Origin of the sequence: Actinokineospora iranica, from assembly GCF_900101685.1 — a bacterium.
GTDB lineage: Bacteria > Actinomycetota > Actinomycetes > Mycobacteriales > Pseudonocardiaceae > Actinokineospora > Actinokineospora iranica.
Genome location: NZ_FMZZ01000014.1, coordinates 115,343 through 169,590 on the forward strand (window position 1 = coordinate 115,343; position 54,248 = coordinate 169,590).

Below are 54,248 nucleotides of genomic sequence, written 5' to 3' on the forward strand. Positions count from 1 at the left end.
TCACCGGGGCGCTTGGGGGCAAGACCGGGCAGTTCATCCTGCAGACCGAGGGCGTCGTGGACGGCGGACCGCCGTCTTCGACGTGGTTCGTGGTTCCCGGCTCGGCGACTGGTGAGCTGGTTGGGCTGCGGGGGAAGGGGACTGTGGTCGCCCTCGACGCCACTACTGCCGAGTACACATTGGACTATCATTTCGCCTGATTGCTTGCTCTGAGGCCACCTTCGGTGTTCCGGAGGTGGCCTCGGGGGCGCTTTCGTGGGTTTTCTCTATGGGGTGGGTCGCGTCCTTTCGCCATCATTGTGAATAACCCCAAGGGGGTCTTTGTGTGCTCCTTGGTCCGCCCATCGAGCACCTGGCAGGGCCGGGTGCGGCTTTGTCTTGTTTCGCTGTGTGGTGATTGATCTGAGGGTTGTGGGTATGTGAACAGCGATCCCGATCTCTGGGTCGAGTCGTTTCGGTGCTGCGTCCTGCCGGTTTTGGCGTCCGCGTTGGCTGATCAGGGGCAGGCCAGGACGAACATCAGGCCGAGTTGCGTTCCGGCGCCGATGATCTCGCCGTTGGCGATCATGGCACGGATCTTGGACAGGGGCACCCATTCGACTCTGGCGGCCTCGTTGCTATCCGGGGGCGCGCCGGTGTCCTCGGCGCCTTCGGCGACATAGATCAGGTTCTCGAAATCGGCGGTCCCTGCCAGGGGCTGGAAGCTGGTGAGAAGGCGGATGGAGCGGGGGCGCCAGCCGGTTTCCTCCTCGATTTCGCGGGCCGCGGTGTGGGCCGGGTCTTCGTCCGGATCGACGTAGCCGCCAGGTAGTTCCCAGGTCCAACGGTCCATGATGAAGCGATGGCGGTATATCAGCAGGACGTGATCGCGATTGTCGTTGAGCACTACGGTCATGCTGGCCTTGGGTATGCGCAGAACATACTGCTCAAATCGCACGCCGTCGGGCAATTCGACATGCGCGATCGCCAACTCGATCCGGCGGGTGTTGTCAACCAGACGTTCCTCGTGGATACGCCAGGTTGCGAGCCGTTGGTTCAGCTCTTCGCCGCTCATGGTTCAGGCGTTCTTGTCGCGTAGGCCCTCCAGGCGTTTCCAGGCCCAGACCGCGATGGACAGGGCGCCTTCTTCCTCCGCGTCGGCGGCCAGGATGCGCAATTGGGTTCTGGCCGTCTCGTTTTCTTCGGCTTCTTCCGCTGCCAATGCGAGGGTGCGGCGGGAGCGCAGGAGTTCATAGCCTGCCACTTCGCCGCGGGCTAGGACTTCCTGGCAGATTCGCATGGCTTCGCGGGGGTTGCCGGAAGCCAGTTCGTAGCGGGCTTCCAGGCTGTCCACTTCGTCGCGGTCGGTGGACATGCTCAGGGTGCGTTGGGCGCTGCGGGCGTCGGCGATCAGCTTTTTCACCTCGGCCAGGTCGCCGCCGCAGTCGAGTTGGATGGAGGCGGCTGCGCGGCAGAAGCGCAGCCAATCCTGGACGGGCATCGAGCCGTTGAGGGAGTCCCGGGCGCGTTCCAGGTGGGCCAGGGCGTCCTCGCGCCTGCCCGCGCGGCCGAGGGCGACGGCCGCGGTCCAGTAGGCGCGGCCGGAGGTGGCGGGACTGTCGAGGGTGGCGGCCGCGGCGAGCATCGGGTCGATCAGCTCGATCGCCAGCGGGGACTCGTCCAGGTCGCAGAGCACCGAGATCTGCACTGCGTACAGGCGCACCTCCTCGGCGGTGCCCGCGAGCGGGCTGGTGACCAGGGCGTGCTGGGTCTCGCTGAGCAGGGTCCTGGCGCGGCTCATCTCGCCGACGGCGCGGCAGGCGGTGGCCAGGTCGATGTTGATCGACAGCAGGATGGTCTCCAGGCCCGCGGTCTCGGCGACCTTGGCGAGTTCGTCCAGGACCGTGAGCCGGTGCCGGTGCTCGTTGGTCATGCCGAGGATGCGCTGCAGCGACATCCCGCTCTCGATGATCGCGGTGGGCTCGCCGAACTGGCGGGCCCGGTCGAAGGAGTCTTCCGCGTGCCTGCGGGCGTCGACCAGGTCGCCGGAAGCGAAGGCCGACTGGGTCAAGATCCGGGTCATGAGTTGACCGGAGTCATGCTCACTGGTCCGAACAGTCGACGGGGCTTCCTCCTCCGGCCAGCTGTCGCCCGCCAAATCGCGGGCGCGCACACCGAGCACCTTCGCGAGTTGGTGAACAACCTCCAATGTCGGTACACGGTTACCCGCTTCCAACAGGGAGACATAACTGGCGCTGATGGTTCCGCCGGACACGAGGTCGCGCTGGGACATCCCGCGGCTCAACCGAAGACTCTTCAGTCGTTGACCGAATTCGGGCTGGCTGACCTTACCCGCCCGGACAGGATTTGACAATTGTTGACTCCTGTGCTGACTCATGATTTCCTCTAGTCACTGACTCAAGTCAACAAGCTTCGGAGGGAATCATGAAGACGACCGCCACCGCCGTGTTGACCGCCGCGCTGGCCCTCACCGGGATCGGTCTGTGTCATGCGGACCCCTCTGGCAGTGGACGTTTAGAGTTCAACTCTACCTCAACGCAGGTAGAACTCACCGGTAGCGACAGAAACGTTCCAGCATCCGGTGCGTGCGCGAAGACGCTTGACTGGCCCTGGATCTGATGCCCGACGCAGGCCTCGGCCATGACTTTTGTAAGATCGTCTTCCTTGACACGGGCCTCCTGGGTCCGGTCGATGGCCGACACGAGCACAAGGCGGGTCTCCCCAGGGCGTGCGGGCACTAGCCCGACGTTACTGCTGTCGACCCAGAGGGTGTCCGTTTGGCCTGATCAGCGTTGTGACCCGCGATTCTTCGCCAGCGCCGATCGGACGGATGCCGACAGCTTGTCAACACGCAGGTCGCCGATCAGTCAAGGGCAGGCCGCGTACCGAGGGGGTAAACCATGTCCATGACCTTGGCTCCGTTATCCGGCATCACGTTCGGGGAGCGGCTGGAGAGTGTGATCACCGGGCAGGCGCTCGCCGCGCCGTCGGTCCGGATCGACAAGAACGCGAACGTCTACAACTGCGGCTACCGCAGCGACCACGTCTACCTGGTCCGCGCGGGCCGCATCAAGACCGTCATGTACTCCAAGGGCGGCAAGGAATGCCTGCTGTCCATCCACCCGGCCGGCGACCTGTTCGGCGAGTTGTGCGTGCTCGGCGGCCCGCGCGCGGAAACCGCCATCGCCATGGTGCCCAGCGTGCTGCAGTCCATGGCCATGGACGTCTTCCACGCCGCGCTGCGCCGCGAGGGCCTGGTCGAGGACTTCGTCCGGCACATGGCCATGCGCCTGGCCGAGCAACAGCAGGTCATCAGCGACCTGGTCACCGTCGACAGCGAGCAGCGGCTGGGGTCGACGCTGCTCAGCCTCGGCCGCAAACTCGGCAAGCGCGAGGCAAGCACCTTGCGCATCGACGAGAAGATCACCCAAGAGGAACTGGCGGGCATGGTCGGCACGACCCGGTCCCGCGTGGGGCATTTCCTCAAGCGCTTTCGCGAGGCGGGCATCGTGGAGGTTCGCCAGGGCTGCTTCCTGCGCATCGATGAGCAGCGCCTGATGGCCTACCTCGATGCCCGAATCTGAGCGCACGGGGTTTCCGGAATGGGCATGTCGTCGGTGCTGACGGCGTGCCCGTTCCGTTGTTGATCATGACCTGCGGCGCCATGCGCATCGACGGTCGAGCGGAAGCAGCCTTCGGCGTCTACGTGCTCAAGGATGGCAAACTCTGGCGCATCTTCGGCGCTGTAGAAGGCGGTGCCGTCGCCTTCTGGTAAGCCCCAGCATCACAATGGCCGCCGGGCTCCCACCCGGCGGCCGTCCCGTTTCTGACGAAGTGTGTCCGGGCTCCCGAGACACGCCCGGACCGGTGACGAGGGTCGAACAGCCGGTAGTGAGACAGTTACTCCATGGCGATGTGCTGGGGCAGCGCCAACGGTGACAAGGGGGCGTCGGGTGGAGCAGTTGTTGAGGTCGTTCGGGGACTTGATTCCCGTGATGTCGGTCGGAGTGCTCTTGGCGGCGCTCACGACCTGGGTGCTGGTGGTGCTGCGCAAACGTCGGTGGGGTTTGGCGGAGGCGCTGCGGCGGTCGGTGCTGGACGCTCTGCTGGTATGCGCGGCGCTGCCCGTGCTGTACCTGGTGCTGGTGCCGATCGTCGGGATGGACGGGACTCCAGTGAGCCTGGTGCCGGGTGCGGACCTGCTGCATGTCATTGACGAGGCGCGGCTGTGGCAGCTGCTGGGGAACCTGCTGCTGCTCGCGCCCTTGGGCGCCTTGGCCCCGCTGCGGTGGTCGCACTTGCGGTCCATGGCCCGAGTCGCGATCACTGCGGCAGGCGTGGCCGTGTCGATTGAGGCCGCTCAGTGGCTGCTGGACGTGGGTCGTGTGGTCTCCACTGACGACGCCTTGGTCAACACCGCAGGTGCGATCCTTGGTGCGACAATGACCCGCTTGTGGTGGGTTCGCGCCCGAGATCGGCAGAACAGTTCCATCGCCGAGCACGCCGAGGCTGGCCGCGACTGAGCGGCGCCGGAAACACGGCTGCGGCCGGGGACACCGAGTGGCGCCCCCGGCCGTGCCGTTCATCTTGGGGCTACCCGGATGTCAATCAGGGGTAGGTGACGTTGCCGCTGAACTTTCTCTTCGGCTGCGCTCCACCGTAGTTGGTGGTAAGGACGAAATAGAAGGTATCGTTGCGTACATTGTCGACCTGCAGCGTGCCGCCCTCCGTGCACGACACAGTCCTGCTGCCCATCAGGTCGTCGCCCGGAAAGTCCTGGGCGAACAGGCGTATGGTGATCTGCTCAGGGCCGATGCCGGACTGATTCTTGCAGTTCTCGCCCCTTCCCAGGTTGATCCTGTGTGTGCCGGAGTGCGGAGTGGAGTACTCGCGCGACTGCAGTCGCGTGTCCACCTCGGCGGTGAAATCGAAAGCGCCGAGGACTCCAAACTTTCCGTTGGGAAGGAAAATTATCTGCGAGGTGTCTCGCCAAGCGAACGTTCCATCCGCCGAAGTGACGGACTTCCATCCACTGCCTATCCCTGGCTGGTTAGCGTCGGCCGTTGCGGATGCAGTGGGCAGCCCCAGCGCTAGGACGCTGGCACAGCCGACTATGGCAGTTTTTATCGGAAACAAAATGACTCCCCAGTCAAGTTGCACGTGAATCGCACGCGCAGCACTATCCGAACATAATGACTGGCCGAATGGCATCTACCGAAGCGGCATGAGCGCCCTCACGCAAGACCACCCTAACGCCGGGCTAGAGTTACTCGCCGCAACCATGATCGTGCCGATTAGCGCGGATGGAGCAGAGCTCACCCAAGAGGAACTGGCGGGCCTGGTCGGCAAGACCCGGTCCCTTTGTTGATTTTTACGGCCATTTGGCCTAGTACTTTCGTCGGAATGCGGGCAGCACCGGAAAATCTGCGGCGTGGGGGGTGTCCTTATGTGGTTGTCAAGCCGCTGCGGGCGTGGTGGCTGGTTCGGGTGTCGGTAGTGGGTCTTGTTGCGGAGCATGGCGAACGGGACGTCGCAGCGGCGGCGGGCGAGGCAGATGAGGGCGGCGTTGTGTTTCTTGCCTTCTGCTCTTTTTCTGTCGTAGTAGGCCCTGCTGACTGGGTCGGCCAGGGCGGCGAACGCGGCGAGGAAGAACGCGCGTTTGAGTTTGCGGTTGCCTGTGCGGGCGGGGTGTTCGCCCTTGATGCTGGTGCCGGGAGCGGCGGGTGACCGGGGCGATGCAGGCGTGGGCGGCCAGGTGGGCGGCGCCTGCGAAGTTGGAGGCGTCGCCGATCTCGAGCAGGATGCGGGCGGCGGTCCCGACCCCGATGCCGGGCATCGATGTCAGGACCCCGGCAAGAGGGTGCGCATCAAGGATCTCCTTGACCTCGGTGGCGACCTGTTTGAGTTGCTGGAGGACGTTTTTCAGGCTGTCGGCCAGTCGGGGAAGCACGGTGTCGGCCGGGGCGGTGGCCGTCTGCTCGCCCAGCGCGGTGAGGATGGCGGTGATGAGCGTGTCGCCCATGCGGGGCGCGTGCGCGGTGGCGATCGAGGCGAGCTTGCGGCGGCAGGCTTTGGCGATGCCGGTCGGGCCGCCGCAGCGGGAGAGAATCTCCAGCCGCCGGGTGGCTGATCTTCGGGCCGATCGCGCGTTCCAGGGCCAGGTGGATGCCGGTGAGCAGCCCCCGGATCCGGTTGGACAACCTTGTGGGCTCGCAGGCCAGGTCGTCGTCGAACCCGACCAGCACGTCCAACTCGGCAGGCGCCTCGTCGCCGACACCGATCGGGCGCAGAGTGTGCGGCAGGGACCGGGCTGCGTCGGCGAGGACGAACGTGTCCCGGGCGTCAATCTTCGCCCGGCCCGGGTAGAGGTCGGCGATGCCTGCGACGCCCCGATCGCGGCCGGTTGATCGACCACCACCAGCATCGGCCCATGCGCGGCGAGCTTGTCGAACAACGCTCGCAGCTGGGGCTCGCTGTTGGGCAGCGCACCGTCGTGCAGCCGTTTCCCCGCCGGGTCCAGGCCCACCACGTGATGCTCGCCCTTGCCCACATCCAGGCCGAGAACACCCCGAAACCGCTGCTCATCCACCATCCCGTTCACTAGCCACGGGTGGCCGCCAGTCGAGCGTCGAGCGCAGGCACCCACGCCTGCGACGAGACCTACCCGAAGGCGGCCGTGTCCCTATTCAGCGGTCCCTCGACACCCACCAGACCCGGTGACACCACCCCCCGGATCATGGGTTCGACTGGGGGCCGTCAGTCATGCCGGACCCGGCGACCACAACTCCCTTGATCAGGAGCAACGAAAAAGGCAACGGGGGTCCCTGGCGGGCTTCGTTTGCCATTGCCGCGGGTGAGCGGGGACCATGGCGGGTGCGAGCGGTGAACCGGGCCGAGCAGGGTCGGCTACGGACGCCGTCCGTCTCACCGTCGTACGCGGGCGGCGGAGACGGCTGGGCTCCGGGGTCGAGCAGGGCGACACCGGGGCCTCGTCTTGCTCTGTGCGTGGTGGCTCGATTTCCTGCTGTGGCCGGCCTGGGTGTTGTGGGCTCGATGGGGTGGATGCCCAACCGCCCCGACCACGCCCACAACGGCCCCTATTTCAGCCCTTCCGCCGCCCCCACAGCCCAACAACAAACCCCGCCCACCCTGGGGGCCGAGCCCCGATCCATCCTATCGCCGCAGGTCAGCGCGGGGAAGAGGGCGCGGCTCGCCTGTGGATAACTCGCGATCATGGTGTCTGGGGCGGGGGTCAGCGGGCGGAGGAAGTGTCCTCTGGCTCATCGAAATCGTCGTCCAGGTCGCCGTGGTCTCGGTTGCCGCGTGGCCATAGGGGCTGGTCGGCGGCGTCCTTTCCGTCCGGGCGGGGCAGTTGGCGCCTGCTCTCGTCTCCCTGGCCGTCCAGGCGGGGCCAGTTGACCGCGCTGAGGGCGGGGCGGTCGGCGGTGTCGAGGCGTTCGGCGTATTGGGGGGCTATTTCGGACTTGGTGACGGCCGCGGACAGGCGGGCGAAGGTGGGGATCAGGTCGGCGGCTTCGCGGACCTGTTCGGGGTGGCGGGCCAGCCACCACACGACCGCGGTGCCGGGGTCGACCAGGACCTCGTCGGCGAGGTACGCGCGGGTGCGCTGTTCCAGTTCCTGCTCGTGGTGGCGGACCTGCTTTTCCTTGCGCAGCTCGGTCAGCCGTTCCAGCCGTCGGGCGTCTTCCTCCGGGACGGTCAGGGCGACCTGTTCGGCCCAGGCCACGATCTGGCCGGAGCGGTCGGGGAGCATGGCGCCGAGTTCCGCGGCCAGGCGGGTCTGGACGGCGGCGGTGTCGGTGGGGGAGCCGCCGACTGTCACGTGCCGGGCGCGTTCCAGGATGGAGTGCACGGCCAGGCCGCGGAGGTTCCCGTGCTGCGGCACGCCGCCGGTCGGGGTCCAGCAGACGGTGCAGGACAGGATGAACCGGTAGTACGGCTCCGCGCTGTCGACGGGGATCGCGGGCACGTGGTGCTCCGCGTGCGGCGGCGGCTCGGCATTCGGCTGCTTTCGCTGTCGCATTGCCTCGGCGCGCAGCTCTTTTTGCTCACGGCGGAACAAAATCTGTTTGACGATCATCGCGCCCAGGGCCAAAGACAGCACCAGGACCGCGATCGTCATCCAGTCCGCCCAGTCAAGTGCGAAGCCCAGCACCACGGGCAACACCGCGGCAGCGCCCAGGACGACGGCGGGCGCGCGCCAACGCGCAGCATTTTCCACATCTAGGTGGGTACCTGGTGCGGCCCGAAAGTAGTAGACCGCGCAACTCGATTCGCTCGAACATACGAATCACGCTGGAGCGCCGAGCGATCACTCTGGGCCATTCAGGGGGTTGCGAATACCGCCATTTCGCCGCGTGCGCGATGTGGTGATCGTCACTACCATGTCACAGCCTTGGGGAGGGTCGTCGCGCAGCGGACCGAGGGCCGCCCGCGCACCCCGGGAGCGCACTCGTGCACCGCGCCCTCGGCTGTGGCGATCAGCAGTGTGCCGCCGACGAAGCAGCAGCCGACGGGGGTCGCCGACGGCAGGCGCACCACCGCGTGCGCCCCGCCCTCGGCGTCGACCCGCCACACGCCGTCGGGAGTGGCCGCCCACACGCGGCCCTCGTCGTCCACCGCGACCCCGCGCGTCCGCGCCGCCAGCAGCACCCGCTGCGGCCCCAGGGTCCCGTTCACGAGGTCGAAGTCGTGCGCGACGAGCCCGTCAGGGCAGGCGCGGTAAACGGTGGCCGTGTCGGGGCTCCAGGCGGCGTCGAACGTCTGGGCCCCAGGCGTTTCGGCCACCGCGCCGCTGAGGTCGACGCGCCGGAACCCGCCCGCGTCCAGCCACAGCCTGCCCGCGGGGTCGCTCCAGAGTCCGGTCGCCGCTGGCAGGGCCAGCGGGGTGGTCCGGCCGTCGCGGCGCAGGTGGACGGGATCGCCGCCGACGATCCACCCCGCCCCGGTCGGCGCCGCGGCGTGCGCGATCCCGTCGACGCCGAGCGTCGCGACATGCCGGAAACGCCCAGAATCCAGCCGTCCCAGGCGAACCAGCCCGGCGCTGGCGTCCACCCAGGACAGTTCGGAGCCGGTCCAGACCAGTCCGCCGACGCGCTCGCCCACGATTTCCGCGCACACGGCGGCGTCGAGTTCGCGCGGTTTGATCGACGCCATCCGCCCTCCAAGTGGTTCGACCATCGTCCGAACTCCAGGCCGCAGACCGTCGGTCCGGTGGGCAGGACTCTTCCCCTCTCGGTTCGTCGGCAAGGCGCCGCCCGATGTTTCGCCTTTACCGTGACAAGTCCGATTGCCGCAGGTGCCACAGGCAGCACCGTAGGGCCGCCGCCCGGCACTTTCGACCGGTAGTCACTCGATTTGTCGAAAAGCGGTCTCCCGCCCGGATTCTGGCGGTATCGTTCTTTGTTTCGTCAGAGCGCGGCCCGGATGCGCTCGGCGTAGGCCTCGGCGGGGTGCTCGTCGTCGTAGGGGTGGCGGGGGCCGAGCCAGAAGCGCAGGCCGTCCTTCTTCCGCCGCGGGATCACGTGCAGGTGCAGGTGCGGCACCGACTGGCTGATCACGTTGTTGATCAAGATCATCGACCCGTCCGCGCCGAGGCCGTCCTCGACGGCCCGCTGCAACCGTTGGGCGAGGGCGAAGAACGGGCCGACGTCGTCGGCGGGAAGATCGCTCAGCACGGTGTGGTGCGTGCGCGGGACCAGCAGGACGTGGCCGTGGAACAGCGGGCGGTGGTCCAGGAAGGCCAGGGTGCGCGCGTCGGCGTGGACGACCGTGGCCGGGACCTCGCCGGCGAGGATGCGACAAAACGCGCATGTTTGCGACATGGGTTCCTCCACCTGGCCCAGGGGGCCGAATCGACGTGGGCACAATGGTGCACGTGACCGTTCCAGACACGCCCTACCAGGTTCGGCGGGCGCCGACCCAGTATCGGGCCAGCCGTCAGATCGAACGCATCCTGGACGCGGCCGCGCGGGTGGTCGCCGAGAAAGGGTTCTCGGCGGCGACGACGGCCGACATCGCGAAGGCGGCCACGGTGTCGATCGGGTCGGTTTATCGCTACTTTCCCGACAAGATCGCGGTGACCAAGGCCGTCGCGGAGCGCAACGCGCTGCGGTTCCAGGCGCGGGTGCAGGAGGCGGTTGGCGAGATCGCGCCCGAGGAGTGGCGGGCCGCGGTGGAACTCGCCTACTCCGTCTATGTCGACATGTGCCGCAACGACGACGGGTTCCGCGCGATCAGCGGCGCGGGCCTCGCGGCGGGGGAGTTGGAGGAGCACGGCCAGTTCGACGACCCGCTGGCCTCCGCCTTCTCGGACCTGCTCGTGGGCAGATTCGGGTTCGCCGACACGCCCGCGCTGCGCGCCACCCTCCTGCAGTGCGTCACGGTCGGGGACGTGTTGACCCGCCTGGCGTTCCGGCTCGTCCCGCTCGGGCACGAGGACACCCTCGACCAGACCCGCCGGATCATCGTCGACCTGGTCGCCGCGCACGCGCCGTGAATCCGGGCCTGCTGTCGAAAATTCGCTAGCGGTTTTCCGGCACACCAGTGGGATGTGGCTCCAAAGCGTCCCTTGGGGACGATCGTCCCCGCTTGATCCGCGCCGGTCAGGGCCGGAGGCTCCGGGCGAGCCGCCTGCCCTTCGGCGTTTCGCCGGATGACACAAATCGGAACTTCCGCCTGCCCGGCTCGCCGAAGTCACCCGCGTGGGTTGTCCCATTGGTGTCACTAACTACAAAATCTCCCCATGCGGCATTCGGGTGATGTACACAGTCGTTAACGAGCACACTGTGTCATCAAGTGGCTAATTGCGGCGACAATGACACCGGCCAATCGGGTGATGACGATGAGCCAGCCCTGCGAGACGTCACAATCGGCTGAGTTGAGCGATGTGGACGACCTGCTCCGCGCCGTGGTCGCGGACGGCTTCACCGTGTACCTCTGCGGTGGCGCCGACCGGCCGGAGGCCATTGTGGCGACCTATGCCTGGGAGCAGCACGTCGACTACGTCGTGATCAAAGACGCGCACGATGTCACCGCCGCCCGGTCAAGACACCGCGGCGACTGGGACGTCTTCACCGCCGCCACCGTCGTCTGGTCCTACCAGGGCCACGCGCGGTGGGCGCTGCGCGCGATCCTCGACCTGCCGCCCCCCGAGCACCCGGACGCGCCCCGCGCCGAATACCCCGCGCCCGCGAGCCTGCGCGTCGACCCGGCGCACCTCGCCGAGATCGCCGTGCGCGTGCCTCGGCCGGGCCTGGTGGCCCGTCGGGCGATGCGACTGCGGATGGCCGCCTGGAAGTAGCGCGGTCCGAGGCGGATACTCCCGTCCGGACTCGGGAAACAGGGCGGCCAGCCGATCTCGGTGGCAGGATCGATCGCATGAGACGTTCCCTGGCCGCCATCGGCCTGGCCGCCGCGGCGGCGTGGGCAGTCCGCGAAGTGCCCGCCGCGGTCGGCGGCAAGGCGCGCGGCGACCGCGCCGAGCGGATCAGCCGGTCGCCGCAGTTCCACGACGGCGCGTTCCGCAACCGCGCCAAGGCGCGCCCGGTTCCGCCCGGGGCGATGCGCGACATCCTGCGCGAGATGCTTTTCGGCGGCGTGGCCCGCAAACCGTCCGCACCGGTCCCGCTGGTGCCGCCCGGCCCGCCCGCCGACCGCGCCGAGGGCCTGCGGATCACCTGGCACGGCCACGCCACCACGCTGGTGGAGATCGACGGCGCCCGCGTCCTGTTCGACCCGGTCTGGAGCAAGCGGGTGTCGCCGTCGCGCCGGATCGGGCCGCGCAGGCTGCACAAACCGCCGGTTCCGCTGGCCGACCTGCCCCGCGTCGACGCCGTGGTGATCTCCCACGACCACTACGACCACCTGGACATGGCCACGATCCGCGCGCTGGCAGACGCCCAAGAGACCGTGTTCGTCGTCCCGCTCGGCGTCGGCGCGCACCTGGAGCGGTGGAAGGTGCCGGGGGCGCGGATCGTGGAATTGGACTGGTCGCAGGAGACCGAGGTGGCGGGCGTCCGGCTGGTCGCGACACCAGCGCAGCACTTCTCCGGCCGGACGCTCACCCGCGACGACACCCTGTGGGCGTCCTGGGTCGTGGCCGGTCCCACCCGCAAAGTGTTCTACACCGGCGACTCCGGGTACTTCGACGGCTACGCGCGCATCGGAGCCGAGCACGGCCCGTTCGACGCGGCGCTGGTCCAGATCGGCGCGTACAGCGACGCGTGGCCCGACATCCACATGACCCCGGAAGAGGGCGTCGCCGCGCACATCGACGTGCGCGGCGGGCTGCTGATCCCGGTCCACTGGGCCACTTTCACCCTCGCCGTGCACTCCTGGACCGACCCTGTGGACCGGGTGTGGGCCGAGGCGAAGGCCCGCGAGGTGCCGCTCGCGGTTCCCCGCCCCGGCGAGTGCGTCGACGTGGACAACCCGCCCCCGGTCGACCCGTGGTGGCAGACCCTGGCGTGACCTAATCCAGCCCCAGTCCTAATCGGACTCGCGCCACCGCGAACGCGTTCTCACCCGCGTAGTCCCACGGCAGACTCGACGGCCGGTTCCCCACCCGCGCGAGATGCCACCGGGCGCGGTCCGGCTCCCCGGCCTCCACCATGGCCCAGCCGAACAGGTTGTGCGCCTCCTTCGCGAACGGGCCGGACGGCTCCACGGCCCGCCACTTCTCCTCGGCCGCGACCAGTTCCGCGCGCAACTCGGGCACGAAGTAGCGCACGTTGAGCCGCACATACGACCAGGTGCTGCCCTCGGCGATGAACCGGTCGCCCTCCTTGAGCAGGTACTCGGCGTGCGCGATCGGCAGCATCGCCACCAGCGGGCTCCCCGGCGCCGCCTTGGCCACGGTGTCGCGGGCGAAGGAGAACATGTCCTCGTGCGAGCCGCCCCACTTGAGCGTGAGGTTCTGCAACCGGGCGGCGTGCGCCGGGTACGAGGTGGCGCCCCGCTGGATCGCCTCCACCCACACCAGATCGCGCTGGGTGCGGTCCAGGCGCATCCCGCGCGCGTACCGCTGCAACTCCACCCACGGCGTCGGGTCGCCCGGAGCGAGCCGGGCCGCGGCCATCAGCGGGTCGCGGGCCTCGCGCAGGCGGGCGAAGAACAGCCGGAACCGGTCGTCGCCCACCGTCCGCGCCCACCCGCCGCCCCGGATCTCCCACGCCTCCGCGACGAGCGTGCACCCCAGCCACAGCAGGATGTCCGCCCCGTCGGCAGGGCTCAGGTCCTCGGTGACCAACCCCTTGATCTCCGTCGACTGCCCCACCGCGGCCACGGCCAGCGCCCGAACCCGTTGCGCGCGCAACTCGTGGTCGTCGCGGCACTCGCCCAACAGCGCCAGCGCGGCCTTGCGGTGCCCCTCCCGCACCGCGTCCACCCCCGCGTCGAGGGCGACGTCATCCCAACACCGGTCGAGCACCAGATGCTCGGCGAGCGCGGCGGCCTCGGTCTTGGCCCTCTTCCGGCCGAACAGTCCCATATCGGCCACAATATCCACTGTCGCCGCCCGGTTAGGCTAGGTCGTGCTCACGTTCCGCCTCGCGACCCTCGCCGACGTCCCCGCGCTGGTCTCTTTGGTCGAATCCGCCTACCGAGGCGAAACCAGCCGAGCGGGCTGGACCAGCGAAGCCCACCTGCTCGACGGCAGGCGCACCGACGCCTCGGCGGTGACCGAGGTGATCACCAGCCCCAACAGCGCCCTGCTGGTCGCCGAACGCGGCGGCGCCATCGTCGCCTGCGCTCAAGTCGCCGACCGGGACGGCAGCGGCTACTTCGGCATGTTCGCCGTCACCCCTACTCTCCAGGGCGACGGCATCGGCAGCCAGATGCTCGCCGAGGTGGAACGCATCGTCGCGCGGGAATGGGGTTTGCCGGAACTCACCATGCGGGTGCTGACGGGCCGGGACGAACTGGTCGCCTGGTACCTCCGCCGAGGCTACCGCCACACCGGTGAGACAATCCCTTTCCCTTACGCCTCCAGCCCCTTCGGCACCCCCCGCCGCGCCGACCTGGCCTTCGTGGTCATGGCGAAGTCGTTGCGCTGACTTCCTCGTGCCGTCGGAAGAGCGACAGCGGGCTGGTTCCGGTGTCGCTGGACACCATGTGCTCGCCGTCCGGCGTTCGGAAGCGGAGTTCCGCGACGTCCTGATCGGCGAGGAACGCTCCCTCCACCGGGAAGTGAGAATCGTTGCGGATTCGGCGCGCGAGTGCGCCTGCCACGTACTCCGCGACGCTGTTCGGCGTTCCGGTTCCCACTCCACCGAGTTCTTTCCCCAGCAACGCGCCGATGCGATAACTTCGCTCAAGGGCGCAGGCGAGCTGGTAGGCCGACAGGAACGGCCTGCCAAAGGGATGTCCGTCGGTCCGGGGGACAGCGCCCAGCACCGCCACCACTTTGTCGGTCAGCTTGTGGTCATCCCGGATGGTCATGCCGGATGCGTCGCGCGAGTGGGGACGTCCGTTGCGCGAAGTGTCGGATGCGCAGGCGAGAATGGGTCGGTGACCACCGCCATCCTCGATCACATCGTCGCCCACCTCGACCCGAGTGGGTGCGGGCTGCTGCCCGGTGGGGACGAGTTGCCCGACGAGGTGCGGCGGGACGGGCGGGTGCGGTGGGCGTCTGGGGCGCGGGACGGGGCGCAGGGGCGGCACGCGGGCGGGGGTGACGCGGCCGGGGTGTTGCCCGAGTTGGTCACGGCGGCGGCGACCGGTGCGGCGGCCGACTACGACCGGCTCTACGCGGCGTTGTGCATGACTGAGGTGTTGGCCGGGTTGGACGACGTGTTGCGCGGGTTGCGGGCGGCGCCCGTCGACGGGGTGCGGGCGTTGGGGGTGCGGCTGGTCACCGAGGGGCGGCACCGGGAGCCGGTCAAGTTCGGGATCGGCCTGCTGGGGCTCGGCGCGGGCGCGGCGGAGCGCGACCTGCTGCTGCGGATCGGCAGGCACGAGGAGTTCACCATGTTCTCCGCGGCCGCGATCCTCACCAGCCACCCCGATCCCGAGCCGGTGCTGCTCGACCTCGCCCGGGGCGTGCAGGGGTGGGGGCGGATCTGCGTGGTCGAGCGGTTCGGCATGGACGCGGGGCCGCGCGTGCGGGACTGGTTGCTGCGCGGCGGTTTCCGCAACTCGGTGATGGACGAGTACCTGGCCCACAAAGCGGCCACCGTCGGCCGCCTCGCCGACGCGCTGGCCGACGACGGCATCGATGACGAACTGCTGGCGGGCGCCTGCGACATCATCTGCGCGCTCATCGACGGCGGCCCAGCCGAGGGCATCGACGACTACGCCGACGCGCCGCTGGCCGTGCGGCTGCTCCTGGGACACCTGGAGCGGCGCGCGCACAGCCTGCGGCACTTCGTGATCACCGCCCGTGTCGAGGAGTTCCTGTCCGGCCCGGGGTGGGAACGCCGCTACCGCACCGGCTGGGACCTCGCCCGGCACGAGGTGATGGTCCGCCGCTGCCGCGACCTGATGGCCGAGCCGCACTGGCGCGAACTGGCCGAACGCGGCCTCACCGCCCCCGACGACCGCACCTTCCACGACGCCCGCTACGCCGCGCGCGTCCTCGGCGTCGACCCGTTCCCCGCCACTCTTGCCCGCGCCCGCGCCACCGCCGACGGCGCGGAGTGGTTCAGCCTCATGGCCGACGCCACCGAGGACCGCCTCCCCGACATCCTGACCCTGGCCCGCGACGTGCTGCCCTTGGCGGACCTGGCGACCGGCCCCGAACCGGCGTACACGATCCTCGACACCATCGTCACCCGCCTGCGCGACTTCCCCGGCCACGGCGTCGAACTCGTCCTCGCCGCCCTGCGCTGCCCGGTGGCCCGCAACCGCATCATGGCGGTGAAAACCCTCACCGGCTGGGGGCCGGAATCCTGGCGGCCCGAGGTTCAAACGGCGCTGCGCCAAGCGGTCGCCGAGGAACCGGACCCCGGTTTGCGCGAGAGCATGGCCCAGTTGCTCACCCACGGACTGTCCGAGCCGCGGCGAGAACCGGACCACGGGTGAACACCAGCGTCACGCGTCGGCCGTGGCCGCCGACCAAGACCTCTCCGGTGCGGAACTCCGGGGGAATCCCGCGGACGACCGGGTAGGTGGTGACCACGGTCATGGCGCTCCCCGACGGCTCGGCGGACGGGTTCGCGGGGAAGTGGATGCGGTGGAGCCGCTTGCCGTGGGCCTCGACCTGGGCGCGGCGCCAGCCGTGCACGCGCACGGCACGGGCGCGGCGGCCCCACCTGACGAGGCCGATCAGCCCTGGGGGCAGCAGCATCGGCCACAGCGCGAAGGCGACCACGACCAGGAGAGTGGGCAGGGACGGATCGTTGGACACCCCAGGGGCGGCGATGTTCTCCGGATCGTGGCGGTCGTAGAACACCGTGATCCGGTCGCCCACCGCCAGCACCGGACCGCTGTCGTCCAGGTTCATCGTGCGGTCGCGCTCCACGCCCCCGACGGCGAAGCGCACGTCGATCGTGTTACCCGAACCGCGGGCGCTCTGGCTCACGCCAACCACCACGCCAGGCGTGGCAACGCCGTTCGCGAGCAGTTCTTCGGCTCTGTCCACCAACAGGTTCGCCCCCACGACGAACGCGGTGAACAGCAGCAGACCGAGCAGGGTCAGCACCCGGCCGCGACGACGCAGGCGCCGCACAGCCTCCGTCGCCACCGATTCCGACACGGAGTGCTCACCGGGCCCAGTCAGATCATCCTGGCCGTGCACGGCTACCTCGAAGAACCGCAACCGCCGCACGTCTTCGATCCCGGCTTCGCGCACAGCCACCCCCATTCGGCCTGGTGAGGGCGGACGGCGGCCCTCAGCGCAGGGTCAGTTGCCGCGCTTGGCCTCGTGGCGGAAGGCGGTGACCTCGGAGAGTGCCTGCTTGAGCATGTGATCCGCAAGGCGCGGCGTACTCATCGCGGCCTGTGCGGGCCGAGACCGCCGAACAGGACGCGCGGTCGTGGCAGCGGGCGATGGCTCGGGCGGCTCGATGCTGGGCGCGGGCTTGGTCGGTGGGGGTGGGTGTTCCGATGGATATCGTCCGAGCGGCATTTCGAATTCTCGGTTGACGAGTGGCCTATCCGGCGGGTCTTCTGGGGCTGTGTCGACACCCGAGTACCGTCAGCCCCGTTATGTTCCGCCGCCGGGCTCCACCGAGCTGCTGCTGATCCGCCACGGCGAGTCCGCCCCGGCCCGGCCGGACACCCCGTTCTCGCTGGTCGACGGCCAGGGGGACCCCGAACTCGCGCCGGAGGGCAGGCACCAGGCCGAGCGGATCGCCGCTCGGCTGGCCAGCCAGCACATCGACGCCATCTACGTCACCAACCTGCGCCGCACCGTCGAGACCGCCGCGCCGCTGGCCCGGGCGGTCGACCTGAAGCCCCTGGTCGAGGTCGATCTGCGGGAGGTGCACCTCGGGCAGTGGGAAGGCGGGGTGTTCCGGCGGAAGGTCGCCGAGGGAGACCCGGTGGTGGTGCGGATGCACCAGGAGCAGCGCTGGGACGTCATCCCGGGCGCCGAGGACGCGGAGAAGTTCGCGAAGCGGGTTCGCGCGGGGGTCGAGCGGTTGGCGGCGGCGCACCCGGGGCAGCGGCTCGCGGTGTTCACCCATGGCGGGGTCATCGCCCAGGTGCTCGCGTTGGCCAGTGGCTCTACGCCGTTCGCGTTTCTGGGGGCGGACAACGGGTCGCTGTCGCAGGTCGTGGTGCACGGGCTGATGTGGCAGGTGCGCCGCTTCAACGACACCGCTCACCTGGACCAGACGTTGACGCTCACCAGCGCGCCGTTGACCTGACCGCTCGGACCGGGTGTGCTCCGCGCGCACCCGGTCAGCGGGTGGTGACGATCGCGAAAGCGTTGGGGGGCAAGCACAGCCTTTCCGGCTCGATCTGGACGCCGTCGGCGGTGAGCAATGTCGTGTGGACGGACATCGGGACGTCGGCGAGGCGCTCGCCCAGGTTCGCGGCCACCCGGATCGCGCCCCGGTGCAGCAGCACGCATCCGTCGGTGTGGTCCACGTGGAAGTGGTTCAGGCGCGGGTCGCTCAGCTCGGGGTGCGCGCGCCGCAACGCGATCAGGGCGCGGTAGGTGTCGAAGGTGGCCCGGTGCGCGGGATCGGCGAGCTCGCCCCAGTTCAGCGTGGAGTTGAGGACCGTCGCCGGGTCCATCGGGTCGGGGACCTCGGTCTCGCCCCAGCCGTGCGCGCCGAACTCGCGGCGGCGGCCGGTGCGCACCGACTCGGCGAGTTCCGGGTCGGGGAACGAGGCGAAGAACTGCCACGGGGTGGTGGCCGCCCACTCCTCGCCCATGAAAAGCATTGGCGTGTAAGGGGAGCACAGCACCAGCGCCGCGCCGCACAGCGCCCGCGCCACCGGGATCGTCGCGGTCAGCCGGTCTCCGGCGGCGCGATTGCCGATCTGGTCGTGGTTCTGCAGGTACGCCAGGAACCGGTGGCCAGGGGTCGTGCGCGTGTCGACCGGCCTGCCGTGGGTGCGTTCGCGGAACGACGACCAGGTGCCCGCGTGGAAGAACGCCGAGCGCAGGGTCTTCTCCAGCGCGCCGGGGGCGGCGAAATCCGCGTAGTATCCCGAAGTCTCGCCGGTGAGGGCCACGTGCAGGACGTGGTGCACGTCGTCGCACCACTGCGCGTCCAGGCCGTAGCCGCCCGCCGCGCGCGGGGTGACGTGCCGGGGGTCGTTGAGGTCGGACTCGGCGATCAGCGTCAGCGGCCTGCGCAGCGCGGTGGCCAGCGCGTCGACCTCGGTCGCCAGTTCCTCCAACAGGTTCGTCGCCCGGGTGTCCACCAGGGCGTGCACGGCGTCCAGGCGCAGACCGTCCACATGGTAATCCCGGAACCAGGCCAGGGCGTTGTCCAGCACGTACCGGCGGACCTCGTCCGAGCCGGGGCCGTCGAGGTTGAGCGTGGGGCCCCAGATGTTCTTGCCCGCGAAGTACGGCCCGAACCGGTCCAGGTACGCCCCGGACGGGCCGAGGTGGTTGTAGACCACGTCGAGGATCACGCCGATGCCGCGCGCGTGGCAGGCGTCGACGAACTGCTTGAACGCCGTCGGCCCGCCGTAGGGCTGGTGCACCGCGCCCCACAGCACGCCGTCGTAGCCCCAGCCCGCGGTGCCGTCGAAAGCGTTGACCGGCAACAGTTCCACCATGTCCACGCCCAGTTCGACCAGGTGGTCCAACTTCTCGATGGCGCCGTTGAACGTGCCTTCCTCGGTGAAGGTGCCGATGTGCAGTTCGTAGAGCACGCTTCCGGGCAGTGCCCGACCGGACCACGCCGCGTCGGTCCACTCGAACGCGCGGTGCTCGAAGCGCCGCGACGGCCCGTGCACGCCTTCGGGCTGCCAAGGGGAACGCGGGTCGGGCAACGGCGTTTCGTCGTCGTCCAACAGGAAGGCGTAGTCGGTGCCCGCGCCGGTGCCGGGAACGTGGACATGCCACCAGCCGCGGTCGTCGCGGGTCATCTCGTGGTGGTTGTTTCCCAGGGCCAACTGGACCCGGGCCCGGCCGGGCGCCCAGACGCAGAAGTGCTCGTCGTCGGAGTGGTCGACGGGAGTGTCGGCGGAGTCGGGGTTCATCGGCCACCTCGCGGGCGAGTTCCCCGCAGCAGCAGCGCGACGGGATAGTCGGTGAGCACTTCGGCGAGGCCGCCCTCGGTCTGGCGGCCGGTGAGCTTGTCGATCCACTTGCCGTCGAGGTCGAGCCGGGTGTCGCCCCAGCCGGTGAACCGGACCGGGAACCGGGTCGCGACGGCGATCAGGCCGTTGCGCTCGAAGGCGACGACGTGCTCGGCCGCGGCCCCGATCGCCTCAACGGGACGGTATCCGGTGAACAGGTCGGGCCGGTCGCGCCGCAGCCGCAGCACGGTGCGCACCACGTGCAGCTTCGCCGCGCCGGTCTCGTCAACCGGTGGCCGCGGCCGCTGCAACAGCGCCCGCCGGGCGGCGAAGTCCACCGGCCTGCGGTTGTCCGGGTCGACAAGGGACAGATCCCACAGCTCGCTGCCCTGGTACACGTCCGGAACGCCGGGACCGGCGAGCTGTAGCAGCTTCTGCCCCAGTGAGTTCGACCAGCCGTAGGGGGTGATCTTCTCGGCGAACGCCCGGATCTCGGGCAGCAGCACCGGATCGCCGAGGACCTCGCCGGGCCAGGCGCGCACGGCCGCCTCGAACTCATCGTCGTGCTCGGTCCACGACGTGCGGACCTTCGCCTCCTTGGCGGCCTTGTCCAGGTAGGCGGCCAGCCGGTCGGCGCTGATCGGCCACGCGCCGAGCAGGCTCTGCCACGCCAGCAGGTTCAGCGTCGGCTCCGGCAGCCCCCGGCGCGCGCTCCAGCGCCGCACGGCGTCGGCGAACTCGTCGGGCAGCTCGGCCAGCACCGCGAGCCGGGCCCGCACGTCCTCCGACCGCTTGGTGTCGTGAGTGGACAGTGTGGTCATCGCCTGCGGGTGGCTCGCCTCGCGGGCGGCCTGCGCGGCGTGGAACTCGTCCAGGCTGACGCCGAACTGATCGGGGCAGCTTCCGACCTCGTTGAGCGCCACGAACCGGGTGTAGCGGTAGAAGGTGGTGTCCTCGGTGCCCTTGGCCACGACCATGCCCGACGTCTGCTGGATCCGGGTAGCCAGTTCGCCCGCCGGGGCCGCGCGCACCTGGGTGTCGAGCGCGTCGACCGCGTCCGCGAGCTCCGGGCAGCGCTCCCGGACCTGCGCCACGGCCGCCAGCCAGTGGTGCTCGCCCTCGGGCAGATACGACCGGTAGACGGGGAAAGCGGCCATCAGCTCGGCCACGACCCGCCGCGCCCGCTCAGTGTCCACACTGGACACCAGTGCGGCGATCCTGCGGACCTCCGACGCCAGGGAGGTGTCCGTGATGAGCCGCCTGCACTCCGCGCGCACCGCGTCGTAATCGGTCGGCACGCCGAGGGATTCGGCCAGCTTGGTGAACGGCGCCTCGGCGGCGGGGTCGATGAACACCCCGCACACCTCGCGCAGCGCGTCGTAGCCCGTCGTGCCCGCCACCGGCCACGACCCGGGCAGCGCCTCGCCGCGCTCCAGGATCTTCTCCACCACGACCCAGCACCCGGCCCGAGCCGCCAGCCGCCGCGCGTAGCCGCCCGGGTCGGCGAGCCCGTCCGGGTGGTCCACCCGCAGGCCGACCACGTCGCCGTCGGCGACCCAGCGCAGCACCTCGCCGTGGGTGGCGTCGAACACCTCCCGGTCCTCGACCCGCACCCCCGCCAAGGTCGTGATGTCGAAGAACCGCCGGTAGTTCAGCTCAGCGCTCGCCCGCCGCCAGTCAACCAGCCGGTAGTGCTGGCGCTCGTGGACCTCGGCCGCCGAGCCGGAGCCGGTGCCGGGCGCGATCGGGAACTCGTGCTCGTAGTAGCGCAACCGGTCGCCGTCGACGGTCAGCTTGTCAGTGTCCTCTGTGTCCTCTGTGTCCTCTGTGTCCTCTGTGTCCTCATCGGACTCTAGCACCGGGACCAGCACCGGGAACGACTCGATGTCGAAGTACCCCGCGTACCGCGACTCCTGGCCGTGGGTGAGCACGTCCCACCACCACGGGTTCGCCGCCGGGACCTCCACCGCCATGTGGTTCGGCACGATGTCCACGACCAGATCCAGGCCCGCCGACCGCAGCCGCGCCACCAGCGCGCGCCTGCCTTCCTCGCCGCCCAGTTCCGGATTGGCCCGCGTCGGGTCGACCACGTCGTAGCCGTGCGTCGACCCGGGCGTCGGGGTCAGGATCGGCGAGGTGTAGAGCGCGCCCACGCCCAGTTCGGCCAGGTAGTCCGCGATCTCGGCGGCGTCGGCGAACCCGAAGCCGGGCCGCATCTGCACCCGGTAGGTGGACCTCGGCGCGCGCATCAGTCCTCAGTCCCGATGCGCCGCAACACGATCAGCGACCGCGACGGCAGCACCATGGTGCTCTTGCCCGAGTAGGTTTCCCGCTCCACCGGCGCCACTTCGCCGGTCGCGGTGTCGAGCACCACTTCCCACTTCGCGCCGTAGTTCCCGTCGGGCACAGTCACGTCGATGTCCTCGTGGTGGGCGTTGAAGCACAGCAGGAACGAGTCGTCGGTGACGCGCTCGCCGCGCTGGTCGAGGTCGGGGATGCCCTCGCCGTTGAGGAACGTCACCACGCACCGGCCGAACCCGGAGCCCCAGTCCTCATCGGACATCTCCTGCCCGGACGGGGTGAACCAGGCGATGTCGCGCAACTCGTCGCCGCTGCGGATCGGCCTGCCCTGGAAGAAGCGCCTGCGCCGGAACACCGGGTGCCGCGCGCGCAACGCGGTGACCGCCGTGGTGAACTCCACCAGGTCGGCGTTCTCCTTGGCCAGCGACCAGTCCACCCAGGACAGCTCGTTGTCCTGGCAGTAGCCGTTGTTGTTGCCGTCTTGGGTGCGGCCCATCTCGTCGCCGTGCAGCAGCATCGGCACGCCCTGCGACAGCATCAGCGTCGCGATCATGTTGCGGCGCTGGCGGGCCCGCAGGGCCAGGATCTCATCGTCGTCGGTCGGCCCCTCGACGCCGCAGTTCCACGAGCGGTTGTCGTCGGCCCCGTCGCGGTTGCCCTCGCCGTTGGCCTCGTTGTGCTTCTCGTTGTAGGAAACCAGGTCGTTGAGGGTGAAGCCGTCGTGCGCGGTGACGAAGTTGATCGAGGCGAACGGCTTGCGCCCGTCCTCCTGGTACAGGTCGGAGGACCCGGTGATGCGCGAGGCGAACTCCCCGAGCGTCGCGGGCTCGCCGCGCCAGAAATCCCTTACCGTGTCCCGGAACTTGCCGTTCCACTCCGTCCACAGTGGCGGGAAGTTACCGACCTGGTAGCCACCCGGCCCGACGTCCCACGGCTCGGCGATCAGCTTCACCTGGCTGATCACCGGGTCCTGCTGCACGATGTCGAAGAACGCCGACAGCCGGTCCACGTCGTAGAACTCGCGGGCCAGCGTCGCGGCGAGGTCGAAGCGGAACCCGTCCACCCGCATCTCGGTCACCCAGTACCGCAGCGAGTCCATGATGAGCTGCAAGGTGTGCGGGTTGCGCACGTTCATCGAGTTGCCGGTGCCCGTGTAGTCCATGTAGTACCGCTGGTCGTCCTCGACCAGCCGGTAGTACGCCTCGTTGTCGATGCCGCGCATGGACAGCGTCGGCCCCAGGTGGTTGCCCTCGGCGGTGTGGTTGTAGACGACGTCGAGGATGACCTCGATGTTCGCCTCGTGCATCGTGCGCACCATCGCCTTGAACTCGGCCACCTGCGCGCCTTGGGCCGTCTGCGCCGCGTACTCCGCGTGCGGGGCGAAGAACGCGATCGTGTTGTAGCCCCAGTAGTTGCGCAGCCCCCGGTCCTGCAACCCGTGGTCGTGCAGGAACTGGTGCACCGGCATGAGCTCGATCGCCGTCACGCCGAGCTTGGTCAGGTGCTCGATCACCGCCGGGTGCGCCAGGCCCGCGTACGTGCCGCGCAACTCCTTCGGCACGGCCGGGTGCAGCATCGTCAGGCCGCGCACGTGCGCCTCATAGATGACGCTCTCGTTGTACGGGATCTTCGGCGGCCGGTCGTTCGCCCAGTCGAAGAACGGGTTGACCACCACCGCTTTCGGCGTGTGGTCGGCGGAATCGGAGTCGTCGCGCTGGTGCGGGTCGCCAAACGGGTACCCGAAGACCGGCTGCTCCCAGCGGATCTCGCCCTCGACCGCCTTGGCGTACGGGTCGAGCAGCAGCTTGTTCGGGTTGCACCGCTGGCCGTTCTCCGGATCGTGGGGACCCGTCACCCGATAGCCGTAATGCTGCCCCGGCAGCACCCCGGGCAGGTAGCCGTGCCAGACGAAGCCGTCGACCTCGGGCAGCTTCACCCGGTGCTCGGAGCCGTCCGGGGCGAACAGGCATAGCTCGACGCTCGACGCCACCTCGGAGAACAGCGCGAAGTTCGTGCCCGCGCCGTCGTAGGTGGCGCCGAGCGGGTAAGGGGTTCCGGGCCAGGGCCGCACACGTTCTCCTCGGTCGCACGCCCGGCCGCGGGGTACGGCCGCGAGGCTGTCATTCGTCACCATATTGGGAGGCGCCACTTGGGCGCTGGACGCGGCGCCGTGTCACCCGGCACACGCGCGGGTTCAGCCGTCGTCGCCGTCGCCACGGTCGTTGCCGCCCTTGCCGTTTCGTCCCGGTTTGCCCTCTTTCGGCTTGCCGTCGGGCTTCGGCCGGGACTCGGGCTGGGTCACCGTGACCACCACGGTCCGCGCGGCGGGCACCTCGATGACCTGGGTCGCGGCCGTGACCGCTGGCGGCGCGGGCAGCCGGGGCGCGGCGCTCGTCGCGGCGTCGGACACCGGCGGCGGCCCCACCGAGGGCGGGTGGGCGCTGGGCGGGCCGGTCGCGAGCAGCGCGGCGAGCCCGCCCGCGACGAGCGCCGCTGCGGCGACACCCGCGTGCACCAGACCGGGACGACGGCCTGCCCGCCGCGCGGGTGTGGTCGTCGTCGGCCCGGTCAACGTCCGTGTGCGCCGCCACGGCAGCAGGCTCGGCCGCTCGACCGGGCCGAACAGGGCCGCGGCGGCGAGCCGCTGCCCGCACTCCGCGGCGTCCGGCCGGTCTTCCGGCCCGCGCGCGGTCATCGCGGCCAGCGTCTCCACCCACACCGGCGGCAGCCAGCCGGGGATCTCGGGAGACCGGGTCAGCCGCGCCAGGGCCGCCTCCACATCCGACCCGTCGAACTCGGGGCCGCCGGTCAGGCACTCCAGCAGCACCAGCCCGAGGGAGTAGATGTCGCCCGGCGGCCCGGTGGTCTCGCCCTGGATCTGCTCGGGCGCGAGGTAAGCGGCGGTGCCGACGCACCGGCCCGTGGCGGTGATCCGCGCGCCGCCCAGCGCCCGCGCGATGCCGAAGTCGGCCAGGTAGCAGGCGCCGTCCTGGTCGATCAGGATGTTGGACGGCTTCACGTCGCGGTGCACGATGCCGTGCGAATGCACGTGGTCGAGAATGCCCGCGAGCCGCATTCCCAGCCGCGCCACCATGTCGGTGTCGAGCTGGCGCTCGTCGAGCAGGCCGCGCAGCGTGGTGCCCCGCACGAGTTCCATCACCAGATAGGGCCGCTCGTTGTCCACGGCCACGTCGAACACGCGCACCAGCCCCGGATGGGAAAGCCCGGCGAGCAGCCGGGCCTCGGTCTCCAGGCGGGTCACGGTCGCGCTCGACGCCTTCGGGTGAAACAACTTGACCGCGACCTCGCGCCCCAGCCGGGTGTCGACCGCGCTGTGCACGTCGGCCATGCCGCCCGCGCCGATCAGCTCGCCCAGCCGGTAACGGTCGTCGAGCAGCGTGCCCGTCCCCATGCGACCTCCTGCCCGTGCGTCACCCACCGGGGGCTACCCCGTTGCCGACACAATCAAACGCCCGCCTTGATCGGGTGGAAGTTCTCACCCAGCGGGGTGGCTGCGTCATTCGGGCGCATGAGGTTACCCCAATGGGGGTACCAGGGGCCGGGGAGCGAGCCCGCTCCGCACCGGACACCAGCAGGAGGAGGGGCCATGTCCCTGGAAGACGACGACATCCGCAGCGGCCACATCGGCGAGCACGGGCCTGCCGACGGCGGTGCGGGCGGTGTGCCCGGCGGCCACGACGGCGGCGCGGATGGCGGAGCCGATGGCGGCGCGGGTGGCGACGGTGGCGCGGATGGCGGTGCTGACGGTGGTGCCGGTGGCGACGGTGGCGCGGATGGTGGCGCTGACGGTGGTGCCGGTGGCGACGGTGGTGCGGACGGGGCCGCGGGTGGCGACGGCGGTGCGGATGGTGGCGCTGACGGTGGTGCCGGTGGCGACGGTGGCGCTGACGGCGGGGCGGACAGCGGCGCGACCGGTGGCCACGGGCCTGCGGACAGCGGCGCAGGCGGCCTCAAGCACGGCCCGGCTGATGGCGGCGCGAGCCGGGAACACGGCCCGGCCGACGGCGGCGCGGGTTCCGACGGCGGTGCGGACGGGGGCGCCGATGGCAGTGCGGGCCCCAGGTGAGGCAGCCGCTCCACCCGCGGTGAGCGCCACGGCAGGTTCCGCCGCCCCCGCGAACAGTCAAGACCCGGTGGGTGCCGCGAGTTCGACGGGTGCGGTCGCCTACCGCGATGACACGAGCGCGGGGAGAGCGGCGGGCGGCCGGTTCGCGGTGGATCGTCCGGCGCTGCGGCGCTGTGCGGGCGTCGCGCCGGAGACCTTCGCCGCCGAGCACTGGGGCCGCGCGCCGCTGCTCACCCGCGCCGCCGATCTGCCGCGGGCGTTCGACGACCTGCTTACCCTCGACGACGTCGACGAACTCCTGTCCCGCCGGGGCTTGCGCACCCCGTTCCTGCGGCTGGCCCGCGACGGCTCGGTGCTGTCGTCCAGCCAGTTCACCCGGGGCGGCGGGGTGGGCGCCGAGATCGCCGACCAGGTGGCCGACGACCGGGTGGCGCGGCTGTTCGACCAAGGGGCCACGGTCGTGTTGCAGGGGCTGCACCGGCTGTGGCCGCCGCTGATCTCGTTCGCCGGGCGGCTCGGGAGCGATCTGGGGCACCCGGTGCAGGTCAACGCCTACGTGACGCCCGCGTCGGCGCAGGGGTTCGCCGCGCACTACGACGTGCACGACGTGTTCGTCTTGCAGGTGGCCGGGCGCAAGCGGTGGCTGATCCATGAGCCGGTGCACCCCGACCCGCTGCGGGACCAGCCGTGGGACCAGCGCGCGGACGCGGTCGCCGCGCGCGCCGCGCAGCCCCCGCTGATCGACGCGGTGCTGGCCCCGGGCGACGCCCTCTATCTTCCGCGCGGCTATCTGCACTCGGCCAAGTCGCTCGCCGGGGTGTCCGCGCACATCACCGTGGGCGTCCATGTGCTGACCCGGCACGCCCTGGTCGAGGCGCTGCTGCGGCTCGCGGGGCGGGACCCGGACCTGCGGGCCGCGCTGCCGCTGGGCATCGACGCCGCGAACCCGGACGAGGTGGCACCGCACCTGGCCGAGACGGTCGAGGCACTGGCCCGCACCCTGCGCGAGACCACCCCGGACGAGGTGGCCCGCGTCGTCCGCGAGCGGGTGTGGTCGGGCGCCCGGCCGCAGCCGCTCGCACCGCTCGCCCAGGTCGCCGCCGCGCAGTCGGTGAGTGAGGGAACGCTGGTGCGGTTGCGCGAAGGCTTGCGCCACCGCATGTGCGGTGAAGACGGGCGGGTGCTGTTGGAGGTCCCCGGGGACCGGCTGTCACTGCCGGAGTCGACCCGTCCCGCGCTGGCGGCCCTGCTCACCGGCGAACCGTGGGCGGTCGGCGAGTTGCCGGGGCTGGATGTGGCGGACCAGACAGTCCTCGTGCGCAGACTCCTGCAAGAGGGCATCCTCGTGCCCATGCGGAAGAGGACTTGACCCGCGAACGCTGCGCCGACGGGTGCATCCGCCGCGGCGACCAGCCCGCGGCCAGCGCGCCCCCCGTGCGCCACTGGCTGCTGATCGAGCAACCGGGCCCGTGGGGCGCCCACCCGTGGCGCGACTCGGCGCTGCCCGCGCCCGTGGTGGCGGCGGTGGCGGAGCAGGCGGCGGCGGTCAACGCCCGTGTCCTGCTGATCCGCAGACCCGGCCGCACCCCGCCGGGCCGCAGACAGTGGGCGTTCGCGGACTCGACCCCCGGCAGCGAGCGAATCTGGTGGACCCCGTTCGATGAGCCAGCCGAACTGCTCGACCTCGGCTTGGCCGCCCCACGCGGCAATCCGTCACCCGACCCGGTCTATCTGGTCTGCACCCACGGCAAACACGACACCTGCTGCGCCATCCGCGGCCGTCCCCTGGCCGCCAGCCTCGCCACCGCGCGACCCGCGCAGACCTGGGAGTGCTCTCACATCGGTGGCGACCGGTTCGCGGCGAATCTCTTGGTGCTGCCGCACGGGCTCTATTACGGGCAAGTGCCCGCGGCGCGCGGGCCGATGATCGCTGAGCGGCATGAAGCAGGCCTGCTTGACGTGCCGCATCTGCGGGGGCGGTCGACGTTCTCCGCGCCGGTTCAGGCCGCTCAGCAGTTCGTGCGGGAGCGGACGGGGGAGGCTGGGATTCAGTCGTTTCCGCCGGTGTCGGTGCTTCGGGTGGGGCATGAGCTGTGGGATGTCTCGTTGGCAGGCGGCGGGGTGGTGCGGGTGCGGGCTGTCTTTCAGCGCAGTGACACGCCGTTGACGTGTGCGGCTTCCGTGCCCGCTGCTATTCGGCACTTTGAGCTTGTCGAATGAATCCGCTCGGCGGTGTCCGGTCCCCACCCGTGGACCTGCTCGCCTGGCTGCGACAATCTCAGGGCCAGTGAGCGGGGCCCAGTAGAGGGGTCTTCTCGATGGGTGGTAGGCCGTCATCGAGTTTGCGTAGCCGGGTGTAGATGGTCCGCATCGCGCTCTTGTCGGGGATGTGCTGCCCGCCTGCCGCACGCGCCAGGACAGTCAGCGTGTTCACCAGTATGATCGACCCAATGATGCGGCCACTGGAATGGAGCCGTTGGAGTCGGCTGATTTCCGCGGTGGCAGTTCGTGCCCCTGGTCCGTCATCAATGAGAACGGTCACGGTTTCGCCTGCTTCCGCTGCGACGACCGCGTGTGCGATGACCATCGTCTCGCCCAGGTCTTCCGGGCGCCTCAGCCGCTGTTCCATGGGCAGCCCGGTGATTCGGTGGACCACCGCGGCGAGTTCGGGTGTGTGGTCATCGGAGAGCACCCGGAGCCAGTTCGGTGTCAACTTGCGCCAGACCACGGCGGCGGCACGGAACCGTTCGTCCTGCCCGGACTTCCGAAAAACCTCATTCTGCACGGTCTCTGGGGCGCTGAGTTGTCCGAGGACCCCGATGAGGAGGCGTTCCTTGTTGATGGAGAAGAAATTCAGACCGGGACCTGCGTCGATGATCGGCGGGTGACTCATCCCGCCGTGTCTCCCTCCGCTGGGTGATGGTCGTCATCGTGCGGCGCGTTGAGAACGGCATCCAAGGCCGCCAGGTCCACGTGTACCTCAGGCAACCCGGTGGGGTCGGCCCACGGAATCGCTCGCTGGACGGGCGTGACGCCCGCCTCGCGCAAGTCCGCCTCAGCGGCATCCAGTGTGATGCCACGGAGAGTGGCGATCGCCTGCGCGGACAGCACGCCTTCTTCGTAACCTCTGATCGCGCGGGCGAGCAACCGTTGCGGTGCCCTTCGCTGGTCCGAGTCGGCCCGCAAGGCGCGGTAATGATCACTCCATCCGAACCGGGCCGCCAATCGCGGCGTGGTCAGCGCCATCCACTCACGCTTGGTCCCGTCATCGATGTAATTGGCCTGATACAGCGCAATGGCCGCGATTTGCGGTGATATCAGGAACCGCTGAACCACCTCGGAGAGAGTGGATTGGGTCACCAGTTCTCGGTTTCCGAGAAAATCACGCAAACCTTCGACCGGCACCAGCAGGTGCCGAGCGAAGGCGTCGGCTCGTATCTCCGCGGAAGTTCGGTCACTCCAGCTACCCGCATTACCGTCGGTCCAGTCTCCGAACAGGACGTGACCAAGTTCGTGGGCGAGCGTGCTGCGTTGCCGCATCGGGTTCCACGTTCGCGCGACGCCGATGAACACGGCGCCGCGCGCCGGGTCGCGCATTGTCAGGCCGTGCTGATCCGGGCCTGCGTCAAGGATGGCCACATCGATCCCGGTGGCCTGTTCGATGATCGCCACGAGGTCACCCAGTGGCTGCACGCCCAAACGGTGCTCGTCGCGGAACCGCGCGGCGGCGGAATGGCCCTCGGTCTCGGCGTTCAAGGTCGTCTGCTCACGTCAGATCGTGGTGGGGATGGCTTGGTCGTCCAGGTAGTCGTTCAGTTCCATGAAGTGCAGCAGCGCTTCCCGCATGTGATCCATGTCGGAGTCGTTGGTCGCTCGCGCCGCGTACTGCGCCCGGTCGGCCACAGTCCCAGTTCCGGTCAGTTGGGCGACTGTGTGCCCAGTCGCCCACGCGATCGCCACCACCTCCGGCATCTTCGCCTGCCTGTCCCCCGAGATGATTCGGGACAGGGTGGGCTGCGAGATGCCGGTCGCGTCCGCGAGTGCGCGCTGGCTAAGGCCTGCGGCAACACGGGCACGCTCTATCAACGCACCGATGCCAGTCGCCACGAGAACCGCCCCCCACGCAAGTTGAATCAAGATTAGCACCTGTGATTCAGTGTAGCTTGGTGCGGCACACAGTGCCACCACGAGCAGCCAGCCGGAACCCGTGCTCTTGGCTCAGCGGCTGATGGGTCGACCCCTGGCCCCTGCTCGTCATCTGCGGCTCACCGTCCCGAGGTGGGCTTCCGAGGTGTGCGCCGTGGCTTCTTGGCGTGGGACAGGGCGTGGGCGCGGTGGGCTTGTTTGCGGGCCATCACGCGGAAGACGATGAGGTGGATTGGGTAGACAGCGCGCCAGTAGGTCCAGCCTAGGAGGCCTCGGGGGCGTAGGGCGCCTACCTGTTCCAGTTTCTCTCCGGTGACTCGGTAAGCCAGCCAGGCCTCGCCGCAGAACCATTTTTCGGTTAGCAGGACTATGTGGCGGTCGCTGAGGTCGGCGACTGTCCACCAGTCCACGGTGGCGCCGCGCTCGACCTTCGCGGGACGTCGCAAGGTCAGGTTTTCGCCGAACAGTTTGCCCAGGATGATCCGCAGCCACCATGCCCATGCCCAGCCGTACCAGCGCAGGCTGCCGCCGCACTCGCGTAGGTCCAGTCGGGCGCCTTCGGCGTCGGACGGGGTCATCGGGACTTCGGTGGTCAGGGTGAAGACGCCGTCTCGGACGCCGTTGTGGGAGTGGAAGACCTGCTGGGGGATCTGGTCGCGTTGGGTGTCCAGTGCCGATCGGATGGCTTCGGCGACCGGGGTGGGGGCGGTGAACGCGGTGGTCGGCTCGGTGACCACGACGTCGGTGGTGAGGCTGTCGATCAACGAGCGGCTCACCGCCCGGTCGACCGGGGTCACCAGGTCCACCCACCGCGAAGACAACCCCGGTGTCAGCAACGGAACCCGCACGATCCGGCGGCGCGGCAGCCCGCGCACGGTGGCGTAGGCCAGCATCAGGTCCTGGTAGGTCAGCACATCGGGGCCGCCGATCTCGTGCACCCCGGCAGGCGCCGACTCGTCCTCGGCCGCCCGCAGGCACGCGAGCAGATCGGCCTCCGCGATCGGCTGCACGCGGCTGCCCACCCAGCGCGGACACACCATCACCGGCAGCCGCTCGGTCAGATACCGCACCATCTCGAACGAGATGCTCCCCGACCCGATGACCACGGCGGCCCGTAGCTCTACGACCGGCACCCCGGCTGAGCCGAGCAACCTGCCCACTTCCTGCCTGCTGCGCAGATGCGGCGAAAGATCGTCCCGGCCCAGGCCGCCGAGGTAGACGATCCGCCGCACGCCTGCTGCCGCCGCCGCGTGGGCGAACGACTGAGCCAACTGGCGATCCCGGTCGGCGAAGCCCGCGCCTGCCGCCATGGCGTGCACGAGGTAGTAGGCCGTTGTCACGCCGCGGAGGACCTTGGCGAGCGCGGCTGTGGCGCTGACGTCGACCGACTCGGCTCGGATGTGGTCCCCGGTGGGCAATGCGTCGATTTGCCGTCCTATCGCGACCACTGGCCTGCTGTCGGCGGCGAAGGCTCGTGCTAGGCGACTGCCCACGTAGCCGCTGGCGCCCGCGATGGCGACCAGTGGGTCTGCCATGGGCGGCTCCCTATCGCTTGAGGACGGGGTTGACCGTAGTGCGTGTGCGTGTTGGTGACCATTCGTGGGTGGCTGGCTGTGGGGGTTGGCTCGATGGGGTGGAGTGGTTTCTTCGGGGCCCCTATGAAGGAAGATCCCGTCGCGGGGAAAGACGGGTGGAGAGCCTTCGGCCCCACGACCACGGCAAGGTTTAGGGATCTTCCTTCTCCCCCAAAGAAACCACTCCACCCCATCGAGCACCTGGCAGGTCGAGTGCGGCTGGCAGGTGCTCGGGTTTCCTGCTCCTTGCTCTGAGGTTTCCCCCGGGAGCCTCGCGGCGATGGAACGGCAGACCGGCCTGTCCTCGATCCGGTGTGGCTCACGGACCCTCTTCCGACCTACCGGGTTCCCGCGTAGCCCCCGGGCGGGCTGGCTGCGGCGAGGTCAGGCGTTCAGGTTGCGCACGAAGGCGTCCCACTGGCGGGTGCCGAAGAGCAGCACCTGCTCGGTGCCGCCCACCTTGCTGTCCCGGGTCGCGATCTCGCCATCACCCAGGAACGCGACCTCGACGCACTCGCGTTCGGCGTTGCTCCGGCTGCTCTTGAACCACTGGGCGTCGGCCAGCCTGTCGTTGCTCATCGGGGCGTCTCCTTTGTGTGAAGGGCGGCTTCCACGATGGTGATCACGGGCGGGTTCGTCAAGCAGCCCGCGCGCACCGGGTGCGGGCGGGCTGCTTTGTGGTGAAGTCTGGTGTTGTCAGGCGTTCAGGTTGCGCACGAAGGCGTCCCACTGGCGGGTGCCGAAGAGCAGCACCTGCTCGGTGCCGCCCACCTTGCTGTCCCGAGTCGCCACCTCGCCGTCGCCCACGAACGCCACCTCGACGCACTCACGCTCGGCCTTGCTCCGGCTGCTCTTGAACCAGCGGGCATCGGCCAGCCTGTCACTGCTCATTACTGCATCTCCCTTGCCAGTTTGGCGATGTAGTTCACAGACTCCACCTCGCTCATCGAGGCTTCCCAGATGCCCGCGAACGCCTCACTGTACTGCTCGATCTCCTGCGGCTGCTCCAGAAATAGCGCCCCGGTGAAACCCTCCACGTAGACCGTGGCCGGCTCGGAAGGGGAGCCGTTCGCCGTGATCGGGAACCCCAGCTTGACAAACGGGCCAGACAAGATACCCGGGTGAAACCCGGCCGAGAACGGCATCACTCGCAGGGTCACATTGTTCCGCTGACTCACCACGACGAGATGCCGAAGCTGCTCGACCATCACGTCGGTTCCCCCGATCGGGCAATGCAGGACATCCTCATTGAGCACCATCTTCACCCAGAGTGGGTGCGCGATCCGAGACACCAGCGCTTGCCTGGCCATGCGAATCTTCAGTCTGCGCTCGACCTGCTCTGGGGAAACATCGCTTTTGCTCTCGATCAGGAAGCGGGCGTACCGCTCTGTCTGGAACAGCCCTGGCACCACATCTGTCCAGTAGCCGTCAAGCTCTCCCGCCGCTTCTTCGAGACCGATGTAGAGGTCGAAGTCTCGGGGATGACGTCGCTGTAGCGCATCCACCAACCGTTCGCCTTGGTCTCCTTGGCCAACGCCATGAGGGCAGTGGTGGTCTCCACCGGGGCGCCGTAGAACTGGCACATCATCTTGACCTCGTGGCTACGCATGGACGTCAGTCCTGACTCTATCCGCCACATCTTGGTCTCAGACCACTCGAACTCCTGCGACGCCGCCCGCACCGAGAACCGCGCCCTACCACGCAGATCCCGCAGGTAGCGGCCCAGTTGGCGGCGTGCCACCGTCGACCCTGTCGCGTCCTCTTGAGACACCCTTCACCCCATTTCTCCCCGACGCCGGTCCTGCATCCATAATGAAAGAGTCACCGCGTCCGATATGAAAGACAAATACTGACTGACCATTACTCTATCCTGGACGTGACTGAAAAGTCTCGCGATCCCGCTGTCCGCGTGTCGCCTACCAGGGCCGTTGGGTCGGGAGCGCCACCGGGGACAGTCGCGATCCCACCCTTTTCCGCCCCGCAACAGAAAGGCGAGTGCCGAGCTGGAAAGCCCCGCCGGAATGCATCGCAGGAAAAACTCTCGCGCCAATCCCTGAAACACGACCGAAACCCGCCCTGACCTGCGGCAGGACGTCAACTATCCGCCACTCGCCGCCCGCGCGCCGCCCCAGGTGCCGCCGCCCAGGAGACACAGCGCGCCCCCACAACAGCCGTGACCACACGCCCCACAACGCAACCTGTCCGTTCTCCTGACAGCCCTCAGCACCCCCCGCTACCGGGAGATTCCGGAGAGTGTCAACACGGGAACCGGGAGTGCGGACATGGACGACACCACCGCAGGCGGCGCCATCGGCTCAGGCCTCGGCGACCAGATCGCCCAGATGCGCCAAGGCTCACGCGGTTTCCTCACCGCCGCCCAACGCGGTGAGCTTCCCCCGTGGCCCGAACACCTGGTCTGAGGTGACCCATGGTCACCAGGTCGGTGAATCTCCCCGCCATTCGATCACGCCCGGTTCCGGCCTCCCCCACCCGGCAACGCATCACCGAAACGGCGAAAACCACCACAGCCGCCCACCGCCGAGGCCATCGCAGTCAGGTCCGAGCAGCCATCCCGGCCTGCCCAAACCCGACTTTGACGCCAGCCCTGCCCTGGGGCCGGGCCTGTGGGTGTCGGGACTGGTGAATCAGTCGTCGTTGCCTGACGGGGTGGTTTGGCCACCTGCACCAGGAACTCGATGTTTGTCCGGCTCTTGCGCAGGCAGTCGAGGGCGTGCAGGACCCTGCGCAGCTTGACGGTGACCGCTTGACCGGAACTCACCTGGCAGCGGTTTTCGGGTGCGGGCTCCTACCGCTTTCCGGTGGTGAGCATGAGTTCTTCGCAGCTTCGGGCCACCACTGCCGCCGCTTGGCGTTCTCGGTCGTCTAGGCGGGGGTCTTCGGCTAGGGCTTGCCAGCGCAGCACGGCTTCATAGGGGTCGGGGGTCATGGACAGGCGGGCCTTGGGAGTCGTGCCGTGGCCGCCTAGGAGGTAGCGGGCTTCTTCTGTCGGGTCGCCCAGGTTTACTCGGCCGGTGCGGAGGGCGGCCAGTAGGCGTAGTTCGCGGAGGTCGTGGGTGCTGGACAGGACCCTTTCCAGGTCCGCGGCCAGTGGGGCCGCGGGTGGGCGGGGTTCCCGGCGCAGCACGACGTCCAGGGCGATCAGGGCGGAGCGGGCCTTGAGGGTTTCCGCGCGGTCGACGAAACAGGCGCCGATGGCGTCGCGGAGGTCGGCGATGCCGCTGCCGCGGACCAACTCCGTCGACAGGGCCTCCTGGGTGCGGAAACCGCGACGGGCCAAGGTGATTCCCAGGCGGACGCCGAACAGGCCCAGGCGGGTCAGCAGCGCTGTGCGGGTGGGGGCGTCGATGGGGGCGGGGAAGGTGGGGGCGGCGAAGCGGTCGGCCGACAGGAGTGACGACTCCAGGTCCGGGCGGGGGACGGCGCCCAGGGTGGCCAGCGCGCCCGCCTCGGCGGGGGTCAGGGTGGCGCCCGTGAAGGCGACCAGGCCCGCCACCGGCACCACGTCCTGGCACAGCCCGCGCAGCTCCGCGGACCGCGCGTGCCGCCGGGCGACCTGGCGGGCGGACACCAGGGCGTCGACGCGGCTCGCGCCCAGTTCGTCCGCGCGGGAGAGGACCACGACGGCCGAGACGGGGGCCGCGCGGGCGACCGGGTTCTCCTGGGCGGCGCGCAGGGCGCGCAGGTCGGCTCCGCCGGGGTGGGGGAGCAGGTGCAGCAGCGCGTCGGCGTCGGCGGGCACAATGTCGGGTTCGGCGTCGATCAGCTCGACCTCGCCTGGCCAGTCCACGGTCAGCCGGTCAGACTGGGCGCTTACCGCCGCGCCGACTGTCGCGTCCAGCAGGGTCGACCGGCCGGACTTCGGCGGACCGGTGATCGCCAACCGCAGCGGGCCGTCCATACGGGCCAGGTGGGCGCGCAGGAACGCGTCCGCGCGCGGGCTGTCGCGGTACACGGCCAACGCGCGGTCCAGCAGGGTCCAGGCCGACTCGCTCAGGCTCACGCGCTCAGCCCGCGGGGCGCGGCGACCGTGCGGGGGCCGCGGATGGACTCGATCCGGGCGCGCAGCGCCATCAGGCGCTCCAGGTCGCGGCGGATTTCGGCGGCGCGGGCGGTGCGGGCGGCGGCCTGGGCGTCCAGGTCCCGTTTGATGGTCCGCGCGGCCTCCGTCGCGGCCTCCCGCAGTTCCTGGGCGACCTCGCTGAACCGGTCGCGCAGCTTGCGGTGGATCACGCGGGTCGCGTCCTTGGTTTCCTTGCCGTAGGACAGGAAGAAGTCGTCCACATGCCGCTGCGCGGTGGTCTTCGCGATCGCCTGCCGCCGTTTGAGGCGGGCGCCGCGTTCCTCGAACACGCTGCGCGCGCCGAACGCCGCGCCCGCGCCCAGCGAGATCGGGTTGATCAGCGGCAGCCCGGCCAGGGTGGTCGCCAGGCCGGACATGAGCAGGCCGCTGTAGGAGCCGCGCAGGCCGACGAACATCTTCTGCACCGGGGTGAACTTCTCGATGCTCGGCTTGCGCAGCCCGGCGACGTGGCTCTCGGACACCTCGCGCAGCAGCGCCGAGGGCAGCCGGTCGGCGTCGGGGATGACGTGCCGGGCGATGCGGGCGGCGATCCACTCGAACCGCTCCAGCAGCCAGTCCGAGTTGACCTTGGCGACGTTGGTCAGGTTCTCCCGCATCCACACCTCGAACTCCGGCCACACCTTCACCGGGTCGGCCACCTCGAAGTAGTCGTCGACCTCGCGCAGGATGCGCCGGGTGCGGTCGCGCAGGTCGTAGTCGATGTCGGACATCAGGTCGGCCACGTCGTCGGAGAGCAGCGTCTGCCACCGGGCGCCCTCGCGCTGCAGCTGCTCGACCCGGCGGCCTGCGGCGTGCCAGTCGGCCAGCGCGCGCGGGTCGGTCGCGGGCCTGCGCGCGTCGAACTCCTCGCGCAGCGGGGTGATGAGCTGGTCCACGGCGAGTCCGCTGGTCGCCGCGGCCGCCCTGGCCACCACCCGGTCCGGGTCGGTCAGCACGTCGCGCCGCAGGACGCCGATGAGCTGGGCGAACCCGGATTCCTCGTTGAGCGCGCGGTCTTCCTTGCGCACGGCGGCCAGCCGCAGCACCGACGACACCGGGACCAGCACCGCGGCCAGCCCGGCCGCGGCGAGCCGGCGCCGGTCGGCCTCGGCGACGGCCCGCCAGCCCGGCACCATGTCGATCTTGGTGAGGACCACGATCACGGTCGGGCACAGCCGCATGATCTGGGTGAGCAGCTCCAGTTCCAGGGCGGTGAGCTCGCTGGTGGCGTCGGTGGCCAGCAGCACGGCGTCCGCCTCGGCCAGCACGGTCATCGCCCGCGTCGTGCGCGGGCAGGCCGGGTCGCCGAACGCGGGCGTGTCGACCAGCACGAGCCCGGAGCCGAGCAGTGAGCGGGGCAGGCCGATCTCGGTGCGCACGACGTCGTCGCGGACCAGGGCGAGCTTGTTGGCGTGCGCGGTCAATGCCTCGATCGGGGGGTTCTCGATCGGGGGAGCGGCCTGCTCGACCGCGCCACCCAGCGCGGGGCGGTCAGCGGTCACCAAGGCGGCGGTAGGGCGCTCGGCGTGTCTGAGGACCGCGGGGACGGCTGTGGTCAGGTCGTCGCCTACCGCGCACACGTTAGCGCTGATAAGAGCGTTGACGAGCTGGCTCTTGCCTTGACCTGGGTAGCCCGCGACCACCACGCGCCGCCCTGGTTCGAGCAGGCGGGCACGCCGTTCGAGAAGTCTGTCGACCAGGTCTTCCCGGTGCTGCGCCGCGCAGGCGCGGATGGTGTCGTCCAGGATCTCCAGCCAGGGCGGCGCTGCCATCACCCGGACGAGTGTGCCGTGTCCCCCCGGAGGAGTGAAACCGGTGGGGCCGAAAAAACGACTCGACGGTCCCCGGCGCGGTGCCGGAGACCGTCGAGTCCCGCATGACCGAACGTCACAGGGGCGTCGCCGCCCGTGCTAGCTCAGGCAGCCTCAGTGGCCGAGGTGGAAGTCGTTGGCCAGCTCGCCCAGCTCGGGCAGGTCGTGCCCGGCCAGCGGGGTGCTGTCCACCAGGCCGCCAGCGGCGTCGGTGACGGTGTGGGCGACCGTGTCGACGACCTCCAGCGGGTTCGCGACCGGCAGCTCCGGCAGGTCGACGGGCAGGTCGATCGGCAGGTCAGCGGGCAGGCCGGTCGGCAGGTCGACCGGCAGGTCCGCGGGAACCTCGGGCAGACCGTCGACCGGCAGGGCCGGAACGGCGGGCAGCTCGGCGGGCAGGCCGTCGACCGGCAGGGCCGGAACGGCGGGCAGCTCGACCGGGAGGTCGGCGGGCAGGTCGACGGGCAGGTCGGCCGGAACGGTGGTCAGGAAGCCGCCCAGACCCGCGGAGCCCTCGGCGTCGGCGCCTGCGGCCAGGTCGCCGCCCGCGGCGACGAAGTCGGCCACGGCACCGGCGGACAGGTCGCCGCGCACCAGGTCGGAGTCCAGCACGGCGGCCGGGTCGAGGTCGACCAGGTCGGTCACCGAGCCGAGCTGCGGGGCCTCCAGCTCCGGCAGCGACGGGGCGGCCAGGTCCGGGGTGCCCAGGTTGGTCAGCGCGAGGTCGCCCACGGCGGTCTCCACGCCGACCGCGCCGGACAGGTCGCCGAAGCCGCCGCCGATGCCGCCCTCGACGGAGACCAGGCCGGTCTCGATGCCGATGCCGCCCTCGCCGCCGTCGGCGCGCAGGCCGCCGCCGAGGTCGACCTCAGCCAGGCCGGTGTCCAGGCCGAGACCGGCCTCGCCGCCGTCGGCGCGCAGGCCGCCGCCCAGCTCCAGGTCGGCCAGGTCGGACTCCAGGAGCAGGCCGCCCTCGACGCCGTCGGTGCCCGCGCCGAAGCCGCCGCTGAGGCTGAGGTGCTCGGTGTCGATGCCGAAGCCGCCGACGCCGCCGTCGGTGCCCAGGTTGGTGCTCGCGCCCAGCTCGCCCAGCGCGGAGTCGGTGGTCAGCGAGGCCTCGACGCCGTCGGTGGAGGCGTCCAGGCCGCCGGAGAGGGAGCCGACAGCCGACTCGCTGGTGGTCCACGCGCCAACGCCGCCGAGACCGGCCTCGACGCCGCCCGCGGCGGAGGCGTACTCGGACTCGATGGCGGTGACGCCGTCGATGCCGGACAGGCTGGCGTCGAGCGCGGAGTCGGTGGTCGCGTAGTCGGTCTCGGTGGACAGGTAGCCCGCCGCGCCGCCCGCGGTGGCCAGGTCGAGGCCGCCCTGCGCGCTGCCGTGGTCGGTCTCGGCCAGGACGCGGCCGGAGACGCCCTCGGTGGTGGCTGCGGTGGAGGCGGCCACGCCTGCCGGAGCGGTGTCCAGGCCGAGGTTGGCCGCGCCGCCCTCGGTGCCCACGGCGACGCCGCCGCTGGCGGTGACGGTGTCGGACTCGACCGCGACGCCGCCGTTGGCGCCGTCGGTGGCGGCGGAGAGGCCTGCGGTGAGCACGCCGTGGCCGGTGTCGATGGTCAGGCCACCGTCAGCGCCCTCGGCGGAACCCTCGGCGCCACCGACGAGCGAGGCTTCGTCGATCGAGATCTCGATGCCCGCGGCGCCGGTGATGTCGTTCGTGGCGCCGGTGACGTCCTGCAGCTTCGCGATGGCGTCGGCCGCGGTGGAGTCCAGGTCGCCGATGGGTGCGTAGTCCGCGACCAGCGGAATGACGTCCTGCACGTCCTGCGCGGTGACGTCGCCGAGACCCGCGGCGGACAGGGCCGCGGTCGGGTCGGCGAGGAAGTCGGCCCGCGCGGACTCGTCAGTGAGCAGCTGGAGCACGAAGTCGTGCAGGGTCAGGTCCGAGGTGTACAACGAATCTCCTTGGGGAGGGTTTGCGTAGCGGTAGAGCGGAAAGACCGCGCGGGGGAGGCGATGGTCCGGCCTGCGAACTCAGCGCCCGAGGCCGGGGGCATCGACCCCGGGCGGTGATGATCACGGTATTCAGCCGCCGTCCCCGTGCCATCGGGGATCACTCCGAGTCCACCCCCCTCACGCGGAAGGGTGACGAACCTTCACCTATTAGGGGATTAGGGAGTGCTGGAGTAAACACCCGGGGTTTCCATTCGGGGGTGGGTCCCTGGTACGAACTGGAGGCACCGCTCGACGTCCGCAGGAGGAGTCCCCGAAAATGCCCTACGTCCTCGGGATCGATGTCGGCCGCACGCGCGGCTCGGCGGCGGTCTGCAGACGGGCCGGGGGCGTCTTCGACCGACCCGAGGTGGTGCCACTCGACGGTGCCACACGATCAGTGCCAGCGGTGTTGCTGGTGACGGCGGAGGGTGAGGTTGTCGTCGGTCAGGCGGCCGAACGCCGGGCGGTGACCGAGCCCGACCGGGTGACGCGCGCGCTGCTCACCCGGGTCGGCGACGACACCGCGGTCCTGCTCGGCGGGCAGCTCTACCCCGCGGAGAACTTGCTCGCCGCGTTCGTCGCGTGGATCGCGGACGTGGTCGCCGACGCCGAGGGCGGGCACGCCGAACGCATCGCCGTCACCCACCCACCCGAGTGGGGGTCATACCGGCGTGGACTCCTGCGCGACGCCCTGCACGCCGCTGGCCTGCCCGGGGTGCTCCTGCTGCCCACCGTCGTGGCCGCGGCCGAGGCAAGGCACGCGCGTGAGCCGGTGCGGCCGGGCGCGGCCCTGGTGGTCGGCCTGGCGGGCGGTCGGCACGTCGAGCACGCCGTCCTGCACCGCGGCCCGGCCGCGTTCGAGATGGTCGCCCACCTGCCCGCGGTGGACGCGGAGGCGGGCGTGCGCCTGGACGACCTGCTGGCCGCCCACATCCTCGCCGAGGCCCCCACCCTGAGCCCCGACCAGACCGTGCCCGACCTGCGCGCCGCCGCGGGCCCGGTCGACCCGGCGTCCCTGTCGCCGTCGGCGATGGCCGCTTTCCGCGCCGCGTGCACCACGGCCAAGGAGCGGCTCTCGGTCGCGACCGAGGTCCGGGTCCCGCTGCCGCACATCCCCGACGACCTGCTGGTCACCCGCGCCTGCTTCGAGGAACTGGCCCGGCCCGCGCTCTCGGCCATCGCCCGGCAGATGACCGCCCTGGTGGCGAGCGCCCCGGCCGACGCGGGCGCCGTCCTCGCGGGCGGTACCGCGCGTGTCCCGCTGCTGGCGGCGCTCGCGGGCTGCCCGGTCGAGGAGGACCCCGGCACCGCCGTCGCCCGCGGCGCCGCGCTGGCCGCCTGCCCCCGGCTGCCCGCGCGCACGCCCACCCTCGGCGGGATGTCCCCGGTCGGCGAGTCCGGCCAGGCCGACCCGCCGAGCCTGCCCGGCATCACCCCGGCGACCGGTTCCGCCGATGGCCAGGCGACCGGCTCGGCGGACGAGAGCGCCGCCGCTGGTGCGGAGGCAGGCGCGGGGAACGGCGCAGGGCCTGGCCTGGGGGCGGGCGCGGTCAACGGGACGGGGTCTGGCCTGGGCAATGGCGTCGCAACCGGTCTCGGAGGCGGCGCGGGCAACGGCCCCAGGACCGGTGTGGGAAGCGGCTCGACGGCAGGCGCCGGGGCTGATCCGCGCACCGGCGTCGGGCCCGGCGCGGCGAACGGCGTCGGGACTGACGGGCGCACCGGCGTCGGACCTGGCGCGGGGAACGGCGGCAGACCCGGGTCGGCCGAGCGCGGCGGGGCGAGCAGACCGAGGCTGGCCCCGGTGTTCGGCGGTGATCCGCTGCTGTCCGACGGACGCAAGGCGAGCGCGCCCGTCCTCGCCCCGGCGCGGGGCGAGGCGGCAGGCGTTCCCCGGCTGTCCCCGGTGACCGCCGATCCGCTCGCCGTTCCCGAGTTGGCGGTCGAGCCGGACCCACCGCCCCGGCCGCCGGTGGAGATCACCCCGCTGGAGCCGCCGCCCCGCCGCTTCGACCGGTCGCGCCGAGCCCGCCGCGACCCTGAGCCAGACGAGGACCACCGTTGATCCCCGGACACGTGCAGCCGAGCGAACTGCTCCTCGACGACCCCACGAGGCGGTTGTGCGCGGCGATCACCTCGGGCGGCCTCACGGCGCGGCTGGCGGTGATAGCGCCCGGCGGTTACGGCAAGAGCGCGCTCCTGGGCCGGTTGGCCACCACTCCCGGCGCTCAGCGCTACCGGCGTGGCCTGGACGGCGCGCCGTCGCTGCTCCTGGTCGATGACGCGCACCTGCTCGCCGACGCCGACCTGGCCGAGTTGACCGCGCTCGCCGCTGACGACCGGGTCGGTCTGGTCGTCGCGGCCCGGCCCCGGCCGCGCCCGGCCGCGCTGGCCCGGCTGCTGGGCAGGCTGCGCGGGCAGATCGTGCTGCGCCCGTTCGAGCGGGAGCGGGTGGCGGCGCTGCTGTCCGCGACGCTGGGCGGCCCGGTGCCAGACGCCCTGGTCGCGCTGGCGCACACGCAGACCGGGGGCGTGCCGGGGCTGCTGCACCGGCTGGCGCCGCACCTGTCCCGGGCGTCGGTCGCCGTGCCCGCGTCGGCTGTCGAGGAGTTCCGCTTCGAGTTCGACTGCCTCGACCCGGACACGCTGCGCGTCCTGCTGGCCGCCGAGGTCGGCGTCGGCGGCGACCCCGACCTGCTCGCGGGCCTGCTCGACCGGCCTGTCGCCGACGTGATCGACGAGGTGCGCGCGAGCGGCCTGCTCGGCGCGGACGGCGCGCCGCCGCCGCTGGTGGCCGCGGCGCTGCGCGAGCTGGTCCCGTCCGACCAGCGGTCCGCGGTGTTCGCGGGCCTCGCCGACGCGGCCCTCGCCCGCGGCGGCGCCCTGCTCGACTTCGCGACGGCCCTGCTGGGCACGAACGCGGTGGGCGCGTCGGTGGCGGCGGTCTACGCGGCTGCGGCGGCCGAGGCCGAGCCCGCCGTCGCCGTCCGGCTGCACGAGGCCGCCGCCGGGGCCGGTCATCCGGTCGACGAGGTGTGCCGGGCGGAGGCCGAGGCCCGCGCGGGCGACTTGGACGCCGCGCTGCGCCGGGCCGACGGGCTGGTCGCCACCGCCGGGGGCGAGCGGCGGGCCGCCGCGGCCAGGGTGGCCGCGGCCGCATTGGCCTACCGGGGGCAGTTGTCCCGCAGCGCGGAGCTGTACCAGTGGTCCGGCGCGGGCCCCTGCGCCGCGTTCGCCGCGGTGGGACTGGCCGGCACCGGCCGGATCGCCGACGCGGAGCTCGCGCTCAAGCGAGCCGCCGACGACGAGCCGCCGACGTTGTTCACGGGCGCGGTTTCCCTTGCCGCGCGGGGAATCCTGGAGTCGGTCACCGGCTCCGGCGGCGCCGGACTGTCCACAGTGGTGCGTGCGGCCGAGGTGCTGGAACCGGTCGGCCGGGACGTGCTGCTGCCGGACAGCCCGGCCGCCCTCGGCGCGATCCTGGCTCTGCACACCGGCGCGGCGGGCATCGCGGAGCCGCTGCTGGACCGGGCCGTCGCCGCCCGTATCGGCGGCGCGCTGCTGCGCCCCCGGCACACCGTGCTGCGCGCGTGGACGGCGATGGTGCGCGGCGACAAGACGTCCACAGTGGACGGTGCTGGCCTGTGCGCGCGGGACTGGCTGTTCGCGGTCGGCCTCACGGTCGGCACGGCCCGCCGCGGCAGCGATCTCGCCGCCCTGCGGCGGACCTGGGAACCGGCTTACCAGGCGGTCGTCCGCCACCAGGTCGACCTGTTCACCCTGCTCCCGCTGGGCGAGTTCGCGGTGGCCGCGGCCAGGCTCGGCGACCGCGAGCGGTTCGCCCCGCACCTGGGCCAGGCCTGGGACCTGCTGCGCGCCCTGGGCGACCCGCCCGCGTGGACCACGATGCTGCACTGGTCGTGCCTGCACGCCGAGATCATCGCCGAGCACCCGGAAGCCGCCGAGGACCACGCCGCGGCGCTGGCGGCCAACGCCGACGTCGGCCCGTTCTACGCCGCGATGGCCGAGGCCGCGCGGTGCTGGCGCAACGTCCTGGCCGCCGACATCGACGCCGACCGCGTCGAGGCGGCCGCCCGCGGCCTGCACGCGGCGGGCCTGTGGTGGGACGGCGCGCGGCTGGCCGGGCAGGCCGCCATCCGCACCGCCGACCGCAAGGAGATGCTGAGCCTGCTCGACTGCGCCAGGATGCTGCAGGGCGGCGCGACCCAGGAGGACACGGTCACCGACCACTCCGGCGCGGCCCGGCTCAGCGAGCGGGAGGCGCAGGTGGCGGGCTTGGTCCTGGATGGCCTGACCTACAAGCAGATCGGCGACCGGCTGTTCATCTCGGCGAAGACGGTCGAGCACCACATGGCCCGGATGCGCTCGCGGCTGGGCGCCACCAGCCGCAGCGACCTGCTGTCGCAGCTTCGGTCCCTGCTCGGCGACCGGTCGGCATGATCGACGAACTGCCCGACGACGAGCAGGACATCGTCCGGACCGTGCGGGAGTTCGTGGACCGCGACGTCCGGCCCGTCGTGCGCGAACTGGAGCACGGCGATATCTATCCCGAGCGGCTGATCGAGACCATGAAGGGGCTGGGCGTCTTCGGCCTCGCCGTCCCGCGGCCGCACGGGTCCCCGGTCTCCACGGCCTGCTTCGTCCACGTCACCGAGGAACTGGCGCGCGGCTGGATGAGCCTCGCGGGCGCGATGGGCGGGCACACGGTCGTCTGCAAGCTGCTGGCCGCGTTCGGCACCGCCGAACAGCGGGCGCGCTACCTGCCCCGGCTGGCCACCGGGGAGCTGCGCGCGGCCATGGCGCTCACCGAGCCCGGCGGCGGCTCGGACTTGCAGGCCATGCGCACCCTCGCCCGCCTCGACGGCGACGAGTACGTGGTCAACGGCGCGAAGACGTGGATCACCAACGCCCGCCGGGCAGGCCTGGTCGCCCTGCTCTGCAAGACCGACCCGAGCGCGGAACCGGCGCACCGGGGCATCAGCGTGCTGCTGGTCGAGAAGGTCCCGGGGTTCACCGTGTCCCGCGACCTGCCCAAGCTGGGCTACAAGGGCGTCGAGAGCTGCGAGCTGTCCTTCGTGGATGCCCGGGTGCCGGTGGCCGCGCTGCTGGGCGGGATCGAGGGCCACGGGTTCGCGCAGATGATGGCGGGCCTGGAAATCGGGCGCATCCAAGTCGCCGCCCGCGCCACCGGCGTCGGCCGGGCGGCGTTCGAGGACGCGCTGCGCTACGCCCAGGAGCGGGAGAGCTTCGGCAAGCCCATCTGGCGGCACCAGTCCGTGGGCAACCTGCTCGCCGACATGGCCACCCGGCTCACCGCGGCCCGCAGGCTGGTGCTGCACGCCGCGTCCCTCGTCGACCGGGGACGGCGCTGCGACCTGGAAGCCGGGATGGCCAAGCTGTTCGCCTCCGAGGCCGCCATGAGCATCGCCATCGACGCGATCCGCGTGCACGGCGGCCACGGCTACTCCACCGAGTTCGACGTCGAACGCTACTTCCGCGACGCGCCGCTGATGATCGTCGGCGAGGGCACCAACGAGATCCAGCGCGAGGTCATCGTCCGCAGGCTGGTCGAGCGCGGCGGACTGGACTAGTCAGGGCAACCGCCGGGGCTCAGGAGAACAGGACGAGCAGCAGCCCGATCACCAGGATCGGCGCCAGCGCCCACCACGTCGCGGTGATCGCCGCGACGGCGACGACCGCGGCGACGGCCACCCCGACGAAGGCGCCCATCGCCACCTTCGCCCGGCGCGGCGCGGGCCGGTCGAGCAGCAGGTCGGACTGCTCCGCGACCGGTGCGGGCGGCTCGGCCGCCTGCGGCTCGTCGAACACCGGGTGCGGCGCGGGCAGGTCGTCGAAGAGGGCGAGCAGGTCGGCGCGGGTGCGGGCGGCCGTGGCCGCGCCGCAGCGCTGCTCGTACTCGGCCACTTCCAGCCTGCCCTCGGCGAGATGGTTGGCCAACGCGTCGACAGCCCGTTCCCGGTCGGTCGTGCCGACCCGGATGTTGGCCTCTCCGGTGCCCATGCCTCTACTCTACGGGGATATCACTCTGCGGCGAAACCGCGGTCGCCCTGCGTGAGGGGTTCCTCATGCCTGGTCCGCGCGCAGCACGGCCTCGATCTCCAGCAGGATTCGCGCCTCATCGCTGACCGCGAGGTTGCCGTTGGCCAGCACGCTCTGGAACGCGATGCCGAAGTCGCCTCGGTTCACCGTCGCGCTCGCCGAGAAGCCCGCCTTGGTCTCGCCGTTGACGCCGAAGCCGAAGCCCAGCACCTCCAACTCGAAGGTGACCGCCTTGGTGATGCCGCGCAGGGTCAGGTCGGCGTCGAGGTGGAACCGGTCGCCCGCCGGGCGGATCGCGGTGGAGCTCAGCGTCGCGGTGGGGTAGTTCGCCACGTCGAAGAAGTCGCCCGCGAGCAGGTGCCGGTTGAACGCCTCCAGGCCGGTGTCGAAGGAGGCCACGTCGACCTCGGCGGCGACCGTCGAGTCGAGCGGGTCGGCCGCGGTCACGATCTGCCCGCCGAACCGCTCGAAGCCGCGCCGGTAGCCCACGTGAACGGCTTTGCGGACCGCTACCTGGCCTCTCGGTCACTTCGCCGGGACTGGCAAACCGCAATCTCGCAGGTCAGCCGGGCCCCGTCAAAGATCTTTTCGGCAGTCCCGCACCGCGGGACGGTTCACGCCGGGGCCTTTCCGCGGGACCGGGACGCGCCGCGGCCCGCCCGGAGGGTTCCGGGCGGGCCGCGGTGTCGTGCCTGGTCAGCCGGTCACAAGTGACAGGCCGTAGGCGGAGAGGATCTCGTTCACCGGCTGGAAGTACGTCGTGCCACCCTTGGTGCAGTTGCCCGACCCGCCGGAGGTCACGCCCTGCGCCTGCGTGCCGCTGACCCATGACCCGCCGGAGTCGCCCGGCTCGGCGCACGCGTTGGTGCGGGTCAGGCCGCTGACGCTGCCCTGGGAGTAGTTCACCGTCGCATTCGTCGCCTGAATGGTGCCGCAGCGCCACCCGGTGGTGGACCCGGACCGGCAGATGCTCGCGCCGACCGCGGCCGCCCGCGAGCCGGTGACCGTCACGTCGCCGTTGCCGTAGCCATTCACCGTCGGCGTCGGGGTCCAGGACGAGTTGGTCTCGATCCAGGAGTAGTCGTTGCCGGGGAAGGACGAGCCAGCGAACGTGCCCATCGCGGTCTTGTCCTTGCCGGTCACGCTCGCCCCGCGCTTGCCGCAGTGGCCCGCGCTGACGAAGCCGCCTTCGACGGAGAAGCCGATCGAGCAGCGGGCGGTGCCGTTGATGTAGTAGGCGTCGCCGCCCACCACGTCCCCGGCGAAGAGCCGGGGCGCCTCGGCGGCCTCGGCGACCACGATCGGGCCCGCCGCCCGAGCCTGGTTCAGGAAGCTGTCGACGTCGGCGCCGCGCGCGCCGGTCGCGACCGAGACGACGACGGCGTTGGCCCGCGGGTCGACGTACCACTCGGTCACCGCGGCGGGCGCGCCCGCCGCGGCCTGCCGGTCGATGGCGGCCTTCGCCGCGTCGAGGGCGTCGGCGCTGTGGGTGACCACGGTCGCCAGCGCGCCGGTGGCCCGCACCGCTTCGGCCCGGGCGGCGTCGGCGACCCCGACGACCAGTGTGCCGTTGTCGAACCACGACCCAGCGAAGGCCGCGCCCGCCGCGGTCTCGGCGGCGGGCAGCAGCGTGCTCGCCGCGGCCTCCTGGGTCAGTCGTAGGTTGACCTGGGCCGCGGTGAGCCCGAGGTCACGCCGCAGGGCGGGCGCCAGCGCAGCCGCGCCCGCCTGGTCGGCCGCGCTGGCGACCGTCGCCGTCGCGGTGGGCGAGAGCGCCACCGCCGCCCCCGCGGCCAACCCGACGATGCCGGCCACCGTGGCGAAACGTCCGCGCATGAGGGTTCCTCATTTCTTGCTCGCAGGTGCCGAGGACGCGGGGCGCCTCGGTGTCCGGCCGACGGGTCGCCCGTTTGGCGTATCCGCCGTTCGTGGGCGGGCTGTTGGCCGTATAGACGACGGTAGAACGTAATTCCCCAGGTAGGGACCCTACGAAAGTCGTTCAGAAAACTTTTCACCTATAGATCCCCCAGGTGGTTGGTCGCTTTGAGCGACCACAAGAGATCGAATTGAGTTACGTATTCACTCATTTGGGTGATGTGAGATGGCGAAGCGTGACTGACACCCGTTCGGGGTGGAAAATCGCCGGTCGGTCATCATGGGGCGGTGAGCGCGACCCTGGTGGCGAAGGCGGTGGCCGCGGGCCACGGCGACCGAGTGCTGTTCTCCGGCCTGGACCTCGTGGTCGCCCCCGGTGACGTCATCGGCCTGGTCGGGGCCAACGGGGCGGGCAAGTCGACGCTCCTGCGGACCCTGGCGGGCCTGCTGCCCGCTGAGGAAGGCGACATCCGGCTCAACCCGCCCTCGGCGACCGTCGGCTACCTGCCCCAGGAGCCCGAGCGGCGCCCGGGGGAGTCGGTCCGGGAGTTCCTGGCGCGCCGCACCGGCGTCGCCCAGGCCCAACGGGACATGGACGCCGCGGCCGAGGCGCTGGCGACCGAGACTCCCGGCGCGGACGACGAGTACGCCGCGGCCCTGGAGCGCTGGCTGGCCCTGGGCGGCGCCGACCTGGACGAACGCGCCGAGGAAGCCGTGGCCGATCTCGGCTTGGGCGTGCGCCTGGACCAGGAGATGGTCTCCCTCTCCGGCGGCCAGGCCGCCCGCGCGGGCATGGCGTCGCTGCTGCTGAGCCGCTACGACATCTTCCTGCTCGACGAGCCAACCAACGACCTGGACCTGGACGGCCTGGCCCGCCTGGAGACCTTCGTCTCCGGCCTGCGCGCCGCAACGGTCCTGGTCAGCCACGACCGCGAGTTCCTCACCCGCGCCGTCACCAGCGTGCTAGAGCTGGACTACGCCCAGCAGCAGATCCGCGAGTACGGCGGCGGCTACGCCGCCTACCTGGAAGAACGCGAGGTCGCCCGCCGCCACGCCCGCGAACAGTACGAAGAGTTCGCCGACACCAAGGCCGCGCTGGAGGCCCGCGCCCGCACCCAGCGCAACTGGATGGAGAAGGGCGTCCGCAACGCCCGCCGCAAGGCCACCGACAACGACAAGATCGGCCGGAAACTGCGGGCGGAGTCCACCGAGAAGCAGGCAGCCAAAGCCCGCCAGACCGAGCGCATGATCGAACGCCTGGACGTGGTGGAGGAACCCCGCAAAGAGTGGGAACTGCGGATGGAGATCGCCACCGCCCCCCGCACCGGCGCCGTCGCGGTGGCCCTGCGCGACGCGGTGGTCACCCGAGGCTCGTTCACCCTGGGCCCGGTTTCCCTGGAGATCGGCTGGGCGGACCGGGTGGCCATCACCGGAGCCAACGGAGCCGGAAAGTCGACCCTCCTGGCAGCCCTTCTCGGCCGCACCCCCCTGGCAGGCGGCGAGACCTACCAGGGCCCGGGTGTCTCGATTGGCGAAGTGGACCAGGCACGGGCCCTGTTCCTAGGCCAAGAGCAACTGTTGGCCGCCTTCGAACGGGAAGTCCCCGACCTGCCCACCGCTGACGTGCGCACCCTGTTGGCCAAGTTCGCCCTCCGCGCGGACCACGTCCTCCGCCCCGCCGCCACGCTCTCCCCCGGAGAACGAACCCGAGCGGCCTTGGCCCTGTTGCAGGCCCGGGGCGTGAACCTGCTGGTCCTGGACGAGCCGACCAACCACTTGGACCTGCCAGCGATCGAACAGCTGGAATCCGCCCTGGCGACTTACCCGGGGACTCTCCTGCTGGTCACCCACGACCGGAGGATGCTGGACGCTGTCCACACCACTCGCCGGATTCATGTCGACCGTGGTCAGGTCGTTGAAGGCGGCTAGTTCTCGGGGTCTTCGTGGGGTTGGCTCGATGGGGCGGAGCGAAGCGCTCGCCCCGTGCCCAGGCCGCACCCGACCCACCCCATCGAGCAAACCCACGGCAGCCCAAGCCCCACGACCCGTCAGCAAGCAGCAGAGCCGGGCCGCGAGCAAGCCCCACGACCATCAGCGCACTCCACGGCCGTCAGCGGACCCCGGGCCCGGCAGCGAGCCCCGGGCCCGGCAGTGAACTCCATGACCGTCAGCGCAGCAGGACCGTCAGCGAGCAGGGGGAGTGGACCTCGTCGCCGCTGACTGGACCTTGCGCACGGCCCCGTCGATCTGGCGGTGGTACTTCCCCTTGGTCCGCTGATCCACGAACTGCCCGGCCTTCGTGGCCAGCCGGTTCACCTTCTCCGGGTTCTTCTGCGCGTACTTCCGAGCCGCCGCGGCGGCCCCCGCCAGCGCGGTCAGCTTCTTCAGCAGTGGCATGGCGCTCCTTCCGTGCCGATGGACGCCGATGGACGCCGATGACTTTCGTCCGTTCAACGGCACAGGTACCCCGGAAGGTTCCGGGCCAACCACGATCACCCGCCGAGCAGTCCGTTCAGCTCCCCCCACGTCATCGTGTCCTGTACCGATTTATACGTACCCGACTCAAGCAACTCCCGAGTAGCACGGCGCATGAGGCCGTAAGCCGCCTCGGCCACCGCGGGCCCCAGGCTGACCCGTGCGACGCCCGCCGCGCGAAGCTCACCGACGCTCGGCGACCTTGGTCCGACGGTGATGTTCAGGGGCGCCGGGATCTCCCTGGCCAGCGCTGTGATGGTGTCGAGGTCGGCCAACCCGGGCACGAAGATGCCCGACGCGCCCGCGTTGAGGTAGGCGTGCGCGCGTTCCACGGTGGACTTGAACCGGGTTTCCGTGTCGCCGACCGAGCGCAGGTAAGTGTCGGTGCGAGCGTTGATATAGAGCGGGATTCCCACTTCGTCGGCCGCTGACCGGGCCGCTGTCAACCGGGCGGTCTGCTCGTCCACGGTCCGCAATGGACCGTCGTCCGTCGCGAAGGAGTCCTCAATGTTCACGCCTACCGCCCCTGCGGTAAGCACAGCCCGGATCGTCTCCGCGACGTCGTCGGGCGTCGTGCCGAACCCGGTCTCGATATCCGCTGTGACCGGCACATCGACAGCGGCGACCACCCTGGCCACGAGGTCGACCGCGCGGGACCGGTCGAGTCGGTCGCCGTCGGCGGCGCCGAGGCTCCATGCCACGCCCGCGCTCGTGGTCGCCACCGCGCGCACGCCCGCCGCCACGGAAACGCAGGCGCTGGCGACATCCCAGGCGTTTGCCAAGGCCAGCACCTCGCCGTCGGTGTGCAGGGTGTGGAAGAGCGCGGCGCGTTCCTGATGCGAAGTGGTCATGCGCAAGAGTCAAGCAGCACCCACCGACAAACCGAGAACCCGGACTTGGCGAGAAAACGACACCGCTGTCTTCTGGACGCACAAGTCGTTTTACCGCTAGCAGCCCTGTGGCGCCGAAGACCATCCTGTGCGGGTGCATGAGGATTTCGACCGCTGCGTTCGTGCTGTGCGGTCCAAGGACGCGCGGTTCGACGGCTGGTTTTTCACCGCGGTCCGGACCACCCGCATCTACTGCCGTCCGAGTTGCCCGGGTATGCCGCCCAAAGCGGAGAACATGGCTTTCTTCCCCAGCGCCGCCGCGGCCCAGCAGGCCGGATACCGGGCGTGCAAGCGGTGCCGCCCGGACGCCAGCCCCGGGTCGCCGCAGTGGAACGAGCGCGCCGACCTGGCCGCGCGCGCGATGCGGCTGATCGCCGACGGTGTCGTCGACCGCGCGGGAGTCCCCGGTCTGGCCGCGCGCCTGGGCTACAGCGTCCGACAGGTGGAGCGACAGTTGCTGGCCGAGTTCGGCGCGGGCCCGCTCGCGTTGGCAAGGGCGCAGCGCGCGCAGACCGCTCGGCTGCTGATCGAGACCACCGCCCTGCCGATGAGCGAGGTCGCCGCCGCCGCCGGTTTCGGCAGCATCCGCACGTTCAACGACACCGTGCGCGAGGTGTTCGCCCTGCCGCCCACCGAGTTGCGGCTCCGCGCGGGGCGGCAGGTGTCCAGCCCCGGGGTCATCTCGCTGCGGCTGCCCTTCCGCGAGCCGCTGTGCCCGGACAACCTGTTCGGGCACCTCGCCGCCACCGCCGTCCCCGGCGTCGAAGAGTGGCGCGACGGCGCGTACCGGCGCACGCTGCGCCTGCCGCACGGCACCGGGATCGTCACGCTGCGGCCGACCGCCGACCACATCGCCTGCCAGCTCGCCCTGACCGACCTGCGCGACCTGGCCCGCGCCATCAGCCGCTGCCGCAGGCTGCTCGACCTCGACGCCGACCCGGTCGCCGTGGACGACCTGCTCGCCGCCGACCCCGTGCTCGCCCCCTACGTCCGCAAGGACCCCGGCCGCCGCGTCCCGCGCACGGTCGACGGAGCCGAGATGGCCATCCGCGCGGTCCTCGGCCAGCAGGTGTCGACCGCGGCGGCCCGCACCCACGCCGCGCGCCTGGTCCTCGACCACGGCGACCCGGTGCACGACCCGGCGGGCGGCCTGACCCACCTGTTCCCCACCCCGACGACGCTGGCCGACCTCGACCCGGAGCGCCTCGCCCTGCCGCACGCCCGCCGCGACACCCTGCTCGCCCTGGTCCACGCCCTCACCTCGGGCGCGATCGACCTCGGCGTCGGCGCCGACCGCGACCTGGCCAGGGCCCGGCTCGCCGCGCTGCCCGGGTTCGGCCCGTGGACGGTGGAGACCATCGCCATGCGCGCCCTGGGCGACCCGGACGCGTTCCTCCCCGGCGATCTGGGCGTGCGCGCCGCTGCCCGCGCGCTGGGCCTGCCGTTCTCCCCGGCCGGGCTGACCGCGCACGCCGCGGCTTGGCGCCCGTGGCGCGCCTACGCTGTGCAGTACCTGTGGGCCACCGGGGACCACCCGGTGAACCACCTGCCCGCCTGAGGAGGAGAGCGTGCGCACGCACACCACTGTGGACAGTCCGGTCGGCCCGCTGACCCTGGTCGCGGCCGACGGCGTCCTTTCCGGGCTGTACATGACCGATCAACGCCACCGCCCAGGCGAGGAAAGCTTCGGCGAGCGCGACGGATTGGCGTTCGGGCCGGTGCTCGAGCAGCTGGCGGCCTACTTCGCAGGCGAGCTGACGGAGTTCGACCTGCCCCTGTCGTTCGCCGGAACCCCTTTCCAGCAAACGGTTTGGACAGCCCTGTGCGACATCCGGTTCGGCGAGATCGTCACCTACGCCGAACTCGCGCGGCGCATCGGCCGCCCCACCGCGTCCCGCGCGGTCGGCCTGGCCAACGGCAAGAACCCGATCAGCATCATCGTTCCCTGCCACCGCGTCATCGGCTCATCCGGCGGCCTGACCGGCTACGGCGGCGGCCTGGACCGCAAGCGGCACCTGCTCGACTTCGAGCGGGCGGGCGTCCCGGGCGCCGCGCGGGCCGTGCCCGCGGGCCTGTGGTGACAACCGGATGAGCGCAAGCGAGCCCTTGGCCAACAGCACCCCAGCCGACCAAGGGCGAAGAAGGTAACGGGGGCTCAGCTTGTGAGCGGTGCTTGGCCGCACGTGTACGGCTCGGCGCCACCCACCTACTTCAGTTCGCGCGCTACGGTCTGCCCAGGGACGACTCGGGGGAGGCGGCAATGCGCAGGCTGGGGCTGATCATGGGGGCCGCGGTGGTGGTGACGGCCGCGTCGTGCACCGCGGTGCCGCCTGCGCCGTCCGCGAAGACTGAGCCGGTGCCCGCGCGGCAGGTCGATATCCCGCCGGTTCTCGCGTATGCCACGTCCGGCGCGGTTCGTGTGCTCAACGGGATGAAGACGGTCACGGAGTTGGATCTGACCTCCGAGGAGCACGTGGTCGACGCCGAGTGGGTCCCGGACGGCTCGCGTTTGGTCTTGGCCACCTCGACCAGGTTGGTCTCGGTCGACACCGCCACGGGGGCGACCGCGACCGCGCGTTGCGAATGCGCGGGCATCGCGGTCGCCGGGGGCAAGGTCTACTCGACCGTCCTGTGTGGACACCGTCACGGATGATGCCCGTGGCGTTCTTCGGGCTGGAATTGACTCCGTGGTAAATCACTCAAAAGTCAATTCGAGCAGGAGAAAACAGCGGTGACACGGTCATGGTGGGGATGGGGCAACGTCGAGGACGCGGTCGTCGGAACCGAGCGAGCTGAGCTGACTCGCCGGGTCGCCGGGTTGTTGCCGGACGCGGATCTCACCGTGCACGGGCCGCCGGAGCTGGCCGGGCTCGCGTCCGACGATGTCGGCGATCGCGTCGCGCACGGGCACGGGCAGGCGTTCCGAAATGTGGTGCGGGTCATGCTGGGCCGGGTCGACCACGTGCCGGATCTGGTGCTGCGGCCACGGTCGGAGCAGGACGTGGTGGACGTGCTGGACTGGTGCGCGGGCATCGCGGTGGTCCCGTTTGGTGGCGGGACGTCGGTGGTGGGTGGGGTCGAGCCGCGGTGCGCCGGGGACCACCCGGGCGTGGTGTCGCTGGACCTTGGCCGGTTGGACCGGATAGTCGAGGTCGACCGGGTCAGCCGGGCGGCGCGACATCGACCTATCACGTCGCGTCGGTGACCAAGACGTTCGCCGCGACCCTGTTCGGCATGATCGCCCAGCGCAGCAGCACCCTGGAGGACACC

At 70.8% G+C, this 54,248-nt stretch carries 51 protein-coding genes and 2 pseudogenes (1 of these 53 cut by a window edge); 22 read left to right on the top strand and 31 right to left on the bottom strand.

What is annotated here, in order from left to right:
* On the top strand, positions 1–200 hold the 3' portion of the coding sequence (locus BLS56_RS24390) for a DUF3224 domain-containing protein (RefSeq protein WP_091455331.1). Its footprint begins 193 nt before the window's first position; the window shows 200 of its 393 coding nt (coding positions 194–393); its start codon lies off the left edge, out of view; it ends in the stop codon at positions 198–200.
* 296 nt (positions 201–496) lie between these two features.
* Here the strand turns inward: BLS56_RS24390 and BLS56_RS24395 are convergent, their stop codons facing one another.
* Both BLS56_RS24395 and BLS56_RS24400 read right to left on the bottom strand, forming a co-directional pair.
* Positions 497–1,054 carry an NUDIX hydrolase gene (locus tag BLS56_RS24395; protein ID WP_091455333.1) on the bottom strand — a complete coding sequence of 186 codons (558 nt, stop codon included), beginning with the start codon at positions 1,052–1,054 and terminating at the stop codon, positions 497–499.
* A 3-nt stretch (positions 1,055–1,057) separates the two neighbouring features.
* Positions 1,058–2,377 (bottom strand): helix-turn-helix domain-containing protein, encoded by a 1,320-nt coding sequence (locus tag BLS56_RS24400; protein WP_091455335.1) that lies wholly within the window; start codon positions 2,375–2,377, stop codon positions 1,058–1,060.
* Between the two features lie 47 nt (positions 2,378–2,424).
* On the opposite strand from BLS56_RS24400, the gene BLS56_RS31745 reads away from it, so the two are divergent.
* From BLS56_RS31745 to BLS56_RS24410, 4 genes are all read left to right on the top strand, one after another.
* On the top strand, positions 2,425–2,619 hold the full coding sequence (locus tag BLS56_RS31745; RefSeq protein WP_175483024.1) for a hypothetical protein: 195 nt from the start codon (positions 2,425–2,427) through the stop codon (positions 2,617–2,619).
* 287 nt (positions 2,620–2,906) lie between these two features.
* Positions 2,907–3,584: a Crp/Fnr family transcriptional regulator gene (locus BLS56_RS24405; RefSeq protein WP_091455427.1), complete on the top strand. Its 678-nt coding sequence runs from the start codon at positions 2,907–2,909 to the stop codon at positions 3,582–3,584.
* A 44-nt stretch (positions 3,585–3,628) separates the two neighbouring features.
* Positions 3,629–3,775 carry a hypothetical protein gene (locus tag BLS56_RS31750; protein WP_175483025.1) on the top strand — a complete coding sequence of 49 codons (147 nt, stop codon included), beginning with the start codon at positions 3,629–3,631 and terminating at the stop codon, positions 3,773–3,775.
* A 220-nt stretch (positions 3,776–3,995) separates the two neighbouring features.
* Positions 3,996–4,523 (top strand): VanZ family protein, encoded by a 528-nt coding sequence (locus BLS56_RS24410; RefSeq protein ID WP_139190961.1) that lies wholly within the window; start codon positions 3,996–3,998, stop codon positions 4,521–4,523.
* An 85-nt stretch (positions 4,524–4,608) separates the two neighbouring features.
* Here BLS56_RS24410 and BLS56_RS30905 read toward each other — a convergent pair whose 3' ends face one another.
* From BLS56_RS30905 to BLS56_RS24435, 5 genes and pseudogenes are all read right to left on the bottom strand, one after another.
* Positions 4,609–5,211, bottom strand: coding sequence for a hypothetical protein (locus BLS56_RS30905; RefSeq protein WP_139190962.1), 603 nt, complete (start codon positions 5,209–5,211; stop codon positions 4,609–4,611).
* 264 nt (positions 5,212–5,475) lie between these two features.
* Positions 5,476–6,592 (bottom strand): annotated as a pseudogene (locus BLS56_RS24420) (IS110 family RNA-guided transposase); the annotation flags it as partial.
* A 660-nt stretch (positions 6,593–7,252) separates the two neighbouring features.
* The gene (locus BLS56_RS24425; protein WP_139190963.1) at positions 7,253–8,242 is read right to left on the bottom strand and encodes a hypothetical protein; all 990 of its coding nucleotides are present in this window, start codon (positions 8,240–8,242) and stop codon (positions 7,253–7,255) included.
* A gap of 158 nt (positions 8,243–8,400) precedes the next feature.
* Entirely contained in the window at positions 8,401–9,177 is a 777-nt protein-coding gene (locus BLS56_RS24430) for an SMP-30/gluconolactonase/LRE family protein (RefSeq protein ID WP_139190964.1), read from the bottom strand.
* A gap of 254 nt (positions 9,178–9,431) precedes the next feature.
* Positions 9,432–9,845, bottom strand: a complete 414-nt coding sequence (locus tag BLS56_RS24435) for an HIT family protein (RefSeq protein WP_091455430.1) — start codon at positions 9,843–9,845, stop codon at positions 9,432–9,434.
* Positions 9,846–9,898: 53 nt separating this feature from the next.
* On the opposite strand from BLS56_RS24435, the gene BLS56_RS24440 reads away from it, so the two are divergent.
* From BLS56_RS24440 to BLS56_RS24450, 3 genes are all read left to right on the top strand, one after another.
* Positions 9,899–10,519, top strand: a complete 621-nt coding sequence (locus BLS56_RS24440; RefSeq protein ID WP_175483026.1) for a TetR/AcrR family transcriptional regulator — start codon at positions 9,899–9,901, stop codon at positions 10,517–10,519.
* A gap of 381 nt (positions 10,520–10,900) precedes the next feature.
* Positions 10,901–11,323, top strand: coding sequence for a hypothetical protein (locus BLS56_RS24445; protein WP_139190965.1), 423 nt, complete (start codon positions 10,901–10,903; stop codon positions 11,321–11,323).
* 77 nt (positions 11,324–11,400) lie between these two features.
* Complete coding sequence (locus BLS56_RS24450) at positions 11,401–12,492, top strand: MBL fold metallo-hydrolase (protein ID WP_091455346.1); 1,092 nt, start codon at positions 11,401–11,403, stop codon at positions 12,490–12,492.
* A 1-nt stretch (position 12,493) separates the two neighbouring features.
* Here BLS56_RS24450 and BLS56_RS24455 read toward each other — a convergent pair whose 3' ends face one another.
* Positions 12,494–13,510 (bottom strand): hypothetical protein, encoded by a 1,017-nt coding sequence (locus BLS56_RS24455; RefSeq protein ID WP_091455347.1) that lies wholly within the window; start codon positions 13,508–13,510, stop codon positions 12,494–12,496.
* Positions 13,511–13,553: 43 nt separating this feature from the next.
* On the opposite strand from BLS56_RS24455, the gene BLS56_RS24460 reads away from it, so the two are divergent.
* Positions 13,554–14,075 carry a GNAT family N-acetyltransferase gene (locus BLS56_RS24460; protein ID WP_091455349.1) on the top strand — a complete coding sequence of 174 codons (522 nt, stop codon included), beginning with the start codon at positions 13,554–13,556 and terminating at the stop codon, positions 14,073–14,075.
* Here BLS56_RS24460 and BLS56_RS24465 read toward each other — a convergent pair.
* A complete protein-coding gene (locus BLS56_RS24465; protein WP_139190967.1) occupies positions 14,053–14,553 on the bottom strand; it encodes a hypothetical protein in 501 nt (166 codons plus the stop codon). The two genes, BLS56_RS24460 and BLS56_RS24465, sit on opposite strands and share 23 nt — an antisense overlap.
* Here BLS56_RS24465 and BLS56_RS24470 point away from each other — a divergent pair.
* On the top strand, positions 14,530–16,041 hold the full coding sequence (locus BLS56_RS24470) for a hypothetical protein (RefSeq protein WP_091455352.1): 1,512 nt from the start codon (positions 14,530–14,532) through the stop codon (positions 16,039–16,041). The genes BLS56_RS24465 and BLS56_RS24470 overlap by 24 nt on opposite strands.
* Here BLS56_RS24470 and BLS56_RS24475 read toward each other — a convergent pair.
* Positions 15,995–16,810, bottom strand: coding sequence for a DUF3592 domain-containing protein (locus BLS56_RS24475; RefSeq protein ID WP_139190968.1), 816 nt, complete (start codon positions 16,808–16,810; stop codon positions 15,995–15,997). The two genes, BLS56_RS24470 and BLS56_RS24475, sit on opposite strands and share 47 nt — an antisense overlap.
* A gap of 325 nt (positions 16,811–17,135) precedes the next feature.
* On the opposite strand from BLS56_RS24475, the gene BLS56_RS24480 reads away from it, so the two are divergent.
* A complete protein-coding gene (locus BLS56_RS24480) occupies positions 17,136–17,828 on the top strand; it encodes a histidine phosphatase family protein (RefSeq protein WP_091455355.1) in 693 nt (230 codons plus the stop codon).
* Positions 17,829–17,862: 34 nt separating this feature from the next.
* Here the strand turns inward: BLS56_RS24480 and treZ are convergent, their stop codons facing one another.
* The 5 genes from treZ to BLS56_RS32825 all read right to left on the bottom strand — a co-directional run bounded on the left by treZ (position 17,863) and on the right by BLS56_RS32825 (position 26,083).
* Complete coding sequence (treZ, locus tag BLS56_RS24485; protein ID WP_091455357.1) at positions 17,863–19,626, bottom strand: malto-oligosyltrehalose trehalohydrolase; 1,764 nt, start codon at positions 19,624–19,626, stop codon at positions 17,863–17,865.
* The gene (treY, locus tag BLS56_RS24490) at positions 19,623–21,914 is read right to left on the bottom strand and encodes a malto-oligosyltrehalose synthase (RefSeq protein ID WP_091455358.1); all 2,292 of its coding nucleotides are present in this window, start codon (positions 21,912–21,914) and stop codon (positions 19,623–19,625) included. Before treY ends, treZ begins: the two co-directional genes overlap by 4 nt.
* Positions 21,914–24,037: a glycogen debranching protein GlgX gene (glgX, locus tag BLS56_RS24495; protein WP_091455360.1), complete on the bottom strand. Its 2,124-nt coding sequence runs from the start codon at positions 24,035–24,037 to the stop codon at positions 21,914–21,916. Before glgX ends, treY begins: the two co-directional genes overlap by 1 nt.
* Positions 24,038–24,160: 123 nt before the next feature.
* On the bottom strand, positions 24,161–25,378 hold the full coding sequence (locus BLS56_RS24500; protein WP_091455362.1) for a serine/threonine-protein kinase: 1,218 nt from the start codon (positions 25,376–25,378) through the stop codon (positions 24,161–24,163).
* Between the two features lie 123 nt (positions 25,379–25,501).
* The gene (locus BLS56_RS32825; RefSeq protein ID WP_175483017.1) at positions 25,502–26,083 is read right to left on the bottom strand and encodes a hypothetical protein; all 582 of its coding nucleotides are present in this window, start codon (positions 26,081–26,083) and stop codon (positions 25,502–25,504) included.
* Between the two features lie 37 nt (positions 26,084–26,120).
* Here BLS56_RS32825 and BLS56_RS24510 point away from each other — a divergent pair, with 37 nt between their 5' ends.
* Together BLS56_RS24510 and BLS56_RS24515 are read left to right on the top strand one after the other, a co-directional pair.
* Complete coding sequence (locus BLS56_RS24510) at positions 26,121–27,422, top strand: cupin domain-containing protein (protein ID WP_228771889.1); 1,302 nt, start codon at positions 26,121–26,123, stop codon at positions 27,420–27,422.
* Entirely contained in the window at positions 27,419–28,273 is an 855-nt protein-coding gene (locus BLS56_RS24515) for a sucrase ferredoxin (protein WP_139190969.1), read from the top strand. The genes BLS56_RS24510 and BLS56_RS24515 overlap by 4 nt, the downstream gene beginning before the upstream one ends.
* A 58-nt stretch (positions 28,274–28,331) precedes the next feature.
* Here BLS56_RS24515 and BLS56_RS24520 read toward each other — a convergent pair whose 3' ends face one another.
* From BLS56_RS24520 to BLS56_RS33120, 8 genes and pseudogenes are all read right to left on the bottom strand, one after another.
* Positions 28,332–28,946 (bottom strand): PIN domain-containing protein, encoded by a 615-nt coding sequence (locus tag BLS56_RS24520; RefSeq protein WP_091455368.1) that lies wholly within the window; start codon positions 28,944–28,946, stop codon positions 28,332–28,334.
* Positions 28,943–29,809: an ImmA/IrrE family metallo-endopeptidase gene (locus tag BLS56_RS24525; RefSeq protein ID WP_091455370.1), complete on the bottom strand. Its 867-nt coding sequence runs from the start codon at positions 29,807–29,809 to the stop codon at positions 28,943–28,945. Before BLS56_RS24525 ends, BLS56_RS24520 begins: the two co-directional genes overlap by 4 nt.
* A 15-nt stretch (positions 29,810–29,824) precedes the next feature.
* The gene (locus BLS56_RS32830; protein WP_324187537.1) at positions 29,825–30,241 is read right to left on the bottom strand and encodes a helix-turn-helix domain-containing protein; all 417 of its coding nucleotides are present in this window, start codon (positions 30,239–30,241) and stop codon (positions 29,825–29,827) included.
* Between the two features lie 77 nt (positions 30,242–30,318).
* Positions 30,319–31,734: a DUF2867 domain-containing protein gene (locus BLS56_RS24535; protein WP_091455371.1), complete on the bottom strand. Its 1,416-nt coding sequence runs from the start codon at positions 31,732–31,734 to the stop codon at positions 30,319–30,321.
* Between the two features lie 423 nt (positions 31,735–32,157).
* The gene (locus BLS56_RS24540) at positions 32,158–32,352 is read right to left on the bottom strand and encodes a DUF397 domain-containing protein (RefSeq protein WP_091455373.1); all 195 of its coding nucleotides are present in this window, start codon (positions 32,350–32,352) and stop codon (positions 32,158–32,160) included.
* Between the two features lie 117 nt (positions 32,353–32,469).
* Positions 32,470–32,664: a DUF397 domain-containing protein gene (locus BLS56_RS24545; RefSeq protein WP_091455375.1), complete on the bottom strand. Its 195-nt coding sequence runs from the start codon at positions 32,662–32,664 to the stop codon at positions 32,470–32,472.
* On the bottom strand, positions 32,664–33,278 hold the full coding sequence (locus tag BLS56_RS24550) for a DUF5753 domain-containing protein (protein ID WP_228771890.1): 615 nt from the start codon (positions 33,276–33,278) through the stop codon (positions 32,664–32,666). The genes BLS56_RS24545 and BLS56_RS24550 overlap by 1 nt, the downstream gene beginning before the upstream one ends.
* A 50-nt stretch (positions 33,279–33,328) precedes the next feature.
* A pseudogene (locus BLS56_RS33120) lies at positions 33,329–33,544 on the bottom strand (helix-turn-helix domain-containing protein); the annotation flags it as partial.
* Between the two features lie 511 nt (positions 33,545–34,055).
* Here BLS56_RS33120 and BLS56_RS31760 point away from each other — a divergent pair.
* Positions 34,056–34,193 (top strand): hypothetical protein, encoded by a 138-nt coding sequence (locus tag BLS56_RS31760; protein ID WP_175483028.1) that lies wholly within the window; start codon positions 34,056–34,058, stop codon positions 34,191–34,193.
* A gap of 386 nt (positions 34,194–34,579) precedes the next feature.
* Here the strand turns inward: BLS56_RS31760 and BLS56_RS24555 are convergent, their stop codons facing one another.
* The 3 genes from BLS56_RS24555 to BLS56_RS24565 all read right to left on the bottom strand — a co-directional run bounded on the left by BLS56_RS24555 (position 34,580) and on the right by BLS56_RS24565 (position 39,618).
* A complete protein-coding gene (locus tag BLS56_RS24555; protein ID WP_091455378.1) occupies positions 34,580–35,794 on the bottom strand; it encodes a hypothetical protein in 1,215 nt (404 codons plus the stop codon).
* Positions 35,791–37,626 carry a dynamin family protein gene (locus tag BLS56_RS24560; protein ID WP_091455380.1) on the bottom strand — a complete coding sequence of 612 codons (1,836 nt, stop codon included), beginning with the start codon at positions 37,624–37,626 and terminating at the stop codon, positions 35,791–35,793. Before BLS56_RS24560 ends, BLS56_RS24555 begins: the two co-directional genes overlap by 4 nt.
* A gap of 153 nt (positions 37,627–37,779) precedes the next feature.
* On the bottom strand, positions 37,780–39,618 hold the full coding sequence (locus tag BLS56_RS24565; protein WP_091455383.1) for an IniB N-terminal domain-containing protein: 1,839 nt from the start codon (positions 39,616–39,618) through the stop codon (positions 37,780–37,782).
* A gap of 454 nt (positions 39,619–40,072) precedes the next feature.
* On the opposite strand from BLS56_RS24565, the gene BLS56_RS24570 reads away from it, so the two are divergent.
* From BLS56_RS24570 to BLS56_RS24580, 3 genes are read left to right on the top strand one after another with little or no spacing between them, the layout of a single operon-like run.
* Positions 40,073–41,722, top strand: coding sequence for an Hsp70 family protein (locus tag BLS56_RS24570; protein WP_175483029.1), 1,650 nt, complete (start codon positions 40,073–40,075; stop codon positions 41,720–41,722).
* A complete protein-coding gene (locus tag BLS56_RS24575; protein ID WP_091455387.1) occupies positions 41,719–44,118 on the top strand; it encodes a helix-turn-helix transcriptional regulator in 2,400 nt (799 codons plus the stop codon). Before BLS56_RS24570 ends, BLS56_RS24575 begins: the two co-directional genes overlap by 4 nt.
* A complete protein-coding gene (locus BLS56_RS24580; protein WP_091455390.1) occupies positions 44,115–45,269 on the top strand; it encodes an acyl-CoA dehydrogenase family protein in 1,155 nt (384 codons plus the stop codon). The genes BLS56_RS24575 and BLS56_RS24580 overlap by 4 nt, the downstream gene beginning before the upstream one ends.
* A gap of 19 nt (positions 45,270–45,288) precedes the next feature.
* On the opposite strand, the gene BLS56_RS32515 is transcribed toward BLS56_RS24580, so the two are convergent.
* The 3 genes from BLS56_RS32515 to BLS56_RS24595 form a co-directional block, all read right to left on the bottom strand.
* Positions 45,289–45,699, bottom strand: coding sequence for a DUF1707 SHOCT-like domain-containing protein (locus tag BLS56_RS32515; RefSeq protein ID WP_091455391.1), 411 nt, complete (start codon positions 45,697–45,699; stop codon positions 45,289–45,291).
* 63 nt (positions 45,700–45,762) lie between these two features.
* A complete protein-coding gene (locus BLS56_RS24590; protein WP_091455394.1) occupies positions 45,763–46,227 on the bottom strand; it encodes a YceI family protein in 465 nt (154 codons plus the stop codon).
* Between the two features lie 207 nt (positions 46,228–46,434).
* The gene (locus BLS56_RS24595; RefSeq protein WP_091455397.1) at positions 46,435–47,574 is read right to left on the bottom strand and encodes a S1 family peptidase; all 1,140 of its coding nucleotides are present in this window, start codon (positions 47,572–47,574) and stop codon (positions 46,435–46,437) included.
* Between the two features lie 327 nt (positions 47,575–47,901).
* Here BLS56_RS24595 and BLS56_RS24600 point away from each other — a divergent pair, with 327 nt between their 5' ends.
* On the top strand, positions 47,902–49,542 hold the full coding sequence (locus BLS56_RS24600) for an ABC-F family ATP-binding cassette domain-containing protein (RefSeq protein ID WP_091455399.1): 1,641 nt from the start codon (positions 47,902–47,904) through the stop codon (positions 49,540–49,542).
* Positions 49,543–49,797: 255 nt separating this feature from the next.
* On the opposite strand, the gene BLS56_RS24605 is transcribed toward BLS56_RS24600, so the two are convergent.
* Positions 49,798–50,010 (bottom strand): antitoxin, encoded by a 213-nt coding sequence (locus BLS56_RS24605; protein ID WP_091455402.1) that lies wholly within the window; start codon positions 50,008–50,010, stop codon positions 49,798–49,800.
* A gap of 95 nt (positions 50,011–50,105) precedes the next feature.
* On the bottom strand, positions 50,106–50,939 hold the full coding sequence (locus BLS56_RS24610) for an isocitrate lyase/PEP mutase family protein (RefSeq protein WP_091455404.1): 834 nt from the start codon (positions 50,937–50,939) through the stop codon (positions 50,106–50,108).
* Positions 50,940–51,072: 133 nt separating this feature from the next.
* Between BLS56_RS24610 and BLS56_RS24615 the strand changes: the two genes are divergently transcribed.
* From BLS56_RS24615 to BLS56_RS24630, 4 genes are all read left to right on the top strand, one after another.
* The gene (locus BLS56_RS24615) at positions 51,073–52,536 is read left to right on the top strand and encodes an AlkA N-terminal domain-containing protein (protein WP_091455434.1); all 1,464 of its coding nucleotides are present in this window, start codon (positions 51,073–51,075) and stop codon (positions 52,534–52,536) included.
* A 10-nt stretch (positions 52,537–52,546) separates the two neighbouring features.
* Positions 52,547–53,059 (top strand): methylated-DNA--[protein]-cysteine S-methyltransferase, encoded by a 513-nt coding sequence (locus BLS56_RS24620; protein WP_139190971.1) that lies wholly within the window; start codon positions 52,547–52,549, stop codon positions 53,057–53,059.
* A 92-nt stretch (positions 53,060–53,151) separates the two neighbouring features.
* A complete protein-coding gene (locus BLS56_RS24625; RefSeq protein WP_139190972.1) occupies positions 53,152–53,631 on the top strand; it encodes a hypothetical protein in 480 nt (159 codons plus the stop codon).
* A 78-nt stretch (positions 53,632–53,709) separates the two neighbouring features.
* Complete coding sequence (locus tag BLS56_RS24630) at positions 53,710–54,183, top strand: FAD-binding protein (RefSeq protein WP_091455410.1); 474 nt, start codon at positions 53,710–53,712, stop codon at positions 54,181–54,183.
* The last annotated feature ends 65 nt before the right edge of the window (positions 54,184–54,248 follow it).

Bases quoted from the DNA above. Each gene is read 5' to 3' on its own strand.
- BLS56_RS24535 (WP_091455371.1), bottom strand. From the start codon at position 31,734: ATGGCAGACCCACTGGTCGCCATCGCGGGCGCCAGCGGCTACGTGGGC.
- BLS56_RS24395 (WP_091455333.1), bottom strand. From the start codon at position 1,054: ATGAGCGGCGAAGAGCTGAACCAACGGCTCGCAACCTGGCGTATCCAC.
- BLS56_RS24595 (WP_091455397.1), bottom strand. From the start codon at position 47,574: ATGCGCGGACGTTTCGCCACGGTGGCCGGCATCGTCGGGTTGGCCGCG.
- BLS56_RS24450 (WP_091455346.1), top strand. From the start codon at position 11,401: ATGAGACGTTCCCTGGCCGCCATCGGCCTGGCCGCCGCGGCGGCGTGG.
- BLS56_RS30905 (WP_139190962.1), bottom strand. From the start codon at position 5,211: ATGCCATTCGGCCAGTCATTATGTTCGGATAGTGCTGCGCGTGCGATT.
- BLS56_RS24500 (WP_091455362.1), bottom strand. From the start codon at position 25,378: ATGGGGACGGGCACGCTGCTCGACGACCGTTACCGGCTGGGCGAGCTG.
- BLS56_RS24545 (WP_091455375.1), bottom strand. From the start codon at position 32,664: ATGAGCAGTGACAGGCTGGCCGATGCCCGCTGGTTCAAGAGCAGCCGG.
- BLS56_RS24410 (WP_139190961.1), top strand. From the start codon at position 3,996: ATGTCGGTCGGAGTGCTCTTGGCGGCGCTCACGACCTGGGTGCTGGTG.
- treY (WP_091455358.1), bottom strand. From the start codon at position 21,914: ATGCGCGCGCCGAGGTCCACCTACCGGGTGCAGATGCGGCCCGGCTTC.
- BLS56_RS24610 (WP_091455404.1), bottom strand. From the start codon at position 50,939: ATGACCACTTCGCATCAGGAACGCGCCGCGCTCTTCCACACCCTGCAC.
- BLS56_RS24400 (WP_091455335.1), bottom strand. From the start codon at position 2,377: ATGAGTCAGCACAGGAGTCAACAATTGTCAAATCCTGTCCGGGCGGGT.
- BLS56_RS24435 (WP_091455430.1), bottom strand. From the start codon at position 9,845: ATGTCGCAAACATGCGCGTTTTGTCGCATCCTCGCCGGCGAGGTCCCG.
- BLS56_RS24455 (WP_091455347.1), bottom strand. From the start codon at position 13,510: ATGGGACTGTTCGGCCGGAAGAGGGCCAAGACCGAGGCCGCCGCGCTC.
- BLS56_RS32515 (WP_091455391.1), bottom strand. From the start codon at position 45,699: ATGGGCACCGGAGAGGCCAACATCCGGGTCGGCACGACCGACCGGGAA.
- BLS56_RS24430 (WP_139190964.1), bottom strand. From the start codon at position 9,177: ATGGCGTCGATCAAACCGCGCGAACTCGACGCCGCCGTGTGCGCGGAA.
- BLS56_RS24560 (WP_091455380.1), bottom strand. From the start codon at position 37,626: ATGGCAGCGCCGCCCTGGCTGGAGATCCTGGACGACACCATCCGCGCC.
- BLS56_RS24580 (WP_091455390.1), top strand. From the start codon at position 44,115: ATGATCGACGAACTGCCCGACGACGAGCAGGACATCGTCCGGACCGTG.
- BLS56_RS24405 (WP_091455427.1), top strand. From the start codon at position 2,907: ATGACCTTGGCTCCGTTATCCGGCATCACGTTCGGGGAGCGGCTGGAG.
- BLS56_RS24540 (WP_091455373.1), bottom strand. From the start codon at position 32,352: ATGAGCAACGACAGGCTGGCCGACGCCCAGTGGTTCAAGAGCAGCCGG.
- treZ (WP_091455357.1), bottom strand. From the start codon at position 19,626: ATGAACCCCGACTCCGCCGACACTCCCGTCGACCACTCCGACGACGAG.
- BLS56_RS31745 (WP_175483024.1), top strand. From the start codon at position 2,425: ATGAAGACGACCGCCACCGCCGTGTTGACCGCCGCGCTGGCCCTCACC.
- BLS56_RS24605 (WP_091455402.1), bottom strand. From the start codon at position 50,010: ATGCCACTGCTGAAGAAGCTGACCGCGCTGGCGGGGGCCGCCGCGGCG.
- BLS56_RS24520 (WP_091455368.1), bottom strand. From the start codon at position 28,946: ATGAGTCACCCGCCGATCATCGACGCAGGTCCCGGTCTGAATTTCTTC.
- BLS56_RS31760 (WP_175483028.1), top strand. From the start codon at position 34,056: ATGGACGACACCACCGCAGGCGGCGCCATCGGCTCAGGCCTCGGCGAC.